Source organism: Paenibacillus sp. 1011MAR3C5, assembly GCF_003591485.1.
Taxonomy (GTDB): Bacteria; Bacillota; Bacilli; order Paenibacillales; family Paenibacillaceae; genus Pristimantibacillus.
Genome location: NZ_QZCF01000011.1, coordinates 1 through 57,671 on the forward strand (window position 1 = coordinate 1; position 57,671 = coordinate 57,671).

Genomic DNA, 57,671 nt, shown 5'->3' on the forward strand with positions numbered 1-57,671 from the left:
TAGGGAATGAAACGACGGTAAACTTCACGATCGACACGACTCCGCCTACCGTGTCAGGGGTAACCGAAGGTGAGGTATATCAGAAAGCAACTCCTGTATTCACCGAAGGAACAGCGAAGTTGAATACTATAGCATTTATTAGCGGCACTGAAATAGTTACTGAAGGTGCATACGCGCTAGTCGTAATGGATGCAGCAGGGAATGAAGCGACGGTAAACTTCAAAATCAAAAAAAACAATAGCGGTAGTCCAGATAGCAGCGGAGGTTCCGGAACCACAGAAAGCACATCAACCTCAGAAGTTTTACTTATTTCGGGTAATAAGTCAGAAAAAGCGACCAAAGCTGTCGTCACTACAACGGGTGGAAAAAAGGTAACAACGGTCATCCTGGAAGAAGAGCAGCTAAAAGGTTTGTTGAAGGAAGCAGGCAATAATCCGGTTATTATAATAGCGGTTCGCAATAAATCAGATATTGTCAATTGGGAACTGAATGCATCACTCCTACAAAGCTTTGAGAATAGCAACGCGATCATTCAAATAGTTACGGAAAATGCAATGTATAGTCTTCCATTAGATCAGGTCCCTGTTGATAAATGGCGCAATCAATTAGGAGCTAATATCCCTTTGAAGGATATGAAGATCAAGCTAGAGTTGAGTATTCTTTCTAATTCGGCATTTGTGTTCAAGGATTCTGGCAACGGACAAGTCACACTTGTCGCTCCACCCGTCAGCTTCTCTGTAAAAGGTGTTTATGGCAGCCAAGAAATTGAGCTGAACCAATTCGATACTTATATCGAGAGGCGTATTGCGATACCTGAAGGGGTAAACCTGAATCGTATCATGACGGGAGTAAAGATAACCTCTGATGGAACGCTCATTCATATTCCGACTAGGATCATACAAGAAGACGGTCGCTATTATGCTGTCCTCAACAGCATGAGCAACAGCATCTATGGACTAATCAAAAATGAGAAATCCTTTAATGATGTATCCACTCATTGGGCCAAATCAAGCATCAATGACCTGGCATCAAGACTAGTCATTAATGGAGCAGACGAGCAGCGGTTTTTACCGGATAGCGAAATTACGCGCGCAGAGTTTATGGCTATTTTGATCAGAGCATTAGGCTTAAGCTCAGCTAACAAGACGTTAGATTTCCAGGATATAGCGGAGAAAGCATGGTATTATCAAGCAGTTCAGATCGGATACTCTTATGGGCTGATCGATGGATATAGCGATGGTTCCTTCAAACCTAATGAGAAGATTACAAGACAGGAAGCGATGGTGATTCTATCCAGGGCAATGATGCTTGTGAAGCTGAATAGGGAGATAGACAATACGAAGCAGCAAGAACTAGTCATCAATTTCGCAGATAGCGAACAATTGGCCTCTTGGGCTCGTCAAGCTGCAGCGTTAACCATTGAAATCGGCGTTATCAGTGGATACAAAGGCAAACTGCATCCTCTGCAAAATATTACGAGAGCAGAAACCGCAGCAATCATTCAGCGATTTCTTCAAAAAGCGGAATTCATTTAATAAATAGGGATAATAAAGTCAGACTGAAGGCAGCCCCCTTCCGCATTTATTTATAAGAACAGTTGTATTGGATATATAATTTCCCCGTGTATTGATTATCTGATAGTTGAGTGAATGGACTTCAGTATTTTGTAGGAGGCGAGACCCCTCGCCTCCACTTAAAGACAGAATATTTTCATTCTGTCTTTAAGTCGATGCAAGGGCGGACTCTCTGGCTTGAAAGATGAAAAGAGCTATCTTAGAAATTCTAAGATAGCTCTTTTTATTTATCCTGTTTGCAGCTCGTTACTCTCCATTTTCCATCTAATCTCAAGACAATTTTAATTAAGCTATGCGTCTTGATGAATCCTGTGTATCAGAAAATGCATAATTGTCAAGGCTTGTAAAAGAACGTGTGTTCCCTTATGTTTATATCTAGAGAGTTTATAAATGTATTAAATTCGTATGAAAGTAGGTAGGTACACAGTGAACATTGACACACCTAAGATCCCTGAAGATCTAACAGAAAAAAGATTTTCAGATATTTTTAACGAAGAAGATCCGGAATTTGAAATGTGTATGGTGACCAATTCAGAATTTGCCAACGAAGCACTTGATCGAGTGCGACTATATAAAACAGTGATTAGAAATTGTAATTTCACAAATACGGATTTTAGCCGAATTGATCTCATCGATGTGCGCTTTGAGAATTGTGATTTATCCAATACTAATTTGGGTAATGCCTCTATGAATCGAGTTGAGTTTCTTAATTGTAAGTTACTTGGCAGCAGCTTAATAAAGTCTTATATCGGTAATACAAGATTTAAGGACTCCATTCTTAATATGGTTACGTTCGGTAATTCAAAACTTGAAAAGGTGATTTTTGATACTGCTGCGTTAGAAAGCGCTGATCTTTTTGACTGTAAGCTTAAAAAAGTAGAATTTCTTTCATGCAATCTAGATGGAGCGAGCTTTGAGGAGACACCATTAAAGGGAATTGATATAAGCTCATCCGATTTTGATTCATTAACTGTTTCAATAGAGAATTTAAAAGGATGTACAGTATCAACGTCTCAAGCGGTACAATTTGCTTCGTTAATAGGCCTAAAAATCCGATAGTTTTCTACCGATTAATCCCTTTTAACTTCGCACTTTGAATATATTAATGAGAGGTTGAAATAGATGGCAAATTATCAAGTCATTGATTTAGAAAATTTTTCAAGAAGAAATTATTATGATTATTTTATGTCGACAGACACAACGTTTGAAATGACAGTGAAAATTGATGTTACTCGAGCAGTTGAAAAATGCAAAGACGAATCTATTAGTTTTTATGCTTACTCTATTTTTAATTTAACAAGATCGGTTAACAAGATTCCGAATTTGAGGTATGCTCACATAGATGAGCAGTTAGTAGAATGGCAAGAATTAGTACCAACGTTTACGAACTTTAACCAAGAAACGAAATTATTTTACAGTTTATGGTTGGAAGGATTAACGGATTATAAATCTGTTGACCGTGAGTACAAAAAACTTATAAAAGAGTATGCCAACACAACAGATATCGCACCAATGGGAGTTGTTCCACCCAACGTAGTGAATATTTCATCAATTCCTTGGATGCATTTTGAACATTTTTCATCTCAACCAGGAGCTATCAAAAATAATTTGACACCAATGATTACCAGTGGGAAGTACGAAAAAGTCGGTTCACAGTTGCTGATGCCAGTGAATATTAAGGTTCATCATGCAACAGTAGATGGATATCATGTGACGTCATTTTTTGAAATACTGCAACGTGAAATGAACCTTTAACTTAGGTGAATCTAAGCTAAACGCGACATGTGGCTAATCCGAAAATAAGCTAATATCTACTTTCAACGCACTCGTAATATGTAGCTCGGTAGCAAATGAAAAGCGATTAATCATATCTGTATAAAATAGGAGGCGATACCCGACGACCTCACCAAACATAAAATCCACAACCGCGAGAGGTTGTGGATTTTAGCTTTTATTACGAGATGACTATAGCTTGAATTTTGATACCGCTTCTTCCAGACCGGTCGTCCTTGTCTCGAGCTGCTTGCTCGTATCGGCTATACGTTTCGTGGCTTTTAGCTGATTGGCTGACATCGATTGGACGGCTACCGCGTTTTCCGCAGCTGTTATGGAGATTTGCGAGATTTGCTCAACCGATGCGGCGATTTCCTCGGAGCCGGCCGATATCTCTTGGGCAGCGGATGAAATATCCTGAATTTGTTCGTTCACGATCAAAAACCGGTCAGCCGTATGGTTGAACAGCAGTTCCACTTGGTTGAACAGCTCTGTGCTTTTCGCCATTTCATCACTTTCTTTCAACATCCACGATCCGATCTGCGAGGATTCCTCCTGGATTTGCTGCAACAGCGAGGTAATATGCGCTGCTGAAACCGAGGAGGCTTCCGCTAGCTTACGTACTTCACCGGCTACGACAGCAAAGCCCGAGCCATGCTCGCCTGCTCGCGCAGCTTCAATAGAAGCATTAAGAGCAAGCAGCTTGGTGAGGTCGGCAATGTTGGAAATCGAATGAAGGACAGGCTCAATCTCCACCATATAAGTATTCAGCGCTTGTACGGAGGTTGTTGTCTGGTTGACCACTTGAGACATTAAAGCGACTTGCTCTTTCAATCCGTTGATGGAACTGCGTCCGTGTTCGACCGTATCCAATGCTTCACCGGAAGCGTTGGACACATCGGTGGAGGCTTCGGACACTCGCTGGATGGCATGGATAATTTCCTCCATGGATTTTGCACTCTCTTCGGCTGCAATACGTTGATGCTGCGCTCCGTCCGCCAGCTCAGTAATGGATTGCTCGAGCTGCTGGTTCAAGGAGAGCAATTGGTTTACCTCCAAGCTGAATCGCTCGGTAGAATGGACGAGATCATCTGTCGTTACAGCAATATTGCCAAGAACATCGCCAAGGGTGGCACCCAGCCGCTCCAGCATTTTGTTCATAGCGGAATGCGCCTGTCCGATTTCATCGCTGGACTTCACACTTGTGGTGAGCAGAATCGCCTTCGCTTCCGCGAGATCTCCTTGGGCAATGGCTTCCGCGCCGCCTACGATAAGGCGTAGGGGTCGCAGAGCTCTGAACATGAACCACGCAATCAGAACAAAAATTAACAAGGTTAAACATCCCATCAAAATAAATAACGGGTTGCTGTTTTTCATGATCTCCCGATGAATCGTGGCTGCAACGGCCACATTGGTATCGATGCCTAGCACGCCGATCATCGTTCCGTCCGTATCGTGTAGAGGCGTATATGAAGATATATAATCTCCGTACACGAGGTTGCGGATCACGTCGCTCTTCGACGATTTCCCGTTCAGCAATGCGTTAATAGATGCTTCCGGCACATCGGTGATTTCCCCGATTGGTGAGGCGGCATCCGATTCCTTAGGTTGTCCGTCGATAAGCAGGATAGGCTGTCTTTTGTCGTCAATCGTAAAGGTGTATACATACTGTGCGCCAATCTGCGAGCGGAACTGATCCATTTCTTCGCGGATACTCCAATACAAATCACTTTCTTGCGGATCTTTCAAAAATTGTTTGTAGGCATTCAAGTCGAATCTTTGCGCGTATGCTTCGGCTATGTGAATACTAAAGCTGCCGATCGTTTCGTTGCTACCCTTCTTGATGTTTTGAATTTGCATGTAGATGAGAGTGGCTGACAAAATGATGAGCAGCGCCAGAATACTGATGGATAATTTTACAGCGAGACGATTCTTAAGTTTTAACATGAAGCCGTTCCTCTCCCTTGGTCCTAGTGCCATGAATGTCAATGAATAAAATATCCCAATCCCATAAGTTGTTCGACAATGTTTTCTCTTATCCTGCTATATCTTTCGTTAATTTAGCGATCAGCTTCATCTAGCGGGGGCTGAACATAATCACGATCTCGCCTGAATCAATGGAAGCCTGGAGGCTTTTTGGCCGTTCTTGTGTGCATGGCGGTTAGTAAAACTGCGTGGTTGAGAGGATATGCAGTATAGTATGGACGATGTTTAAGGTTTATGAGAAAAAATTGTCGCTGCATGGTAGTTGGTGCTTGGAAAGCAGGAATTTATCTATTAAAGTGGGAATTTATAGAATACGGAAAGGATAGATGAATGATGCATGTTTCTAAAAAATTCAAAGTGTCCTCTTCTGTATTTCTAGGCTTGTTCGTAATTCTGAGTGTGACTTATTACTTTCCTCTATTGAGAAAAAACGATCGATATTCTGTTGTAATCCATAGTAACAAGTTAAGAGCTCCCTTTTTGAAAGAAATTAAAAATAGGTCTCAATAAATAAAATCAATATTTACTTTCAACGCATAAAAATAGGAGGCGATACCCTCGCCTCCACATAGAAAAAGCCCAATCCGCATGAGGACTGGGCCTAACTTCACTTATTTACTTACGGTCATCGTAGAAGTCATCATCGTCATCAAAGTCATCAAAGTCGTCATCATCATCATCATGATCGTCATCATAGCGATCATAATCAATCGAAAGGACGTTACCATTCGCCGCATGAATCTCTACTTCGGCAGTGCCTTCGCTTGTTTTGAGCTTGACTTCATACTTCTGAATGCCGTCATCCCGTTCTTTCTCCACTTTAATCACTTCGCCCTTAACCGCTTGTTGGGCCAGTTCGATTGCACGTTCTTTTGTGATCACTTTTGCACCGTCAGCAGCAGTATTCTTTGTACTTCTGCTAGTACTAGCGCTCGTATCCGGCTTCGCAGTCACGGACGGTTTCTTGCGATCGTCATCCCGATCGTCATCCCGATCGTCATCCCGATCGTCATCCCGATCATCATGGACGGCCAGCACTTTTCCTGAAGTCGCATCGATGTATACATCCGTATCCTCGCGGCTGTCTTTCTGTTGCACTTCGACCTCATAATAGGCCTTGCCATTCATATGCTCTAATTCAAGCTCCGTAACGGTACCTGGCACTTCTTTCAGAGCTGCTTTTGCAGCTTTATCCTTTCCAATGTACGGTACGGCTCCCGATGCAAAGGCAGCGCTGGTGCCTCCAATGACTGCAAAAGCGACGATGGCCACAATTAATCCTTTTTTCTTCATCTTTATCATCCTTTCGTAATGGCTTGCTCATCTCACACTTATTACTTTACACAAGCTTTCTAAGAGTGAAATTACAGCCACATTAGAATTTGATGATAAACTAATCCGAATCATCCTCATCATCGTCATCGTCATCCCATGTTACCGATTGGACCTTGCCCGAACCGGCATGCAGTTGCACGGTTGCTTCACGGCCGTCTTTTGTCTCCAGCTCTACAAAGTAAAACCATTTGCCGCCTTCTTGCTCCAGCTCTACTTCTTTAAGCGTGCCGTTAACTTTCTCCAGTGCAATTGTGATAGCGTCGGCTTCTTCTAACAATACGGACGGATTTGGCGATTTCTCCGGCGGCGGTGACTGGCTTGGCTTGGCCGTCTCCGATGGTGCTGGTGTCTCCGCAGGCTTGCCGGGAGCGTCCGTGAACAGCTCAATCTGGCGTATAGACTCAATAGCGGCAGTGGATCTGTCTATCGTCAGTTCATATAAGCCTTTATCTGACCGCAATTGCATAACATAGGCTTGCCCCTCTACGGTTGTATGAACGATATGGCCATCATACTGTTTGAGTATTGTTTTCTCTGCTTCCTCTTGGGACAACAGCTTATCGCCGCTTGATCGCGAATTCGCAAAAAGCAGGATGCCCCCTAATATTATAAAGGCGAGTGTAAGAAGAGCAATTCCCATTCTTACAGTCCGTTTTCCCATCATCATCCCTCACTTCCGCATCTGCCTTACCCTACAATAACCGCTGTACATTACAATTTCATGAGAATCGCTACTCCTGCTGGGGCAGGGGTAAAAGAAGGGTGGCCGTCGTCCCTTTGCCTTCCTCGCTCGTCAGCACAATTTCCGCTCCGATCGCCCGGCTGATTTCTTGGGCCAGGGACAAGCCCAGACCCGTTCCTCCTTCGGAATCCTGATCTCTGCTGCGTGACGGGTCCACCCGATAAAATCGTTCGAACACATGCGGCAATTCCGCCGCAGGAATGCCGATTCCGCGGTCTTTTATCCGAATAAGGCTATGATGGCTGTCTCGTTCAAGCTCAATGTCGATCCGGTCCTGGCTATATTTCCTGGCATTATCGAGCAAAATAAACAGGAGCTGCTTCAACTGATCGGCATTCGTATAAGCATGTACCGGTTCAGCAGATGCTTGAACGTAAATGTCCCTTTTGTAAGCGCGCCTAAAACCGGCTGCCGCTTGTTCAACCTCCGGCTGCAATTCGATCACGTTTCGTTCATGCTCCTGATGGCGGTTCGGGGTGGCAAGCAACAGCAGCTGCTCGGTCATTCCTTTCATTCGCACCGCTTCCGACCGGATCGCTTCGACGGATTCCTCGAATAACTCCGGCCGCTCCAGCCCCCTTCGCTGCAGCAGACGAGCATAGCTTTCGATAATGGTCAGCGGCGTCTTCAATTCATGCGAAGCATTCGACACGAATTGCTCTTGCTTGTGAAAGCTATTCTCCAGCAAGCCGATCATTTCATTAAAAGTCTCGCCCATTTGCACAAGCTCATCCTTGGACTTCGCGTGCTGCTCTAAACGAACAAACTTGCCGCTGCGGGCAATCTCCTTCATCGTTCGGGTCATGGCGCCAATCGGACGCATAATCAACCGGCCCAGTAAGCCGCTGGATAAAAGAACAATAATAATAACAGCAATGGACACAACAATGAGTACAAGCCGCAGCATAGCAAGCAACGATGTCAACTCATCCATGCTTTTCGTTATTTGCACATTCGCAACCGCGCCGTCCGCGGCAATAATGGGGATGGAGGCGTAACCGTAGTCCCTCTGGCCGATCTGGACCTTCTCTACGATTCGCTGAGGGGAATAGGCCGATGGTTGCTCGCTGAGCGCCGTTTCGGATGAAGTGGTTACGAGTAATCCGGCTCTGCCGCCCGCCTTTTCTTGCGTAAGTCTGATCATGCCCGACACCGGTACATAAGCCCGAAGAAGCTCCTCTGTCGCGAGCGGGTTATTAGAAGCACGAATGGCTTCCGCCGCTTGTTCGGTCTCGGCGGCTAAGGCATGCAGCTCCTGTTCAATCGTTAGCGAATAAAAAACAAAATAAACCGTTATATTGGCCGCCAGAAGCAGCGAGGCGAACAGGACAGAGGAGTATAAATGAATTTTGCTGCTTAGCTTCATGGCGTTTCCTTCAGGACATAGCCGATCCCTCTAACGGTATGGATAAGCTCTTTCCCGTAGCCCTCGTCTACTTTTTTGCGGACATAACGAATATAGACATCCACGACGTTCGTATTGCCGGCGTAATCATACCCCCACACCTCAGCTAAAATCTGATCGCGGTTCAGCACTAGCCGCTTATTGCGAAGCAAATACGCAAGCAGATCGAATTCCCGTTGCGTAAGGTCCAGTTCTTTTCCGCCTCGCATGACTTCCCTCGATTGCAAATTAACCTTTAAATCGTCAGCCGTCAGCCACTCTTCGGGAGGCGACTGCTGTTCCGTACGCGCAGCCAGACGCAAAGCGGTGCGAATGCGCGCGAACACCTCTTCGATTTCGAAGGGCTTCGTGATGTAGTCGTTTGCCCCAAGATCGAGACCGGATACCTTGTCCTCGACGGCGCTTTTGGCCGTCAGCAGCAAGACAGGCGTATCGGCATCAGCGGAGCGAATGCGCCGCAGCAACTCGATTCCGCTAATGCCGGGAAGCATAACGTCCAGCAAGATCAGATCAATGCCCCCTTCGAGGAATGCCGTCCAGCCCGCTGTCCCGTCCAATGCTACTCGTACCTGGTAGCCTTCGCTTTCCAGCTCGATTTGCAGCAGCCTTGCAATTTTCCGCTCATCCTCTACCACTAACAGGGTCTCAGCCATGATTGCGCCTCCTCTACGAAACATCGTTATCCGTTATCATCTTTTAGTATGGAACACATTCGTTTGGTTAAACGCCGACTTTCCGTGATTCTTTTTATCATAAACAACACAGCGATGCTAATACAACACCGTGTATTATGCAGGAGCAATGTTTTTTGTTCTAGTGTGACAATCTTCACATCCATGCCTTCGTCCGTTCGTTAATATTACTTTATAGTCCCATGGTGGAGGCGAATGAACGTGACGAATCGCGGAAAAAAGAAAAAATTAGTTCTCATCGGGAACGGAATGGCCGGTATTGGCACACTAGAACAAATACTAAAGCTAACAAGAGCGTTTGATATTACGGTATACGGTTCAGAACCTTATCCCAACTATAACCGCATTCAACTGTCATATGTACTAGAAGGCAGTAAATCGGTCAACGACATTATTATGAATGGTTACAGCTGGTATGAAGAAAACGGAATTACGCTGCACACGGGCAAAAAAATCGTTCGAATCGATACTGCTGCCAAACGTGTATACACAGATGCAGGAGAGTCGGCCGAGTATGAGGTTTTGATATTGGCTACCGGCTCCTTACCGTTCGTACTGCCCATTCCAGGTGCAGATAAGGAAGGAGTCGTCGGGTTCAGGGACATAGCCGACTGCGACACTATGATTGACGCATCGAAGATATTCAAGAGAGCAACCGTAATAGGCGGCGGTTTACTCGGCCTGGAAGCAGCCAAGGGGTTGGTGCAGCTCGGAATGGATACGACAGTCGTTCATTTATTCGATACTTTGATGGAGCGTCAGTTGGATGCCGCATCGGCTGCCATGCTCAAGACGGAACTGGAACGGCAAGGGATCAAGTTCGCGATGGGCAAGAAAACGGTAGAACTAACCGGTGAATCCCGGGTTACCGGCCTTAAGTTCGATGACAGCACCGAGCTGGCGGCCGACTTGGTGGTGATGGCGGCGGGCATCGTTCCGAACACGGAACTGGCGAAGGCCAGCGGTATCGAGGTTGCACGCGGCATAAAAGTGGACGATTACATGCAGACCAGCGTCCCGGATGTTTATGCCGTCGGAGAATGCTGCGAACATCGCGGCGTCTGTTACGGTCTTGTGGCCCCTTTGTATGAGCAGGGAACGATACTTGCGAAAAGGTTGGCTGAGGCTGAAACGGCTCCTTATACAGGCTCTTCGGTCTCGACGAAGCTGAAGATTTCAGGCGTAGACGTCTTTTCGGCAGGCGTATATGCAGAGAAGGAGACACATCGCGTTTTACGAATTCACGACGACTGGAAAGGCATCTATAAAAAGGTGCTGCTCGAAGGAAACAAGATCGTCGGTGCCGTTCTTTACGGCGATGTGACCGACTCCGCCGTTCTATCCCGTTGCATCCGGGAAGGCAAGGAAATGACGGACGACCTGTATAAGCAACTGTTCGGCGGCGGAGAATGCTGCGGAGGGACAGAGAAAACGTCAGCCGTTGAAACGATGGCGGACGAAGAAATCGTATGTGGCTGCAACGGTGTGACGAAAGGGGTTATCGTTCGAGGGATCCGGGAAGAGGGTTGGGATTCGGTGGAACAGATCAAGGCCTGCACCGGTGCGACCCGTTCTTGCGGAGGCTGCAAGCCGCTAGTAGAACAATTGTTGCAATACGCTCTTGGAGATGGCTACGATAAGTCGGCAGCCAAGCAGCCCGGCATTTGCGGATGCACACCGTTTACTCGCGACGAAATTGTTGCGGCTATTCGAGAGAAGAATCTCACACATGTCCGCGAAGTCATGAACGTCTTGGGATGGAACGAACCGGAGGGCTGCTCCAAGTGCCGTCCCGCGCTGAACTATTACCTGGGCATGATTTGGCCAGAGGAACATGAAGACGAGAAGGATTCGCGTTTTGTGAATGAGCGACTGCATGGCAATATCCAGAAGGACGGCACATTCAGCGTCATTCCGCGAATGTACGGCGGCGTGACATCGCCTGACGAACTACGTAAGATCGCCGACGTGGCGGACAAATACGATGTGAAAATGGTGAAGGTGACAGGCGGACAGCGCTTGGACCTGCTGGGTGTAAAGAAAGAGGATTTGCCAGCCATCTGGGCCGATCTTGGCATGCCCTCGGGATACGGCTACGCCAAATCGCTTCGTACCGTCAAAACTTGTGTGGGATCTCGGTTTTGCCGCTTCGGCACCCAGGATTCGATCGGCCTCGGAATCGAGCTCGAGCTTCGTTATGAACGTCTATGGATGCCGGCAAAATTCAAAATGGCTGTCAACGGTTGTCCGCGGAACTGTGCCGAATCGGGGACGAAAGACATTGGAATCGTAGGCAACGACGGAGGCTGGGAAATCTTCGTAGGAGGCAACGGCGGTATCAAATTAAGAGCTGCGGATGCTCTTTGCAAGGTGAAATCTGATGAGGATCTAGTCGATATTTGCGACGCATTCATTCAATACTATCGTGAAAATGCTAATTATGCAGAACGCACTTCCGATTTTGTAGAACGTATCGGCCTGGACAACGTGCGGAAGACAGTTGTAGAAGATCAGATCGGACGAATAAGCCTGATAGGACGGCTGAGCCAAGCGCTTGAGGATTTGCGCGATCCTTGGCAGGAAGTGCTCGAAAATGAAGAGCTCCGACAAAAGCTATATCATCCGGTTCATCCACAGGTATAAGAGGAGGAGATACCATGCTTCGAACTGAAAAGGCGACATTCGCTTCCATAGGTCTGATTGAAGACTTCCCAGTCGGCTTAGGCCGGGAAGTGCGAATGGGCAATGTTCAGATTGCCGTCTTTCGAACGACGGACGGGATTTTTTACGCGCTTGAGAATCGAACGCCGCATGCCAAAGGCGGGACTTTGGCTGAGGCTCTTGTGAGCGGACATTATATTTATTGCCCGATCCGGGACCTCAAAATCTCTCTCGAAACTGGACTTGTCCAAGCGCCAGACACGGGCCAAGTCCGGAAATTCGACATCCGAGCGGTAAATGGTATCGTCGAAGTCGCGCTAAACGGTGCTCCTGAATGCACGGTTACGGAATGAAGAGGGCCTCCCATGCTTCCATTGAATGGAGGGTGCAGGCCGCGTCGAATGAAAAGTGATTGCGCGAGAAGAGACGATTGCAGGATTTACTAGCCGCATGCCTGGTGGTGCATTCGTCGGAATGGGTATCATCCATAACGGCGAATGGTGGAATTGTACATCCACGGTTCGCCTCCACCATGTAAACCCGGTCCGCATGAGGACTGGGTTTTGTGTTGGAATGAATTATCGGAAGTTTGTCTGAAGGCATGGTATAATGAAGTATTCCGATCGATGAGGAATGAGAGAGGCTGCTCAATATGAATGTATTTGAAGACTGGAATCTAAAAGTAAAAAAGACGTTTAATGAAACGAGTAACGTAGTCGTATTAACCGTCACGGAGGCAGGAGGATTACTTGGTCTCTCCAAAGACCAAATGAAGACCTTCGTAGATAAATATAAGCTAACCAAAGTCCCGATCATGAGAAGTACCCATAGATACCTGCTACTGAAGTGTGAAGTAGACGAGATTGTATCGAATAGGGCTGTTTAATAGAGGGCATGGAACAAGAGTGGCGTATCTTCGTTCAGGGCTTGAATCCCCTGGTCTCCACCATGCAGATCCACAACCTCTTGAGGCTGTGGATTTTTTTTCGTAGTAGTTCACAAAGGAAAGGAGCCGGCAATGAATTGTGAAGCAAAAGCATAGACAGCCCAAAAAAGGGAAACCGGTCAATTGGGGCCTGGTAGTATTTGAGGCTATTGGCTGGCTTGTTCTGGCCAGTATGCTGTTAGGCATTTATATTTCCAGCAAAACCATATCAGTCATCCTAGACGCCAAGCCGATTGTTCAACTTTCGGCAGATACTACAGGAATCGTAAGGCTAGAGGGACTCGTTGACAGTGAAATAGAAGTAACGGAACCAGGCACACTGCGGCATACTTATGCTTTGGTGCAGAAGGAATTATTTAATTGGGCATGCAGCAGGAGCTGTGATTATAAACCCGATCAAGACGCCAAACCGAAAGTATCGGGAAGCATAAGTGTGAATGATAGTAAGATTCAGGCTGATCGGTATCTCTTTTATAAGAGCTGGTTACCGCTGGATAGCGAAACGGTGGAGCCGGAACACTTATCTCGGATATATGAAGGGGGAACAACACGACCACTCTTCGTGGAGGAACATAAAAATAAAGCGTATGGATATCGTACAGTTTCTCCGGGAGAACGGATCACGGTCATTGGGCATGCGGTCAATGGTCAGATAGAACCTTTTACTATTTCGGGTAACGAAGAGCCTGTAGTTCTTATTGGGGACAATATAGGGCAAATGGTCGCAAAAGAAAAGGAAGCTCGAACCTTTTATATATTAATAGGATTATTCGTTATGCTGTTTTTGTTGCCAGCGATGATCGGCAGGTTCCGGCGGCAGAATAAACGTGCTCGAAGCTAGTTACGAAGCCTCGAACTAGGTGACATTCAATCGTTGACTACAACAGAGGCGTGATCTTCGGACAGGGGTATCTCCTCGCCTCCATTCCAATCCACAACCGTATGAGGTTGTGGATTTTTTGGTGTTCCAGCTTAAGTGCTCCGCATGCTCATTAAGCGTGTAAAAGGGCTGGCAAATCCCGCTTTTGTAACGCCTGCCCGATGTACAAAAAACAACATAATTTCTTAATAGCTTAAGAGCATTAATTTTACAATGCACTGTTATAGTTCTCATTGAATCGTCATTTTACTAAGGGAGAAGGAAAAGCAATGAGAACAGTATTACGTAAGACAATCATGATCGCATCAATGGTCACGTTGCTAGCAGGAGGATTGTACAGCGGATTCGGTCAAACTAATCATATTTATGCGGCAGATGAGGCTATGCCATCCATCGTCATTGAAGATTTTGAAGATGGAATCTCGGATGTGAAGTTTAATCCAAAACGGATGTATGAAGCATCGCTGCACTTGGAAGATAATAAGAAGCGCGTAAGAAATGGACAATATTCGGCCAGAATTGATTACGATATGATTGGCATAGTAGATAACCCTTCTCAAATTGAGGTAGGTTATCAAGCGGGGAGAATCCCCGTTACAGGTTACCCTGTTAAAGTAGGCATGTGGGTTTATGGGAATCATGAAGGGCATCTGCTAACGACAAAATTTAGAGATGCAGACGGATCTTCCTTCCAGGCAGAATTCTATGATGAAAGTCAGATCGGTATCGACTGGTCCGGCTGGAAATATATTGAGGCCGATGTTCCGCAGGGGAAATCGGGTCCTATTGTCCTTGAATTGTTTTTCCAATTGAAGCAATCGAATATGAGCAAGAAGAATAAGGGCTCCATTTGGGTGGATGATATTGCCTTTATCTATGAGGAATCGGATGAGGACAAAGATGTTCCAACCATTACAGCTATAGCTCCTAAGGAGAATGAAGTATTAAGCGCTCCGCTTGATGAATTAAAGGTTGAGCTGACCGATCATGGGTCGGGTCTGGATTTGGATACATTAGCTGTTCTTTTGGATGGAACGGATATTACGGGTGAAGTGAACTATTCTCCTGATACAAATTTATTAACTTATCCAGGAGAATTGGTGGATGGCGGTTATCATGTGCTTGATATTGAAGTGAAGGATAAGAACGGCAATCCGGCAGGGAAAACGCTCGCCTTCACAGTGAATGCAGGAGAACGTTTGTCCATGATGGCTGACCAGGAAGCAGTAAGCAATGAGATCTACGCTGTTCAGGTTAGTATTAAAGATTATTTGAATGCAGAACGGGCAGAATTCGTATTGCATTATGATGCCAATACCCTTCAAGTTGAAAGCATTGCTCAGGCGACTGGGGTTGCCTTAACCTCAGATATTGATAATGAGCAAGGAATGGTTCAGATCGCGCTTGATCACGTACCAGCGACAGCTCATGACGTCGTTACGATTAACTTCAGAGTAAGCTCTCATGCCGTGTTGGAGCGCGGTGAAGATTACAAAACCATCTCCATGAGCAATGCGAATCTCACAGCGGGTGAAGTTCAGACTAGCTCTCCGTTAGCTGCTCCTGTTCACTATTCCATCGCATTTCCTTATCAACTGGAAATGGCGGGGGTTGGTTTGGGCACATCTTCAACATTTACAGTATTGGACCGCGAGGGCAAGCCGTACGAAGGTGCGGATATTGCATTCAATGGATTATTGAAGCAAAGCTCAGTCGTTACCGTTAACGCTGCCGCGTCTAATGTATACGAGGATGATGATATGTCCTCCGATGTATTAATGGTTGCAAAAGCTGGTGAGCGATACTATGCTTCAGCAGAAGCTGAGGATGGATTATTCGAGGTTATCTTCCCAGATGGCCAAGCAACGGGCTATATCTCTGAAGCTGATGTTAGCAGTCAGTTATTGAGCGGCAGCCTTGGTAAGACAGATGCCAAAGGGCAAGTTACGACAGACCTGACTACTTTGGCGCTTGGAACCTACCAGGTTCAAGCTGTCAACGGTGATCAGAACAGCAAGGTTGTCCATTATGAAGTTGTGGAGAAGTATGGTACGGATGAACCCCAATATATTCAAACCTATGTGGCGGAAGATATGTCTTCACAACTGAGCGTGGCCTGGCAAACCAATTCAGACCAAGCCTTTACTTATATTCAATACATCGAAGCTAGCATATGGGGAGCAGGAGAAAACCCGGATATCAATAAAGTGAAACAGGATCAAGCTGAGAGTGAACTTCAAGTGCTTAGCATGAAGGAGAATGGAACGAAGGGTGAGATCCGGTTTCATAATGCTCGGGTTGAAGGATTGAAAGCAGCTACCACGTACAAATATCGTGTAGGCTTTGAGGGCAATTGGTCGAAGTGGCATGAATATTCTACGATAGATAAGAACAAATCAACACCGGCTTCATTCTTGTTTATTACAGATTCTCATACGAATCAATTGCAAGGGCAACAAATCTATCAGGAACTAATGACTAACGCTTTGAAGCAATATCCGTCAACACAGTTTATTATGCATGGCGGAGACATGGTAGATGCGGGTGGCGCATTTGAAGAATGGCAAAAGTTCTGGGAAGCCTCTTCGGTCTATGCCACAACAATTCCAACTGCTCTTACATTGGGCAACCATGATGTGAAGAGTGAAGGGAAGGACGTATTCACCAAAGGCGCGAATTTTCCGAAAAACGGGCCGGAATCCCAACTGCAATATGCGTACTCTTTTGAGGTTGATGATACTCATATTGTCGTATTGAATTCGGAAGGTACAGAGGAACAAATGATAGCTCAAGCAGCATGGCTGGAAAAAGATTTGGAACAAAATGATAAAAAATGGACCATTGCTATGTTCCACCGTCCTGCCTATCATACAGAGAATGGCCGAGAATCCCTTGTTGAGTATACGCAAACGTATTTTGCGCCTATATTGGAAGAGAAGAAGGTTGATTTGGTTCTGGTCGGTCATGATCATGTGTATGCGCGCACCTATCCGATGCTGGCTGGAAAGCCAAACAAAGCTACTAATAAGGGTACGGTCTATCTGGATGGAGGCGCTTCGGGCTGGAAATTCTATGATGGCACTCAATATCATTACTTGAATTATATCTTTGATGAAGATGTCCCGGTATATTCCGCTATTAAAGTTTCCGAGAAAGAGATTCGTGTAGAGGCACGTACAATTACGGGGGAAATGATTGATGAGTTTGCTGTCGTGAAAGCAAAGGCAACAGAGCCGTCGGTTCCAACACCGACACCATCGCCAACGCCAACGCCAACACCAACGCCGACACCGACGCCAACACCAACACCAACACCAACACCAACACCACCAGTACAGACACCAACGCCTTCGAAGCCTGTCTTCAACGACAAGGTAGATGTAGAAGCAGTTAAGGCTATTGTGGAGAAAGAGAAATCTGCTCCTGCTGCAAGCTTTACGGACGTACCAGCATCATCTTGGAGTGCTTCCATCGTGGAGCGTGCCGCTAAGATGGGGATTGTAACGGGTTATACGGATGGTTCTTTCCAGCCTGGTAGAGAGGTAACCCGCGCCGAGTTCGCCACGATGCTTGCAAAAGCTTTTGGTCTAACGGCTTCAAGCGGTTCTTCCTTCACTGATATACAAGGGCATTGGGCTTCCGAAGCGATTGCAGCATTACAGGCCAAAGGAATAATCATAGGTTATGGCGATGGTTCTTTCCATCCTGACCAAGAGATCTCCCGCGCTGAGATCGTTGCAATGCTTGCTCGGCTGACTAACTACGTTCCTAGTACATCCAGCCCATTCTCGGATGCAGCTGCGAACTGGGCTTCCGAACCAATCCATGCTTTCGCAGCTGCAGGCATCGTAAGTGGTAAAGGCAACGGACTGTTCAAACCGAATGATGCTGCATCCCGTGCCGAGTCAGTTGCGATGATCATCCGCATGTTGGATAAATTGCTTGTTTAATAAGTGAAGTGAAGTCCAAACACCATCAAGAAACCGTATCGTCAGATAAGGGATATCTTTGATGGTGTTTTTGCTATTATTAGCAAACTATCCCATATGTCAAAACTCTTTGTTATAATGAAAGTTGTAAATCCCTTGAAGGGTAAGTACGAGCAAAACGCATTTGTGCAGGATATATTACCTGTAAATAGGCTGGTGAATCCGGGTGAGTGAAAAATTTTGGTTAGTCGTTCAGTATCCTTTGAAAAGTGCAAAAGGCAGCGGGCGTGACCAATGGTTAAAGGATAAAGTCATGGAATATTTGGAGATCTCTCTAGCAGATGCTGATCTAGGCACTGTTGATGGCTTTGATATGGGGAAATGCATATCCGATCCGAAAAAATATGCGCTTAATATATTTTGTGTCGTGACGGAAGAAGAGCGGAGCATCGCCTTGATCAAAAGAGTGTTAAGAGAGAGCAGGCTTGATTATACGCGGATAAAAATAGCTGCAATGCCTTATGGCATAGAAGAAGGAACGTATACGTTGAAATATGCCTCTAAAAAGGGTGTTACTGATTTTTCGCTCTAGCGTCCTTAGATTAGAGGATCGACTCATAATAATGGGGAGGTGACCCTATGAAGTTCAGAAATTATTTTGTCATCGGGACAAGTGAGTGGAGTGTAACGGTGAAGTGGTCTCTGCTTGCTGGTGTTGCGCTAGGACTGCTGATTGGTTCGGCATATCTCCTTAGAGTGTTATAAGGGGTTCGCATTAGATTTTACGATATGACGGGAACGGGGAAAACGGCCATCCTTAGGCAATTGAAGCAAGAAGGATTCCCCGTGCTAGATTTGGAAGGCATGGCTGGACATCGCGGTTCTGTATTTGGACATGTCGGCATGAAGGCGCATAATCAGAAAACCTTTGACTCGCTCCTCGTCGCTGATCTCCTTCAACTTCAACAGTCGCCTTATGTACTGCTGGAGGGAGAGAGCAAACGAATCGGCAAAGTGGTGCTTCCGGAAGTGATTATGAACAAGAGGGAGCGAGCTGCCCAATTAATTGTACAATTGCCGATCGAGGAACGTATTCAGCATATTGTGGCAGACTATCAGCCAAGGGAAAACAAGCAAGGGCTGATTCAAGGCTTCAAGCATATTAAAGGACGGATACACACTCCTATCGCCAAGGAGATCATGACGAGCCTGGAGTCGGATCAATACGAGCAAGCTGTAAGACTATTGCTGGAGCACTATTATGATCCGCGTTATGAGCATGCCATGCAGCAATATGGTCAAGTGAGTACAGTCATTCACGCGAATTCAATTGCTGATGCTGTACAAGGCGTAAAGGATTATATAGCTGGCCAGTTTAAATAATGCGGAACACCATCCGAAGGAGGATGGTGTTTTTTTTGCTTTTATGTTGAATTCCCCGTTAAAAATGTGAGCTTTTCGCTCATCCCACCCATTATCTGGTATGATAATGACAATACGAAGTAATGGCGGCATATGCTTTATGAAGTCGGGATTACAGGAGGGCTTATGGTACAAGCGGGGTTCAGCAAGTTTTTCTGGGGATTTTTGTTCATCATGTTTGATTTCAGAATTCAGGGTGTAGATATTTTGCCGGACATTATCGGGTTTATTTTATTCGCGGTGGGATTTCAAGCGTTAGCCCAACATAGCGATCACTTCACCAAGGGGAAAATCTTTAATTTAGTGCTGGTTTTCCTGTCTATCTTCACCATTTACGAGCAACCTAACCAAGGCGGGGGCGTACACATTAATCCAATCGGCATAATCGTAGGGCTGGTTTCACTCGTCCTGCTTCTCTTGACCGTTTATCATGTACTGATGGGGATCAAGGACATGGCATCCAGGCTGAGTCGTTCTGAAATCATGGAGGAAGCAGAGAAAAAATGGACTTATTTTCTTGTTTTCCAAATCGCCAGCTTGTTTCTATTTGTTCTCATCCTCATTCCGCCTCTGTTTATTGTGATGGTTATTGCGATGTTTGTGGCTTCCATTATTATAATGGTGACTTTAATGGGCTTCATGCGGAGATGCGGGGAGCAATTATGAGGCCTGTTAGGGTGCTTAACAAGTTGCAAGTCATAACAAATCGACCATTGAGAACGAAAAAGGCGAAAGTTAGTTGTAAGCCAGAGGTGGATGTGTTATAATTAGTCTATTGGAATTTCGACCTGAGATCACATATTGGAGAGGGTTATGATTTTAATGTGTAACCTTTTGCAATGTGTGATTTTTTTATCAAAATTTTAATGACATGCAAAACGAAAATATGGAGGTAATAAGTCATGGAACAAGGTACAGTAAAATGGTTTAATGCAGAAAAAGGCTTTGGTTTTATCGAGGTTGAAGGCGGCAACGATGTGTTTGTACATTTCAGCGCAATCACTGGTGACGGCTTCAAATCGTTGGACGAAGGCCAACGCGTTGAATTCAACGTGGTTCAAGGCAATCGCGGTCCACAAGCCGAAAACGTTGTAAAACTGTAAAATTTTTCAAAATGATTACAATGCCCCAGACCTAGTGATGGGGCTTTTTAATTTTTCGTCAATGATACCAGGATAAAAGGGGGATGCGGCTTGTATTATTCACGGAAAAGACCCATGGATGATCTTCCAGTGGAATTAACAGCTATTTGGTCATGCACCAATAAAAAGTGCAACGGATGGACGAGGGATAACTTTGTTTTTTTAGCACAACCGGTGTGTGTGCAATGCAATTCTCTTATGGAAAAAGGCGAGAAAATGCTTGCGATCTTGGAAAACACAAGTTTCAATCAGTCCAAGCACTAAGTTAAGTAAGGTTCGGGTGACCCATAACACGTTGATTACACCCGTAGAAGCCTTTGTGGCGTTGTATTCAGACAGGGATTCATACTCCTCGTCTCCACTATGAAAAGCCCGACCTCATGAGGTCGGGCTTTTCATTTGTGCTGGTTTCATTTTTCGATTCGTAAAAGGTCGATATTCCAGCCAGGATTCGCATTTTTTACGCGTCTACTACTTTCGGATGACTCCTTTTTCGCCCGGAACGACTATACTATGGCCTGTGGCGAGAGCTGGAACAAGCTGATGATCTCCGGAAGATGATTGAGGCAGGCTTGTTATTCAACAGCTCGTACCTGTACAACGCCTGACGAAAACTGGTTTATGACAGCTATGACCGTCATAACAGACGTTGTCCGAGAACAGGTCGTCAATATTCGAAATGGAGGCAAGAAGGTAATGAAGAAAACTATCGTGTATCTGCTCATTACAATGCTTATTCTAACAGCGGTTCCATATGCTTCTGCGGAAGACAATGGGATTGAGGATGGAAAAGGCGATGGAACCTTTAAAGCGACGGATCAAATGAATCGGCAAGAAATATTGTCAAGCGTATCGGTATTGGCTGGCAGCGGGGATTTTGATGACTGGGACGGGGCGGCGCTGACGGCATCCTTCCGTATGCCCCAAGGGCTGGCTGTAGGGAGTGACGGCTCCGTGCTCGTAGCAGACAGCAATAACCATCTCATTCGCCAGATTAGGAATGGACAGGTTACTACATATGCGGGCTTCATGCTGGATGCGGATGCCCATGGAATTCCGAGTGGAGGCTGGAATGACGGAACAAAGCAAACCTCTGCATTCAACAGCCCTGCGGGTATGGATACGGATTCAGAAGGAAACGTATATATCGCGGATTCAGAAAATCATGTCATTCGAATAATTTCGAAAGGCGGAATGGTGTCCACCCTGGCTGGAGACGGCGTTCTCGGTCATAAAGACGGGGCAGCTGCAGAAGCAAGATTCGATCGCCCGCAAGATGTTGCCGTTGCTGCGGACGGAACTGTATATGTTGCGGATGCCTTGAATCATATGATTCGCCGGATAACGCCTGATGGACAGGTGACGACCCTGAATGCTCCATCGGACCGTGTCATTGAGGTTACTGCCGGCTATGCTGTTCCTGCAGGCGATTACGCGGACGGAGAATTGTCGAAGTCCAAGTTCAATGAGCCGACCAGCCTTGCAATAGACGGCAAAGGCAACCTATATGTTAGCGATACAGGGAATCATCTCATACGGTATATAGATTTGGCTGAAGGTACAGTTACGACCGTTGCAGGCTTGTCCCAAGGAGAGCTGCCAGTATACGAGAAGGGGGCTCTCTATGCTAGAGGCGGCTATGCAGATGGTTCCAGTTCAGAGGCGCGCTTCTATTCACCAAGAGGCATTGCCGTAACGGAGGAGCAAGGACTGATTATTACCGACAGCTTGAACCATGCGATTCGTTATTTTGTGAATGGGCAAGTGAGTACAATTGCCGGAGTGCCTGCACAATTCGGACAAGTGGAGGGCATTAACGGTCACAACCTGCTTCATCTTCCGACTGATGTAGCCGTATTGCCGAGTGGCAATTTGCTCATTGCGGACAGCTATAACAACCAAATTCGTGAGCTTGAATGGTACAAGCTTCCGGGCAATTTGCCGGAAAACGATCAAGTGAAGGTAGTATTCGGGGACCAGATCATACAGTTTGATGCGCAGCCTGAGATTGTACAGGGACGCACCATGGTTCCCGTCAGAGCATTAAGCGAAAAGATGGGTTACGAGGTTGGATTCGAGGATAGCGAGCGTAAGATTGAGCTGACAAAAGGCGATGCAACAGCGAGGCTGCAGGTTGGGAGTCTTGTGATTGCAACCGAGAACAAGACGGCTGGTACGCAAGAGCAGCGGGAAATGGAGGCAGCGCCTTATATCAAAGCCGGCCGGACTTATGTCCCGCTCAGATTTTTCAGTGAGGCCTTTGGGGCGGATGTAGCATGGGACCGGAATACGAGAACGGTTATTTTGAGAGAAATAGCGGAAGCCGTTGAATGGGCGCCTCCAGCAGATCGCAAGACGAGAGCAGCGACGCTTGAGCAGATTAATGGAACAGTATGGATCAGCCAGGCTGGAGGTTCATTGAGCTATAGGGCCTATGATGGCATGAGTCTTCATCATGGCGACCGTATCATAACTGAGTTTCAATCAAGCGCAATTCTGAAAACGGTTGACCGCAAGGATGAGCTTACAGTTAGCGAAAATTCGGAGCTGTACATTTCCGATTTAAGCAGTGCGTCACAAGTGAAGCACACGAGCTTTGTGCTATGGAGCGGAATGATTGGGGCTAGCGTGACCCCGCTGATCGACTCCAAGGATACCTTCAAAATCATGACCGCGACAGCTCAGACTGATGTTCGCGGAACGAATTTTATTGTGGGGATCGATCCGGTTACGGGGGCTTCGAGACTATTTGTAAGCAGCGGCCTTGTTCAGGGAAGCGGCAGCGGAACGGATCAAGGTCCCGTTCCCGTATACCCTGCACAGCAGCTGGGCGTTATTCCGGGATCAGGTTCTACAGAGCCTAATGTTCCTTATATCTTAGATCCAGCCGATTTCGTGAATCAAGCCTCACCCGCTGTTATTGAGCAACTGTTGAAGCAAAAGCAGAAGCTCGACCAAGAGAATCGGGAGATGCTGGAGAGAATGAAGAATGGAGCCGCCGGGTCTGGGCCTGGCGACAATCCGTATCATCTGTCTCCTTACGATCTTGAACAATTCGGGGAAAATATGAATAATCTGCTTGCGAATATTGCGAGGCAAGCCCTCGACCAACAGAAGTTGGATAGAGATCGGCTTCAGGAAATAATCGACGAGGCCAATAAGGACTCGGATAACAAAATTGATCTGAACCATGTTCCTCCCCTTCAATTAACGGAGCAGCAACGGCAGCAGCAGGAAAGACAGAAGCGGCTGGAGGACGAAAGGAACAGGCAGCAGGAGGAGCAAAGTAAGCAGCGTGAACAGCAGGCATTACGGGATTCCTTAATGAACAAGATACTGGCAGAAAAAGAGCGGCTTGAGCAGGAGAACAAGAAGCAGCAGGAAGCAGCATTGAAGAGAGCGGAGGATTTATTGAAGCAGCAGCTATCGGATGCAGAAAAACAAAGATTCGAGCAACAGCAGCAAGCATTGGAACGGCAAAAGCAGCAGCAGGAGGCAGCGCAGCGGCCGCAGGCTCCGGCCCCATCAGGACCTCCCACTCCCGCTCAGCCAAGAGCAGCAATGCCAGCGGCAAGTATCGAGAGCGGAAGCGTGAAGCCTGGCACAGAGATTGAGCTGACGACCGCGACAGAGGGGGCCGCGATATATTACACAACGGATGGAAGCGCGCCTTCGGCAAGCAACGGCACGCTTTATGGGGAGCCGCTCGTGATCGAGCGAGATACAACGATCAGGGCTGTTGCCGTGAAAACGGGATATACGAACAGCCCAGTCCTTACCGTTAGCTTCACGGTGATCATTCCTGAGGAAGAGCCTGAAGCAGCAATGCCAGCGGCAAGTGTCGAGAGCGGAAGCGTGGAGCCTGGCACAGTGATCGAGCTGACAACTGCGACAGAGGGAGCCGCGATTTATTACACAACGGATGGAAGCGCGCCTACAGCAAGCAACGGCACGCTTTATGAGGAGCCGCTTGTGATCGAGCGAGATACAACGATCAAGGCTGTAGCTGTGATGACAGGTTATACGAACAGCCCAGTCCTTACCGTTAGCTTCACGGTGATCATTCCTGAGGAAGAGCCTGAAGCAACAATGCCAGCGGCAAGTGTCGAGAGCGGAAGCGTGGAGCCTGGCACAGAGATCGAGCTGACGACCGCGACAGAGGGGGCCGCGATTTATTACACAACCGATGGAAGCGCGCCTTCGGCAAGCAACGGCACGCTTTATGAAGGTCCGTTCGTGATCGAGCGAGATACAACGATCAAGGCTGTAGCTGTGAAGACAAGTTATACGAACAGCCCAGTCCTTACCGTTAGCTACACGGTGATTATTCCTGAGAAAGAGAGGCCTGAATTTGCCGAAGGGTACCCTAAGACGTATGCCGAAACGTTGGATGAACTTACGCTCATCAACGTCCTCGTGCAGACAGATCAATCGGGTATGGTGTTTTTCATTGTAGTGCCGCATGATGCAGCCGCACCTTCAACAGAGCAAATGTTAGCAGGCTTCGTTAGCCCCGATCCGGGCTGGCTGGCTTACTACTATGCGGATATTGCAGCAGATCGGGAGTTTCATTACGCAGTAGAGTTGAAGGACCAGGTCACAGAGTATGATGTTTACGTCGTATCTGTGGTAGGTTTCGATGGAGCGGCAAGCAAGGTTCGCAAAGCGACAGTTGTAGCTCCTCCGGAAATAGATCAGCCTGATGAAGATGGGGAATTGCAGCCAACTTCATAATGTAAATGGAAAATGAAGAGAGACAAATACCCTAACGTCACAAGTTGTGATTTATGGGTATTTGTCTTTTTCATTCTGTTGGAGGGCGTTTGCGCGAACATTTCTATGAATTGGCTTTAAGCAGCAGCTCTTTTATTTCACGAAGCTGGCTTTCCGTCATGTGTTGGGATTGCTCGATGGCAGTCAGCTTTTTCTCTACTTGCTCCAGGCGAAGCTGAGTATCTTTTTGTATGTGCTCGGCTTCCTTTTGCGTTTTGGAGTTGTCCATGACAACGAGAATGGTAAGGCCTGCGCTGGCAATCGTCAAACCTCTGGCAATTTGATTCAAATCCAGTTCATTCAGGGCGAATAGGCAATCCGAAAGTCCTGCCCCCATTAATATGCCGCCGATCGTGACAATTCCGTTCCATTTCCACTTATCCGGGATGATATTTCGTGTTTGTTTCATCATGAGAGCTCCTTCAGCATGGTAGTTATAGTAGCAATGTATATATCTATCATACATAAACGCTCAACGAACAAAAGCAGATGCCCTAAATAATTGAATGGAATAATTAGGATTGGAACGATATCAACGGTACGACTGTCCAATGCCACAAAGCTGTAACAATTTGCCCATTGTGCATGTTTGCCCATTGGGCAATAATATTAATTAGAGGTTAACTAAGGACATACTAGTACTAACTTTTAAAGAGAGGTGTACGCTTAGCCGGAATATGATGAATAAACCTGGTCTGCGCCATATGAAAAGGGAAGCTACCGCAAGTGCGCTTGCCGATGCAGCTTTTGCGCTTGCGCTGGAGAAGGGGCCGGATGGCTTCGTAGTGGAAGAGATCGTCCAGCGGGCTGGCTACTCCAGAAGAACATTCGCAAACTATTACTCCTGCAAAGAAGAGGCGGTGGCGGCAGCGGCTGTCAACTTCCAAGGAGCGGAAGAAGTCATCGAATGGATCGAGGCACTCGACAAAGAGAGGTCTCCGCTTGACAGCCTGTACCAAGTGTTGAAAATGCAAATGACAACGGAGCACTTCCACAAATTGCGCCAGCTCGTGTCGCTTTCCAAGCAGCACCCGACGCTCGAGCCATATATTCTAAGCGCGCTCCATGGCTTGCAGAGAAGCGCCCAGGAGATGTTAACCGAGCTGTCACGCGGACGTCACCCGGAGGGCTACACCCATCTTCTCACAGGCGCTGTTTACGGCGCGATTCTGCCGCTCTTGGACGGCAGCCTGAACGTGCGGCTCCCGGATCACTCTACAGCCGATACGGAGGATGCTGTTACATTCGAGCAATATTTGGATACCATGTTTGGTTACTTGCGTAAAGGATTCTAGCTGATAGTTAATCATTATTACAGTATGAAAAGGAGCAACATGATTCTATGTCCACATTCTTGTACAAATTAGGCAAGTCGGCTTATAGCAAGCCTTGGGCCTTTATCATTAGCTGGATTGTCATTCTCGGGGCTGTACTTGCGATTCTTGGGGTTAACGGCATACATGTCACGTCCGATATGAAAATCGAGGGAACAGAATCTCAGAAGGTGCTGGACAAGCTTGCAGAGGAACTGCCGGAAGCTTCCGGCGGACAGGCCAGCATCTTGTTCAAGGCGCCTCAAGGCGAACGCTTAGATACGGAGGAGCGTCTAGCCTCTATCATTGAAGCGGTGAATAAGGTCTATAACGTAGAATACGTCATTAATCCGATTGAACTGGCTGAGAAAGCCGGAGTAACAGCAGGCGATGCCGCGCAAGGAGCGGGCGCTGCTCAAGGAAGCGAAGCAGCTCAAGGGAATGCGGTGCAAGGAAGTGATGCTGCTCAAGGGAATCAGCAGGCTGCCGCTGGAGAGCTTCCTCCGTTTGGCCCGCTAATGATGAACGGAATGCCGGTGCCGGGCGTCATGCTCGCAACGGATGGCAGCGTAGCCCTGTTCCAATTCCAGTTCACCGTTCAGCAAATGTCGCTGCCGGATTCGGTGCCTGATTCCGTTATCGAAGCAGCCACAGCTGTGGAGAGCAGCGGAATTGAAGCCTTGCCGAGCGACTCGCTGATGAGCAAGCCTGCTATTGGCTCGACTGAGGCGATCGGTATTGCCGTCGCAGCTGTTGTATTGTTCATGACACTCGGTTCGGTAGTTGCAGCAGGATTGCCGTTGTTGACTGCTCTGATGGGTGTTGGCATTAGCGTAGGGGGAGCATATGCCTTCTCGAAAATGTTCCATATGACCGATCTCACACCTGTTCTGGCGCTCATGGTAGGTCTGGCTGTCGGCATCGACTACTCGCTGTTTATTGTAAACCGCCAGCGCCGGATGATTCTGGAGCAGGGAATCAGCGCGAAGGAAGCAGCGAGCAGAGCGGTAGGAACCGCGGGCAGCGCCGTCTTTTTTGCCGGGTTAACCGTAATTATTGCCCTATGCGGCATGCTTGTTATTGGAATCGGCTTCTTGTCTGCGATGGCGCTCGTAGCGGCTGTAGCGGTTCTCGTCAATGTGCTTGTCGCCTTAACCTTGCTGCCGGCGCTGCTAGCCTTGGTGGGCGAGCGGATCTGTTCGGAGAAAGCCCGCGCCAAGAGCCGGGAAGCGGCGAAGCAACCTCGCAATGGGACTGCACAGCGCTGGGTAACGACTGTGGTGAAGGGCCGCTGGGTCATTGTTTTGGGGGTTATCGTTATCCTTGGAGCGGCTGCGCTTCCAGTAGTGAAGATGGAGATGGGCATTCCTTCAGGCGCAACCGCGAACCTGGACACGGCCGCAAGACAAAGCTATGATGCGATTTCAGAGGGCTTTGGTGAAGGCTTCAACGGCCCGCTGCTCCTGGTGGCCGAGCCTCAAGAGTCTTCGGGGACGCTGGCGCCTGAGACGCTTGGCCTGTTAGTTCAAGAGCTTCAGCAGCATGAGAATGTATCAATGGTTACGCCAATGGGCTTGAATCAAACAGGCGATATGGCGATTATTAGCCTTATCCCGAAGACAGGCCCGACAGATGCGGAGACGAAGAACCTGGTGCAGGAGCTTCGCGATACGGATTCCGAGATGGCGAAGACGCATGCGATCAAGCTTGGCGTCACCGGATTTACGGCGATTAACATTGACATGTCGTCGAGATTGGCGGAGGTATTCCCGCTGTACGTGGGCATTATCGTCATTCTCTCTCTTATTATTTTGCTGCTCGTATTCCGCTCCATTATTGTTCCGGTCAAAGCGACTGTCGGATTCCTTCTCAGTATTCTGGCTACGTTCGGAGTAACGACGGCTGTGTTCCAATGGGGCTGGCTGCACGATCTCTTCGGCTTCGACACGGGTGGTCCTCTGCTGAGCTTTATGCCAATTATGGTTACTGGTATTTTGTACGGACTGGCGATGGATTATCAGGTGTTCCTGGTTAGCTCCATGCGTGAATCTTATGTTCACGGACAACGCGGAAGAGCAAGCGTCATTCATGGATACGATCAAGCGAGCCGAGTTGTTGTAGCGGCAGCTATCATCATGGTATCTGTGTTTGCAGGATTTATCTTTGCTCATGATATTATGATTAAGCAAATTGGGTTTGCTCTGGCAATTGGCATTCTGATTGACGCATTCATTATCCGGATGGCGCTCGTTCCTGCAGTCATGGCTATCTTCGGTGACAAGGCCTGGTGGCTGCCGAAATGGCTGGACCGCATGCTGCCGAACCTGGATGTCGAAGGCGACAAGCTGATCGCTGAACTGAAAATCCAGGAAGAAGGCTTGGCCAAAGTGGCGTCGGTACCGAGTCGCTCCCGCTAATCCAAGACCTGCGAATCAAATGTAATACAAGTCCAAAGAAAAAACACCTTCAAAGCTGGCTGCCAGTCTGATGACGAGGCATCAGGCGCTTGAAGGTGTTTTTGCGTTAGCTGCACATGGACTGCTTGAGGGAATTACTTTCTTCCGAAATCCGCTTTGATCTCGCCCCAGACTTCGGTATTCCATTTCAGCACTTTATTGTCATACGTGTTGGACTGAAGCCATCTTATTGCCCGGTCGGCCAGCAGCCATATTTCCTTTGTGGAATCATCCCGGACAAGACTGGAGCTGATGCTTTTCTTTTTGAGCCAGCTTAGCGCGGTCTTGGAATCGGAATAAACCGTCTGCTTGCTTCCCTTTTGCTTCAGATAAGCCAGTCCGTGGACAATCGCAATGAACTCCCCGATATTATTCGTCCCTTTTGCGATAGGGCCATGATAGAAGAGAATCTCGCCTGTTTGAGTATGTACACCCTTGTACTCCACAATGCCCGGATTGCCGCTGCAGCCGACATCGACGCTGATGCTGTCCCAATCGATGTCTTCAACCGCATCCGGTGCGATTAGTACAGGCTTCTTCTTGACGGGCTTATCTGTGCTCTTCTGCCCCCAGTGCAGCCGCCATCCATCCCGGTAGGCTTGTTCAGCCTCCTCACGAGAGCCGAATGATTTATATTTCGCATCTGTGAAGTGATTCGTCTGCTCCTGGCATTCTGCCCAAGTCGTATAGATGCCCGGCTTGTGGCCTGCCCATACGACATAAACCTTTTGTTTTGCCACTAGGTCACCTTCTCGATTCATAATTCGCAAAGGATACAATTCGATAGCCGACTGCTTAGTTCCTTCTATGGTTTCTAACCAGCGACGCAGATCAAGCCGGTGTTAAGGATCACGGACTGCTGGAATCTTCGTACATAGACCCTTGTAGACAGTCTTTGGGGAAGATGCTTACCTCAGTCTCTTTGATAAGGCCTGTTTCTTGCGAGATGTATGAATTAGACAAGGGACGACAGAAAGTCAAGAACATGATGATTGAATTCCTCCGGCTCCTCGACAAATGGAAAATGGCCGCAGCCCGGCATCGTAATTATTGTTGAGTTTGCGATTTTGGCATGAGCAGCATTCGCAGTGCGGATGTTGTAGGGATGATCCTGCCCGGGAACGATAATCAGAGTCGCGATAGGTAGTTCATGCAATCGACCGAATGCATAAGGCTTCGCAGCAAGTGATAGCTTTGGCGAGAAACGGCAGAAGTTGCGGCTGTTGCTCATATTTTGAACAACCCTTTGCCGTGCTTCTTTCTTGGCGTATGCGGGAAAGCAATATTGCCAGAATGGATTGGCCAAGAATTGTGCAATAGCTTGCTCACGCCCTCTTAGGCGAACATGAATAAAGTTTTTGATGCCTTGCCACATCAAGGAGGGAGGATAGCTGTTGCCATGAATCGAAGGCGCGACTAGAATCAGTGCCTTTACCAGCTCCGGATAGGCAAGCGAGAAGTCTACCGCAACGCTGCCGCCGGATGACGAGCCTATTAAAGTGACGTTGCTCAATCCTAAAATGTCCACGAGCGCTTTTAAATCTTTTACATTGGAAAATGACGCAGTTGGAGTGCTTGATTGGCCATATCCCCGCAGATCATAGCGTATGCACTGATAGTGTGAGGAAAGCACGGAAGCTTGCTCATCCCAGATGCTGTGATCATTAAAATTCCCGTGAATCATCATAACGGGATCGCCGACTCCGGCAACCGTATAGAAAATGCGCCCTCCGCTTACCTTGACATATTGTTCGCTCATCGATAAGGCCCCCTTTACAATAAATCGGCATTGCTCAGGTTGTCCTCGATAATCGCTCTGATCACTTCGGATAGGGAGTAATCGCCCCTATGGCAGTAGCGGTCAATTTCCTCCCAGCAGGCTTGCGGCAAGGTTAATGAGATTTTGCGCGTCATGCCGATGGGCTTCCGGCCAGCCCCATTTCGATAGCCGCCCTTCGTGCTTGTCATAGATCCCGTATCTTTGCTATTTATTATTTTTTCCATATCATCACCCTGCAATGATCATTCCATATGATGACCGGGCAGTCAATTCATGCTACCTAAATCAAAACGATAGCTCTAGTGATCGGATGTTCCGTAATCTTTGATCGTTATTTTCACCTCGCAATGGATGGGGACCTCGCTAAAGGTTTGATCCCAATCATGCTTGACCTTTTCCCACACACGAGGATATTCGATTCGCAACCGGTTGCCGAATCCGGATACGTCTGCTTGGTACTTATGTTGAATTTTATGGAGTACGTTTTTGACTAAACGCTCGACCTCTTTTTCAGAAGCCTGCTCCGTTCTTTTCAAGTATCCATTTTCCAATTCCTTCTCCGAAGCATCCCAATGCTCAGCAATCCTTCCTTCGGACTCGATGATGACATCGAATGAAATGCGGTCCCCATCAACTTTAGATGTAATGACGCTCTTCATGGACAGAATTTCGTATACAATAGGCAGGCCAGTTGCTTCATCAAAACCTCTCACCAAACCGCCTTTTCCTTTTCCGGATAACCACGTTAAGCCCTCTAATTCTTCTTCATTCAAAAAACCGCTCAGTTTGTTTGACTTCCCTTTAATAACGGCAGCGCCTGTAAATTTGATCTCCCCTTTCATCGAGCTCACGCTTTGCAATAAAAAGCTGGCTCCTGAATTCAGCTTGCCTTGGATTTTGGTAAGTGTCATAGGGGGCAAGATTTTGGTCGTTCTGTCATGGCCTTGTGTCATCTCGATGAGTTGAAAGGCTGGAATATCAATGGGGTTCTTCGATTCTAGTGTACGGCTTGCCCGGTCTCTAGCGATCAGGATGAGTCCGCTTGGTCTCATCTCTTGCTCCCTGATAAAGAAGTCAAGCGTCTGTTGCAGATTCAAGGAACGTGCAAGATTTTCTCCAATGACAAGTACTTTTGAATGTTCAGCAAAAGCACGCTTGTCGAATCTCAATATCATATTGCGTAAGGTAGGAAGGGCAGCATCGCCTGTCTCCGAAATGTTTATGTATGCTTTTTGATACGTTTTGCCTTCTTTTATACCTGTACCAATGGTCTCTGAGGTTAGAAATTGATTCGTTACGGTAAGTAGACTTCGGCTATGCTCGGGGTCTTTCTTTTCCAAATCCAATGAAGTGCCTACAATGATCCCTAAATTCTCGATTTCTTTGCTGCTCCAGCAGCCTGCAAGAGGCAGAAAGATAAGAATGGCCAGTGTGCACAACAGCAATCGCAGTAGCTGATTATTCATGCTTTTCCACCCTTCAGTTTCGATAGGAGGAGCAGGATCAGGGGCAATACAGCAAACAAAAGCAACGCGACGTTGCCGACGATGTCCCCCATGCTAAATAGGTCATTAATGTTTTTGGGCGTCATGGCAATCACATATATAACAGGCATTAAACCATATATAAAAGGATGTATGTCCTTGTTGAAAAGTTGTGATAGACCTAGAGCAGCAGCATAGTAGGTTATCGTAAATGTAGTGAATATTTGCATGATCCATATCACAAGCAAAAAAGACTCAAACCGTTCAAAAATCAAACCGGGGATCTCAAAGCCTCGCATAAGCTCAAGCGTAGGCCAAGTTCTCGTGGTCACTCCATCGATCGATAAGGCTCCTATCACCATGACGACAGTTATGACGTAGAAGACCATGGGGACGGCTACCCCAATCAGAACGACCTTTACAGCTCTCTCCGGCTTTTTCATAATCGCGACAAGGATCAGCATGATTTCCGAGCCTAGAAAAGCGAGTGCAGTTGTTTTAATCCCTTTTAACATAGGTGCAATTCCCAATCCTAATACGGGACGGAGATTATTGAACTCAAAGATGCCTAAGCTTAAAAAGGCCACGAGTAAAAAGATGATGATCGTCACAGGGAAGATCATTTCGAACAGTCGGGCGAGCGGAGTTATTCCGCCTATGATGAGATACAGACCTATCCACATAAAGGGCATGATGATCGCCCAGGTGGGAGTTCCCTCCAGCAGAAAAAAGCCGGTTACTTCGGCCATTGTTCTGACTTCATATGCGGAGATGGTGAAGAAGTAAGCGACAATTAGCATACTAAGCAGTCCGCCTACCCACTTCCCTACAATTTCTCCGCTATATTGATAAAAGGTTCTTTCGGGATACCGTTGGTTTAATTTCACGATAATGACCCCTGCGATCATGGCGATCAGACCGCCGATAATCACGCTGATCCACACATCCGGTGTTTTTACCTTCTCGACAGATGTCCGAGGCAGAGTAAGGATCCCAGCTGCAAGAATATAGTTGACGAGTATTACGGCTGCTTGCGAATTCGAAATTTGATCCTTTGAATTACCGCTCATAGCTAGTCAATTTCCCTTCGTAATGAGCTATTTTTTGCGTGAGGCGATTTTCACAGGCATCCGATTCATCGCTTTGCGCTTCATCTTCATAAGAGGCATACGAATGACATTGGCTGTCCAATTATTCAATCGATCGGGCATGATCGGACTGACATAAGGTACGCCAAAGCTCTTCAGCTTCACCAAATGGCTGCAAAGGAACAGGGCAAACAGAACAACCCCATATAATCCAAACACTGCCGCGAAAAACATAGCGGGGAAACGGAGCAAGCGCAGCGAAATCCCGGCGCTATATTGAGGAATGGCAAAGGATGAAATAGCGGTTAACGCTACTACAATCACCATAATGGGACTGACGATTCCCGCTTGTACGGCCGCTTCCCCGATGACAAGGCCGCCCACAATGCCAATCGTTGGGCCAATTGGCTTCGGCAAGCGCAGTCCGGCTTCCCGCAAAATTTCGATGGTTACTTCCATGATCAGCGCTTCTATAATTGCAGGAAAAGGAACGCCATCCCTTGTGCCCATAATGGATAAGGCTAGCTTGGTTGGGATCATGCCCTGATGAAAGGAGACAAATGAAATATACAAGGAGGGTCCAAATAGCGAAATAGCTGCCGCCAGATAACGCAATAGACGGAAGAGAAAACTGGGCAGCCAGCGTTCATAGTAGTCCTCCGGTGAATGCAGCATCATACTAAAGGTAACTGGGACAATCAAAGCGAAAGGTGTCCCATCTAATAGAATCGCCACTCTCCCTTCCATCAAGGCGCTGAATACACGGTCAGGACGCTCTGTATTCTGCACTTGTGTGAAAGGACTCAGATAGTTATCTTCGATCAGCTGCTCGACATAGCCGGATTCCGGTACATCATCCACATCTATTTTTTTGATTCTTTTCTTCACTTCTTCGATTAAATCAGGATCGGCAATATCTTTGATATAAGCAATGACCAGTTCTTTTTTTGTACGTTGCCCGACTTGAAACTTGATGAAGGATAAGTTGGCATTTTCACCTTGCTGTCGCAGAAGGGCAGTATTATCACATAATGTTTCTGTGAAGCCTAACCGCGGACCTCTAACCAACGCTTCCGATACCGGTTCTTCAATAGGGCGCGATTTTGCCTTAGTTGTACCAAGAACGAGCGCATTCGGGACGCCATGAATGAGCAATGCGGTTGATCCGGTCAATACCTTGGCAGACAGATTATGGATGATGCGCTCCTCTGCCAATTCACCAATGGAGAGGACTTGGTTGGTGATTAATTCCTTGGAGACTGTTCCGTTCGCAACATTCACCATTAATGCTCTAATAATGTGTTTGTCGATAAGCTCTCGATCCGACAGTCCTTCTACAAATATGATGGCAGCACAAACATCTGTGCCTCCTATGTAAAACTCTCTAAAGTGCACATCCGAGTTATGACCAATTTTGTTTTTCACAAGTTCAAGATCTATGGTAATGTCACCAGTAAAAGAGTCAGGATCTAAGTTTTGTTTCATCTTTGATGTCCGCCATTTCATGTTCTTCCTTTGAATTGCTAATCCATTTGTATAATCTTGAAATCAAATACGGAATTAAAAATGCGATGAAGCCCTGCATAAAAACAGTCCATTCCGGTAAGTAGAACACTGCCTGTTTCCACATTGTCATCACCCTATTACACCAATCATCATGTATTCTTTTATGACTCCATTATGATCTATGCAACTCCGATTTAAACTTCCTTCGCGTTAATCTGTATAGGGAGCGAGCTTTCATCCTGTACATATTACGACATCAATTGCAGATCGCTAATTCGCTGGAACTAAGGGGCAAGGATAAGGAGTAGTTCCAGGTGCTCTGTATATAAATTCCATTTTTAGTTATAACCAATATAGGCGATGGATGCGATTCGGCTGAACGGTGATGAACTAGGTAGCCGGATTTCCGGTCCTATCTCCGAAAACATTGTACCGGAGGGATTTTCATGTCAAGAGCAACGCAAGAGCTGCAATCAATTCCGTTTCGTCATTTGATTGGAGCGCCGCTGACTGCTGTTGTGCAAGCGCAGGCGCAGGCTGCACAGACAACTATCGAGTTTATCGAGAGAGTCGGCTTTACCCCGGATGCCAGCGATCCGACCAAGCTGGGCAAGACACGGACCGTCAAGTTCGAGTACAACAAGGTCAGCGAGAATGGCACGCTGAGGGATGCATCGCTTGAAGTTCCGGTGCTTTCGATCGTTCCGATTCCGTTTATCCGCATCGAAAGTACGGAGATTAATTTTACGGCCAAAATTACGGAAACGGAGACGATCGACGTCAAGACTTCGACTGCCATAGGGATCGAGACCAAAGCGGCATATTCCAGCTGGCTGTCGCCGGTTCGCGTCGAGTTCCGGGCGAACTTCAGCTACAATCACAACTCGCATAATGCCTCCAGCTTCAATAAGGAATATCAGATGAACGTGAATGTACGCGCCGTACAAGACGACTTGCCAGCAGGGCTTGCTAAGGTTCTTCAAATCTTGGAAACCTCAATTACGGAGAAAACGACGTCGCCGAGTAGTTAATCGGACTAACAGGAGTGAACGATAGTGGATTTGAAAACGGTAATTGGGGGTATTCTCGGATCGGTGGCGGAGGCGAGAAGCTTATCCGACCGCGTTTCGCGAGAACTAGCGGTGCTGTATGAGAAGGACCCGCTCATGCGCGCCTTTCCCGTTCCCCGCGTTGAAATCGACAATATCGATTTCGATTTAAAATTTGTCCTGCAAAGCGAGCCTGACACGATGCTGCAGGTCGAGCCATCCCGTGCCCATGATCTCGTCAAGCTGACGGCATCCCGTGTCCGCAGCGCTGTCACGACAGCCATTCCCGAGCGGAAGCTGAGCACTCAGCTAGCCTTTCCCCGTACGAGGGACTATGAGCTGATCGGAATGATCGTCGAGGAGACGACACTGAACTTGATTCTGGGGCCTACAGCATTGGCGGTCAATACGCCGCCTGACGACTCAGTCCAAGTGCAGACGTTCGATGTGCTGGAATGTGCAAGCCGAATTGCCAAGGCATTGGAGGAACGCAATCTCGCGACGATTAAGTCTGACGGAGTGGCAGAGCGAATCGCCGGGCTGCTGGCGCCGATCCAGAAGCAGCATGAGGAGGAGGTGGCATCGCTGCGCGAAGCCTTGCCCTCACCAGGGCTGCGAATGAACGCCTTGTTCGCATACAAGGACCTGGTAGAATTGCCGCCGTCTGTGTTGTCGACGATTAAGCTGACGGTCAACGTACGCAATTACGAGTGGACACAGGTCGGCGAGCAAGATGGCGAACCGGTTCGCAAGCTCGTTCCGCAGTGATGATGAGAGGGAGCTGTGGCTATGACAATTGACCGAACGTTCCTTATGCTTAGCGGAGGTCCCGGCCTGAAGAACCCGAAGGATAAGGAGCATGATCAAAGCTGGGCCAATTATGTTCAGTACCCGCTCAATATCGCACGTTCGAAGCTTTTTCCCGTGGAGCGGAATGAGCAGGTGGTCTGGGTCATTTACAAACCGGCATATGAGAAGCGCTGGAGTGATGATCTGAAGAAGAAGGCTTCCTCCACGACTGAACTCAAGGATAAAGGATTCACATCCTATGTCGACATGCTGGAGAAGAGGGCCAAGACATACGGTTGGATCTTGAAATGGATCAGCAAGAATAGCGAGTTTTGGAGTATCATACGCACACTTGGCACCAAACCGGTGAGCCGATTCTGGTACTTCGGCCATGCCCAAAACGACTTATGGTTGACGTTGGAGCACAACTCTCTGAATGAGGCTGTCATGCCGTCAGATGGAGGAGCTGTGGTTTGGAGCTCGGATATTAGCGTGGGTTTGAAGCCTTATATTTTGGGAGATCAGAAGTCATACAAGCCGAACACGGCAACGAAAATATTTGGGTGCAGAACGGCCTCATTCGCTAATCTATGGGCAACAACGTTCAAGGTATACGCAGAAGGCGCTGTAGGAACCTTGAAGTACGATGAGTTTCTGAAATCGATCAATAATCACCAAAATAACGCGGCCGGATGCACATGGGTCAAATACAAGCCGGATGGGAAGGTCATGTAGATGGAACTTTCAACGGGTACGATTACGGCTAACCTGGAGCGCATAGGGGAAGGACTGCGCACGATGCGCGGTAATTTTCAGGACGCTGGTTTTCAGGAAGCGGTAGTCAGCTATAGGCAAATGAAGCAGGTGCTGCTGCAACAGCGTCTGCTGAGCTTATCGAGTCAGGATCCGAAGCTGAGGGAGCAATGGCAAGCCGTCCATCGCGAGACAGAAGAAATCGCAGGCCTGCTTCAGCCGTTCTTGTCCGTCATGGAAGAGATCGGACGGGTCGCCGCGATGAACAGCATCAGCGAGCAGCCGGAAGAAGCGGCGGGCAGTGGAGCATAAATAACAGAGGAGCAATAAACGAGGCAGCGCATGAATTGCGCTGCCTCGTATTTTTTATTTGACGGTTAGTCAAGCTAAGTGTGACTATTCTTCCATGAATGCTTCCGTGAGCAGATTTCGACACCAGACATTTGCGCTTACACGAATCCATTCATGAGCTTATTTGTATTCAAATTGAAACGAATTTTTTATTGTGATGTTACTTAATATCTGTTAACCTTAAATTAAGTAACATTATTCGGAGGGGTTCTCTGTGCAATTTGTTAATCCGATTCGGGACTTGAAAACCATTCAAGCGATGAAAGAAGAGTTGAGAAAACACTCTATAAGGGACCTGTTGCTATTTGTACTGGGAATTAACACGGGGATTAGTCTCCTTGATTTACTGAACCTTACGGTACAGGACGTTTGGGATGATAAGAACCCGAAACAGTTTCTTTATATTAAGGATGAAAAGACGGGGGAAGAAAAGGCTCATTACTTAAACAGCAAGGTCGGGGAGATCCTAACCGAGTATTTATCTAACACCAATTGGAAATCGGACGATTTTTTGTTTAAATCCAAAAAGGATTGTCGTCCCATTACCCGTCAGCAGGCATATCGAATTATTAACCACTCGGCAAGGGAGGTAGGAATATCTGAGAAAATCGGGACCCATACACTGAGAAAGACATTTGGTTACCATGCGTATTACAGGGGAGTGGCCATCTCCATCCTGAAATCGATTTTTCATCATCATTCCACGGCAGAAACACTTAAGTATTTGGGGATCGACAGGGTTGAGAAGAAACCAATTAAAGTAGATGTCAATTTGTAGATGATTCCTGTGTGGAAAAGATAAAAAAACTCTCCGCATGGAACATGCGGAGAGGGTTCGTTCTTCATTGACTATTATTGGGCAGAGTCGTCTAGACCCATCGCTGTAGAAATATCTACGTTTTTTAATTCGGTGACGATCCCGTCACTAACGAGCACGTGTAAAGTTGCGGCATCCTTCATAAAGCGGAAAATTCCGTTATCGAAATCTGTATCGACTTCTTTGAAGAAAATGCCCTCATATTCGGTTTGTTTTTCGTGATTGAAGCTTAGCTTATAATGATCCCCATCTTTGACCAAATAAGCACGAACTCCCTTTTCATAAATACCTTCTTCATCCCGAATATAACGGGCAACGGAAACAATATGCAGATCGACAAATGGGATCTCGCGTACTAAGGAATTAATGATAGATCCCTTCGTAATTTGTTCCCACCGGCTGTGCGCCGTCTGACCAAGAATGATCTGTGTAATGCTGTTATCTCTGGCTACTTCTGCAATGACTTTAGAGACAGGGCGGCTTTCATTGTCCTTCATAATAAACTTAGCCGTTGCATGAGAGTGGGCATATTCTTTCCATTGTTCGATATAGAATAATTTCTCGGCATCCAGCTCGTCGAATGGCTTGGGATCAATGGTCAATATATATAGCGGAGATTTCATCATATTAGCGATTGCACAACCGCGTTTGATTAGTCTTTCGCCATTGGGACCATAATAAACGCAAACAAGAATGCTTTCATTATACACATTATTCATTTTAACTATTTCACCTCAATACCACTTAGTAGGTCTCGATTAAACTATGTAAGACTATAGTAGATGTTACACGAAGAGTCAATACGTTGATAAGGAAGCGGAAGTCATGAATAAGGAGGAGTACGCTTGGCTATTTTCTATACGTTTGTTTTTCTCCCGTTGATCATTGCAATACTTGTACCCTTACTATATAAGTATTTGAATCGCTTCGTACATACGGGATGGTTCGTTTTACTTGTACCACTATCTATTTTTGTCTATTTGTTGCGGTATATACCTGACGTTGCGTCTGGAAACACATATAAATACACATTGTCCTGGATTCCGTCCCTCGATATGAATATGACCTCCTACGTAGATGGGCTCAGCCTGTTGTTCGGTCTGCTCATCAGCGGTATCGGTACTTTGGTCATTATTTACTCCATTTTTTACATGTCCAAGGCTCGCGAGGCTCTCCATAGCTTCTATGTCTACTTGCTCATGTTTATGGGCGCCATGCTGGGGTTGGTATTCTCGGATCATCTCTTAGTCCTGTACGGGTTCTGGGAGTTAACCAGCGTCTCTTCTTTCTTATTAATATCCTATTGGTACGAGCGTAAGAGTTCTCGCCAAGGCGCCTTAAAGGCGCTGCTCATTACTGTCCTTGGCGGGTTCGGCATGTTAGCCGGGTTTATTATGCTGATCATGATGGCGGATACGTACAGCATTCGGGAGATGATCGCCAACCTGGAGGCCATCCAAAGCCATGCGTTGTTTATTCCTGCCATGCTATGTGTGTTGCTCGGTGCATTTACGAAATCTGCGCAATTTCCGTTCGGTATTTGGCTGCCGGACGCGATGGAGGCGCCAACCCCGGTGAGCAGCTATCTCCACTCGGCTACGATGGTCAAGGCTGGCATTTATTTGGTGGCTCGTATGACGCCGCTTTTCGGAGGCAGCTCCGTATGGTTCTGGCTTGTGGCCGGGATTGGTCTCGTTACCCTGCTTTATGGTTCTTTGACTGCCCTGAGACAGACGGATCTTAAGGCTATGTTAGCTTATTCTACAATTAGCCAATTGGGACTGATCATGTGCCTGCTTGGGGTCGGTTCCTTAGCGATTTATTTTGGACCTGGCGATAGTGGTACTGTCTTTACGGTAGCTACATTTGCCGCCTTATTCCATCTGTTTAATCACTCGACCTTCAAAGGCAGTTTGTTTATGGTTGTAGGGATTATTGACCATGAGACAGGCCGGCGTGATATTCGCTATTTAGGCGGTTTGATGCAAGTGATGCCGATCACGTTCACGATCGCTGTGATTGGCGGCTTTTCTATGGCGGGATTACCGCCGTTTAACGGTTTTTTGAGTAAGGAAATGTTTTTTGCAGCGGTGAATGACGTATCCGGGGCCGGTATTTTCGGTTTAAGCAACATCGGTATCCTGTTCCCGATCATTGCCTGGGTAGCCAGCATATTGACGTTCGTCTACTGCATGGTTTTTGTATTCAAAACCTTTGGCGGAACCTATCGCCCTGAAAAGCTGACGCGAAAAGTGCATGAAGCGCCTTGGGGCATGCTGTTTTCTCCAGCCGTCTTGGGCTTGCTTGTTATACTCATTTTCTTCTTTCCGAATGTACTCGGAAAATATATTCTCACTCCGGCATTAACCGCTATATTGCCTACGATTCCGATATCTCCATACGACCTGAAAATTAGCGCATGGCATGAGCTGAATATGGAGCTCGTGATGACGATCGGTGTCATTGTTGTCGGCATCCTTCTCTTCAAAACCAAGAAGCGGTGGATTCAGGTCTTGCGAAATTACACGCAGGGATTAACGTTAAATCAGCTGTACAATCAGGGCTTGGCAGGTACGGAGAAGCTCTCGGCATCTCTGACGAATCGGTATATGACAGGCTCGCTCAGACATTATCTCATCTACATTTTTTCTTTCTTTGTCATCGTATTGCTAAGTTCGCTTCTGCTGCTCCATGGTATTCAGTTCGATTTCTCCAATAATGCAGTCATCAGTATTTTTGATGCGGGGCTTGTGCTTGCAATGGTGATTGCCGCACTTACTGTCTTATTGGCCGGCAATCGAATCATGGCTATTGTTGCACTAGGGGCGTTAGGCTATATGGTTTCCATGTTCTTTGTCATCTTTAGGGCGCCTGACCTGGCTTTGACGCAAATGGTGGTGGAGACGGTGACAACGGTTCTGTTCCTGCTATGCTTCTACCATTTGCCGAAGCTAAAGAAAAGGATCGAACGTATTCCTTTCAAGCTGACAAATCTGATGATTTCGATCGCGATGGGTTTAACGGTGACCCTGCTCGGATTGTCCGCGAATGGACATAAATTATTTGAACCGATTTCATTGTTTTTTGAAAATGCCTATGAGCTGGCGGGCGCCAAAAATATTGTCAACGCGATATTAGTGGACTTCCGCGGTTTCGACACCATGCTGGAGATATCCGTGCTCGCCATTGCTGGGCTAGGTGTGTATATCTTGGTTCATCAGCGTTCCAAAAGGAGGGAACAACATGAAAACGAATGATGTGATATTGAAAAGTGTAACTCGAGTGGCAGCCGTGATCATATCGACCTTTTCGATTTATTTATTTATGAATGGTCACCATAATCCGGGAGGAGGATTCATTGGGGGACTTAGTACGGCATCCGCTATTGTCCTGCTGTTCCTTTCTTTTGGAATCGAGAAGGTAAGGGAAAATATACGAGTCGATTTCAAAAAGCTTGCGGCGGTCGGCGTGTTGATTGCGCTTGGAACCGGAATGGCAGGCGTCGTATTTGGCCAACCTTTTTTAACCCAGGCCTTTGGCTATTATGACCTCCCTATATTTGGCAATACCGAGCTTGCGTCTGCTTTGATTTTTGATACCGGAGTCGCTCTGGCTGTTATAGGCACCGCAGTCAATATTATTCTAAGCATAAGTGAGGACCGCTAATATGGAGACACTCATGGTCATACTTGTCGGTATTTTAGTATCTATTGGAACCTATTTGATTCTATCTAAGCAGCTGCTGCGGATTGTGCTCGGATTATCGATTGTGAGTCATGCGGTCAATTTGTTGATCATGACTTCCGGTAGACTGAAGATAGGGACCGCCCCTCTGCTGGGAGAGAAAGCCGCGGGCTTTGCGGATGCTATTCCTCAAGCCTTAATATTAACTGCGATCGTCATTAATTTTGCCGTGACAGCGGTAGTACTCGTTTTATGTTACCGCTCCTATCAGAGCTTCGGGACGGATGACATGGAGCAATTAAGGGGAAATGAGCATGAATAATTTGTTGATTGCGCCGATTATCATTCCTCTGTTGATTGGAATGGTCCTCATTATATTCCAGAAAAATATACTCCTTCAGCGGATTCTTAGTTTGGTCGCTTTGTTAGCTACCATTGTCATTGCGGTTCTATTGATGAATCAGATCAGAGATGCCGGTATTCAAACCTTACAGCTGGGCGGTTGGGAAGCGCCTTACGGCATTAGTTTAGTGGGTGACATGTTCAGTGCTTTGCTGCTCTTGGCCACCTCTATTGTCGCAGTAGGCTGCCTGATCTATGCCTTTTCATCGATTGGCCGAAGGCAAGAAAAACTTTATTTCTATCCGTTATTTTTGTTTTTGATTACAGGCGTCAATGGTTCGTTCTTGACAGGGGATTTGTTTAACTTATATGTCTGTTTTGAAGTATTTCTGGTTGCTTCGTATGTGCTGATCACAATGGGGGGAGCCAAGAGGCAGCTTCGCGAGTCGCTGAAGTATATTTTTACGAACATTATTGCATCGGCGTTTTTCTTAATCGGCGTTGCCTATTTATATTCGATGACGGGCACATTGAACCTCGCCCATTTGTCGATCCGGATTGCAGAGATTGGCCAGGACGGGTTAATAACCACTGTCGCATTATTATTCCTGATCGTCTTCGCCATGAAGGCGGGATTATTGCTTTATTTCTGGCTACCCGGGTCATATAGCGTACCGCCAACGGCAATCGCTGCTATTTTCGCGGCGTTGCTCACTAAGGTAGGGATCTATGCCATTTTCAGAATGTTTACACTCATCTTCTATCATGAACCGCAGATTACCCATATGATTATCGGGATATTAGCCGCCATTACGATGATTTTAGGCGCACTCGGAGCGAGCGGTTATTCGGATTTGAGAAAAATATTAACTTACAATGTGATCATAAGTGTCGGATTTATTATGGCTGGACTTGTCTCATTAACAACTGCCGGCATAGAGGGCTCCATTTATTATTTGATTCACGACATACTGATCAAGGCGATTGTATTTATGATTGGAGGAACGATTGTTCATCTCACGGGAACAAGCGATTTGAAAAATATTAGCGGCTTGATTCGGCTTCACCCCCAATTAGGCTGGATGTTCTTCATCGCAGCTTTGTCTATGGTTGGAATTCCTCCGTTAAGCGGTTTTCTTGGCAAAGTATTTACGACACAAGGCGTCTTTGAAGCAGGGTATTACTGGCTAGGTGTAATCGGACTGGTGGCCAGCTTGTTCATTCTGTATTCGATGACCAAGCTGTTTATGAACGCTTTTTGGGGTGAAACGATTCTGAGTGTAGAGGAGGAGAAGGGGACGACGAAAGGCTTGTTGTTTCCGATCGCTCTATTGACGGTGGCTAGTGTTGCCCTGGGAATCGGCGCTGAGGCGATTACGGGTTATGTGGCTCAAGCTGCAGAGGAATTGCTGAATCCAAATTTATATATTCAGGCCGTGTTTGAATAAAGGGGGGAACAGCCATGCCCGTTCAGGTGCTACTCAACATATTCATTGCTTACTTGTGGATGTTTCTGCAAGAGGAAATGACCATATTAAACTTTATTAGCGGTTACTTAGTCGGTCTGATTATTTTACTGTGTATCCGCCGCTTCTTTAATAAACGGTTTTATCTATTTACGCTAGCCGCAATCGGCAAGCTGTTCATTCTTTTTATCCATGAGTTGAATACTTCCGCGGTGGCGGTCATGAAGCATGTACTCCGTCCTAAAATTGATGTCAAGCCAGGCATTTTCAAGGTAGAAACGGATTTGGAGGGCGATTTGGAAATTACGCTCCTATCCTTATTAATTTGCTTAACGCCAGGCTCGGTCGTCATGGAGGTCACCCCTGATTCAAAGGTGCTGTACATTCACGGACTGAACATGCCCGAATCCAAGGAATCGGTATTAAAATCAAAATCTGTTTTTGAAAAAGCGATAAAGGATGTGACGAGAAAATGATATTTGAGACGGTGTTGATCATTGCATTAGGTATATTAATGCTGTCCATCCTGGCCAATTTATATCGGGTTGTAAAAGGGCCGTCCAGTGCGGACCGAGTTCAAGCGCTGGATTCCGTCGGGATAAATCTGATCGCCAGTATTGCCGTATTCTCCGTGCTGCTGCACACTCATGCCTTTTTTGATCTTATATTATTGATCGGAATATTGTCATTTATTGGAACTATTGCCTTTGCCAGATTTATTGAAAGAGGTGTTGTGATTGAGCGGAAGCGGTGAAGTAATCGGGGCGATCCTCATACTCATTGGCGCTATCTTCAGCTTGATCAGCGCGATTGGGAATGTGCGTTTGCCTGATGTGTACACAAGATCCCATGCTGCATCCAAAAGTTCTACGCTTGGCGTGCTGTGCGCGCTCGTTGGAACCTTGCTGTATTTTATCATTTCCGACGGTTTCTTCAGCATCCGCCTCATCCTGGGAATCTTCTTCGTATTTTTAACAGCTCCAGTGGCTGCCCATGTGATCTGTCGGGCCGCTTACCGACACAAGGTGCCGTTAACAGAGGAGAGCGCCCAAGATGAATTGAAGGATTATTATAGAGAGAATGAGATCCGGGAGTCAGAAGATAAGGCCAGCTTTGTAATGGATCAAGGTAAATGAAGAAAACGATCTAATTGACACTAGATAGGATGAGAGGGTATCCATATGGGTGCTCTTTTTTTCGCAGTCATACGTATCCCTCGATCCCATGAATACCAGGGGTACTCCAGCTTTTATTCCTCTATTGGCGGATCCATATGCAATTCCGCATCCGGCGCAGTTTGAACCCAGCGGGTGAAGACAACCTCTAGTCCTGACCTTGTTGGGGCGCAGAAGAAAGGTCCGGCTTGCTTGCCTTCAGGATAGGGGAAGCGGGCTACGCGGATCGTTCGCCAGCCCTCAGACCCGGAGCGGGCTCTTAGAATGACCGCATCCTTCATGCGAGAAGCGCGAATGGTCACTTCTTGTCCTGCCCAATCGGATACGGGAGCCAGTGACCAGTCTGAATAGCCGTCGGTGACGACGACAGCAAGATGAGGGACGCCATCGTTAATCTCGACACCAGCTTTGATCCATTGCTCTTGGCCGTACCACAGCATGAGACCAGCCTGATCATACAGCTCGGTGAACGAATCGAGCCGGAACGTTACTTCAACGGCATGGCTATCCTCCCAAGGAACAAGCAACGCATGACCGTTGCGATGTTCGAACTCATACAGCGTTTTCTCCCAATAGTCGCTCCCGTTCTCGGCTACAGCTTTCAAGCAGCCATCTTCGACGCTGACCGATACAGGTTTGGTTGTCCATGACCCTTGATTCCATGGAATGCCCTTTGTATCCATCTCTCTTCACTCCTTCATGAGTTTACCGAATAGGGTATACCCTCATGCTAGAGCATCCTTCCAGCTGTTGTCAAACCCGTCCATTTCCTGCATAGATGAAATCACGACGGGCATTTGGTATGCTAGGTATGCAGCTTTTATTGGGATGAATAAGCATAGACATCTAGAGGGATGAGACAGACAGGAAGGGGAATAACCATGGATACATTCGAACAACAATTAAATAAATATGCGGAGCTGGTCGTCAGAGTAGGCGTGAACATTCAGACCGGACAGGTGCTGATTGTCCATGCCCCGATTGAGACGGCTGAGCTTACGAGACGGATCGTCGCCAAAGCGTATGCGGCAGGAGCCAAATACGTCATCGTAGAATGGGATGATGATGCCGTTACCCGCGCGCGGTATGAGCATGCATCGGATGATTCCTTCGACTACTACCCGCAGTGGCAGGCGGACAGCATGGTTCACTTTGCGGAAGAGGGCGGAGCCATTCTACATATTAAAGTGCCGAATCCGGAGCTGTTCCAAGGCATCGATTCCTCCAAGGTTTCGAGAGCGGTCAAGGCGGCAGCTGTCGCACGCAAGGAATATTCGACGTATACGCGCAACAGCAAGATCAGCTGGTCGCTGATCAAAGCGCCTACCCGGGCATGGGCGAACAAAGTATTCGCCGATCTGCCGGAGGAACAGCGTGTGGATGCGATGTGGGAAGCGGTATTCCGCATGGCCCGTGTCCATACAGAAGATCCGATCGCCGCTTGGCATGATCATATTGCGCAATTGAAGAAGAGCCAGAACCGTCTGAATGAGAAAAGGTACAAGAGCTTCCATTACCGCGCTCCGGGCACGGATATCCGTGTGGAGCTGCCGGAAGGCCATATCTGGCGCGGCGGCGGCGGGGAGAATGAGAAAGGCGTCTATTTCGTCGCCAATATGCCGACTGAAGAAGTCTATACCATGCCACACCGCTTGGGTGTGAACGGAACAGTGAAGAGCACGCTGCCGCTTAACTTGAACGGCCGTCTGGTGGAGGGGATTACCTTCACATTCAAGGATGGCAAGGTCGTGGCATATGATGCGGAGTCGGGTAAAGAGCATCTTACTTCGCTGTTGGAGACGGATGAGGGAGCCGCATATCTGGGGGAAATCGCCCTGGTTCCGCATGATTCGCCGATCTCGAACATGAACCGGGTGTTCTACAATACGGGGATCGACGAGAATGCCTCCTGCCACTTTGCGCTGGGCAGCGCTTATCCGGTCAACCTGGAGGGCGGCACGAAGCTGTCCAATGAACAGCTGGTAGAGCGCGGGGCGAACGTCAGCCTGACGCATGTGGATTTTATGATCGGCTGCGCAGACCTTGATATCGATGGAGAGCTGCCGGACGGCACGATCGAGCCAGTCTTCCGGAAAGGGAATTGGGCTTAATTGCACGTAAAACGCAAAGAAACCGTCAGAACGGTGAACGGTATCTCCAGATGGGGATGCCGTTCACGCAGCTGACGGTTTCTTCTTTATTTAAGTATTAAATGAAACGTGCATATGTCGTTAAATCAGCAAGCGAGCCGCTATGCGAATATCGGATAATGTAGGTCCCTTGCGTGAAATTTGTATTGAAGTTAATCGTGTAGCTGACGACATTCGGATTCGAGAAGATATTCGAACGGCTGCTCTCGACCAGGACTTCCGTTCCGCCTGTTACGCGATAGACATTCGCAAAGATGACCCCTGCGGCAGGCGAGCCGCTGAAGTAGGCAGAGCCCGTAATGAGCAGCGTGCCTTGGCCCGTTACCGTATCCGTGTGGTTAAGCGGAACCGAAGCGCTTGCGACAGCAGAAGTCATGAAGAGCATAATAACGGTAGTGAGCAGGATGGCGACCTTTTTCAATTTCATTCATCTTCCTTTCAGAGTGGGAGATAGGCAGAAGGCGTACTTCTCCAGGTGCTCGAATGCTGGCCAGCGTTCTGTTTGGTTGTGAAAACCCTTCTGCGTTCCATTATACTTAGCGTACAAGTTGAATATGTGAGTATTTTAGTTATTGCATGTAATAATAATTTTTGGTCTTTATAAGATTGATTTTTTTGTGAAAAATTGATCTGTCCAATGGGAAATCCAGCTTCCATTAGCTAGAAGTAATGAGAAAAGTGAATCCTTTTGCCCCCAAATCAGGTACTATTAGAACAAGGGATAACAATGTTGGAGGAGGGATTCGTCTATGGGCATCCTGTCCAGATTTAAAACGATTATGTCGAGCAATGTGAATGCCAGCCTGAATCGGTCTGAGGATCCGGCGAAGGCATTGAATGAATATATGAGGAGCCTGAATTCGGATTTGGGCAAAGTGAAAGCGGAGATGGCTTCGATGGTGGCGGATGAGAGCAGGGCGAGAAGAGAGCTTGATGAATGCCAAGCCGAGATTCGAAAGCTGCAGCGCTATGCGGAGAAGATGGTGCAGGATGGCAGGGATGATGAAGCTCTGCGGTTCCTTGAGATGAAGGCGGCGGAAGCGAAGAAGGAGATATCCTTGCAATCCGCTTACGACCAAGCAGCGGCCAATGTGAAGCAGATGAGACAGCTGCAGGACAAATTATCTGCCGACGTTGGAGCGATTGAAGCGCGCGTGCTCGAAGCGAAGGGACGGTTGGCTGCCTCACAATCCCGGCAGAACATGAACGGGGCGTCATTAGGCGCTCTGGAGGAAAAAGCGGAGCAGGCGTATTACGAAGCGTTGGCGATCGCAGAGCTGCATAAGGATGAAAGCAGCGATCTGGACGAGCGTTTCGCCGAACTGGAGAGAAGCAAGGCAGAAAGCCCCGCGGATGAGCTGGCTGAGCTTAAGAATAAGCAAAACAATCGAGATTGATGATCATGACATCAGGCAGGTGAGGGAATTGGCAGTAGTAGACTACAAATGCCCGAGTTGCGGCGGGGAAATGGCATTTGACAGCGCATCGGGCATGCTGTCCTGCGGGAGCTGCGGAAGAAAGGACAATATCGAGCAATATACGGACGCACCACGCTCTTCGGTACTCGCTCAAGGCGAGATGAAGGAATACCAATGCAATAGCTGCGGCGCTGTCATTGTGACCGAGCCGGAGACTACGGCAACCATGTGCAGCTTCTGTAATTCAAGCGTCGTACTGATTGACCGGATGGCAGGCAAATTTGCCCCGTCCAAAGTTATTCCATTTGCTATTAGCAAAGCTGAAGCACAGAAGGCGTTCAAGAAATGGTGCAAGAACGGACGTCTGACGCCAGGCAGCTTCATGCGTGCGAACCGGATCAAAGGCATAACGGGCCTGTACGTCCCGTTCTGGCTGTATGATCTGCACAGCGATGTTGAAGTGCGGGCGCATGGCACGAAAGTAAGAACTTACACTAGTGGCGACTATATCTATACGGAGACGCAGCATTTTGATGTCTACCGGGATATCGTACTGGACTATGTGAGAGTGCCGGTGGACGGGTCGGAGAAGATGAATGACGAGCTGATGGATAAGCTGGAGCCGTTCCCGTACGACCAGCTGAAGGACTTCAAGACGCCTTATCTGGCTGGATACATCGCAGAGAAATACAATTACGACGACCACCAGCTGATGCCACGGGCGCAGCATAAGGTAGACGGATTCATTGATTCCTATGTACGTTCGACCATGTCGCACTATCATACGGTTACGTATAAGAGCAAGGATGTCGACACGACCGCGCGCAAGGCGGAGCACGTGCTGCTGCCGGTATGGGTATTCCATTATGATTACGATCGAAAGAGATACACATTTGCGATGAATGGCCAAACGGGCAAAGTGGTCGGCAACCCGCCGATCAGCAAAGGCAAAATGGCAATGTGGTTCACGGGAATCTTCCTGGCATCCCTGATTTCGGTGAAGTTTGTTTCCTTGGCGATGGGAGGCGGTTTCTGGTGATGAAAGGAAGACGATGGACAGGAACTGCTATGCTCATTGCCATGCTTGTCGTCTTAGTCTCGCCATTCTTATCGTCCGCCGCGTATGCGGCTGAGCCGAAGCGGATGATCTACGACGAAGCCAAGCTGCTTGATGCGGATGACAGACAGCTGCTTGAAAATGCCGCAGCGAGGTATGCACAAAAGCGTGAAACGGACTTTATTGTCTATACGACGAATAATGAGCAGAACGTCGATGTGGTGAAGCTAACTCAGGATTTCTACGATAAGCAGCAATTCGGGTATGATAAGCCCCATGGCAACGCGGTTATCCTGACGATGGATATGAAGAACAGGGAGATCTATCTTGCAGGTTTCTACAAAGCGAAGACGCTTCTGGATGACGGCAGGCTGGACAAAATTCGCAATAAAATCACACCGAAATTAACGGAAGGCAACTATTTCTCGGCTTTTTCGGATTATCAGGATACAGCGTATCGTTACATGGGATTTAAGCCTGGCGTTAACCCGGATAACATTGTATTCAATGGCTGGTTCCAGCTAGCGGTTGCTTTCTTCATCGCATTTTTCATTGTATGGGGAATGAAGGCGGGTGCAGGCGGACGCGTCACCATCAATGCCGGAACGTATGCGAATGCTGGAACGTCGGGCATTATCGGTAAGCACGACAACTACCTGCGCACGACGGTCACGAAGAAGCGGATACCGAAACCGACCAATACCAGCGGTGGTGGCGGGGGTGGCGGACGGACTTCGGGGGGCCATTCGCACAGCGGCAGCAGAGGATCATTTTAATCTAGAGAGGACTGAGCGGTCTTATGTCATTTTTCAGAAATCAATTCGCTAACGTCGTGGAATGGGAAGAGTTCCGCGATGACATGATATTTTGGAAGTGGAGCAACAACGAGATCAAGAAGGGGAGCAAGCTGATCATTCGTCCCGGACAAGACGCGATCTTCGTCCATAACGGGAAGATTGAGGGCATCTTCCAGGATGAAGGGGAATACGCGGTTGATTCGCAAATCATCCCGTTCCTCTCTACGCTGAAGGGCTTCAAGTTTGGCTTCAACAGCGGCATGCGGGTGGAAGTCGTCTTCGTCAATACGAAGGAATTCACCGTCAGATGGGGAACGCAAAATCCGATCCTGATTCCGACGCCTCAGCTTCCGGGCGGATTGCCGATTCGCGCGAACGGCACCTTTGTATTCAAGGTCAAGGATTATGTGACGTTTATTGATAAAATCGCAGGTGTACGAGAGAGCTATCTGGTTGAGGATGTACGCCTGAGAATTGTGTCAGTGCTGGATCAGCTGCTGATGAAGTGGATCAGTACCGAAGGCAAGGATATGTTCAACCTGCAGGCGAACGCCCATGCGATCTCCAGAGGGATTCAGGAAGATCTGGACATGGAGTTGCTGGCAAGCGGCATCAGCATTACAGGCTTCCAGGTGATGAGCTTCAACTACCCGCCAGAAATTCAGCAGATGATTACAAAGACCGCTTCCCATAGCATGATCGGCGATATGCAGCGTTACCAGCAGGTGTCGATGGTGGACGGGATGGCTTCGGGCAAAATGCAGGGCGGCGGAGCTGCGGCGGATATGGCCAGCATGATGATGGGTATGAATATCGCCAAAGAGATGATGCAGAACATGGGTCAGAATCAGAATGGCGGGAGTAACGCTGGGCAGCCTGCTCCGGACTCCGGTCAGCAACAGCCAGCAGGTCAGCAACAGTCAAACGGACAGCAGCAGCCGGCAAGCCAGCCTGCTTCCCCAAGCGGCGCCAAGCCGAACTTCTGTCCGAACTGCGGAACCAAAACAGAGGGTGCGAACTTCTGCCCGAATTGCGGCCAGAAGCTGGGATAGACGATTTCAGCAAAAGGAGACGGTCAACAGCATTCTCCTGCGCAGCGGATATAGGCAATGCCTGGGCTGATTCCGGTTTATGCCGGAGTCAGCTTTTTGCTGCAGCAGGTACAGCGGCACGGGTTTATTTGCTAATGATAGTGGTTCCATTATAATAGGGAAAGTGATGATAACGGACTGAAGACATAAAGTGGGGGGCTGCAACCAATGGAGATCGATGACCCGAAGCAGGTCGTGCTGCAAGTGGGCTCCGTCCTGAAGAAGCTGCGAAAGGACAAGGGGCTGAGCCTGGAGGAGCTGGCGCAAGTATCGGGTGTCAGCAAGCTGACGCTCGGCAATATTGAGCGGGGAGATACGAATCCGACCATCGGCATGTTATGGAGAATATCCAAGAGCCTCTCGGTTCCTCTGATGGCGCTCTTCTCGGATCAAAGCGGCGTTCAATTATCACGGGCGGGGGAAGGACTCAGAATAGCCGGCGACGGCGAAGCTTGGGTGATCGAACCGATCTTTCAGCAAAGCAGCCAAGAAGTCGAGATGTGCCGGGCGTATTTGCAGCCGAACAGCTCTTATTATCCGGAGATGCATCATCCGCATACCACAGAGATTGCTACGGTTATGTCCGGCATGATTGAGATCAATGTGAATGATGAGAGGTATACGCTGAATGCCTATGATACCATCAGCTTCCGCGCAGACGATACCCATTCTTACACGAATCCGACTAATGAGCTTGCCGTATTGCATCTTATTTTGAGATACAACTAATGTGCAGCTTTCTCGCTATGATTATACGGTTGGAATCCCTCAATCCGCATGGGTTGAGGTTTTTTTGTTCTTCAGTAATAGCGTTCAGAGTGATGCAGAATTGAGGCAAAATACGGATGTGGACAAAAAGAAACTTATATATTATGATATGTAATATTAATTAATAAGTATATTATAATATACTGAATAGTGGATATCTCTAATGGGTTGTGAGAAACGATAGGAGGCAGTCAACATGAATGCAACAGAGCGTATGCAAGATCATACGGAGAAACGGAGAACCTTTGGCCGTCCTTCGGCAGCTTTTTTACTTATAGCTGGTATTGTTTTTATCGCGATGAATATGAGGGCGCCCTTAACATCGGTAGGTCCGTTGTCGGAGCTCATTCGAGGGGATTTGCAATTGACCGGCACTTGGGCCGGAATGATTACGACACTGCCATTGCTGGCATTTGCTTTGCTGTCTCCGTTCGTGCCTCGGCTTGGAGGTCGATTTGGCATGGAGCGGGTATTGCTCGTCGCGCTTTTGTTTTTGTTCATAGGCACTGTACTGCGTTCCACATCCGGCACAGCGGCTTTATTCGGGGGTACAGCCATATTGGGACTAGCCATTGCGGCGTGCAATGTACTGCTGCCGGGATTGATTAAGCGAGATTTTCCCGATCGGCTGGGCGTCATGACGGGTGTATACTCCATCTCAATGAATTTGTGTGGAGCTATTGCTTCAGGCATCAGCGTACCGCTTGCGGTGGGCGCAGGATTGGGATGGAAGGGGGCGCTTGGCGTATGGGGTATTTTAAGTTTCATCGCCCTATTGGTATGGCTGCCGCAGCTTCGCTCCCGCCAGGCGGCAATCGCTTCGGTAAGTTCGGAAAGCGAGCGCCGAGTGAATGTATGGCGATCCCCGCTTGCGTGGCAAATCACGCTGTTCATGGGGATTCAGTCCATGTTGTTCTATGTATTGATTGCATGGCTTCCTGATATGCTCCGTCTGCAAGGCGTGAGCTCCGATCAATCCGGCTGGCTGCTGTCCATGATGCAATTGGCTGTGCTTCCTTTTACCTTTATCGTACCAGTCATTGCAGCCCGTATGTCCAACCAGCGCGTTTTGGTTGTGATGACGTCCGTTCTTATATTGGCGGGAACGCTTGGTTTGCTGTACGGAAGCTCGAACTTGTTGGTGGTTTGGATTATCTTGCTCGGCATGGGCGTAGGATTTGCCTTCAGCTTGTCCATGATGTTTTTGGGCTTGCGCACCAGGACCTCCAGGCAAGCGGCAGAGCTATCCGGCATGGCGCAATCGGTAGGGTACTTGCTCGCCGCGACAGGTCCGACACTATTCGGGTTTCTGCATGACGCCACACAAAGCTGGAAGGTTCCTCTAATGATTTTGGTTGCCGCATCCGTCTTGCTCGGCATAGTGGGCCTAGGCGCAGCGAGGAATCGGTACGTGGAATAAGTGGGAATGCTTGGTATGCGCAGGAAGTGCTTTAAGAGCTTAAGGGAAAAAAAAGCATATAGGGTAGCCTTGAAGACGTGCTAGAGGTCTGTGTGAACGGGGATGATTGCGCAAAGAGGGCTCTGCGCTGCGGAATAAGTTATGACGCCAGAGCTTCATTCGTAATTTTCGCGATATCGATGGGGGATCTTGCGCCTTCGCTGACCATGTCGGGCAGGATGTGCTGGAGAAAATAGGTGACGCAGTGCAGGTTAATGCCTTTAATCTTAATTAATGCGCTCCGGTACATGACGATAAATTCCTTTTCGGTATTGCCTCGCTGCAGCTCTGCGAACGCCTCGTAGATCTGGTCGAGCTTATCGGCAACTTCAAGAATCTGGCCTTCGATGGATTCATCCTTGCCCTCGCGCAGCTGACGGCGGAAGATCGGCTTGAATGCCTCCGGAATATGCTCATCGATGAAGTGCGCGACCATGCCTTCCTCGACCTGCTGCAGCATGGAGCGAAGCTCCAATGAGTAATGCTTCACGGGTGTTTTAATATCCCCGATAAAGATTTCGCCATAATCATGGCTGCTGGTGATCTCGTACAGCTTTTTCCAGTCGACGGTGACACCATGGCTTTCTTCAATATCCGCCAATGTCTTCGCGTATTGGACGACCTTCCAGGAGTGTGCGGATACGCTATGCTCTTGGAATTTGAATTTGCCTGGGCAGCGAATAATGCGCTCCAGATCGGTCAGCGATTGAAAATACGTATGAATGCCCATAAGATGATTTCCTTTCTTTCGAGATAGAATAAGTGCTTCATGATGCTAAGTATAAATGCCGTTTGTTAATGGATGATTAATTAAGTTGCTATAATTGTAAAACCCGCAAAATGGACACTTGTCCATCTTACGGGTTACAGTTGCACAGTGATCGGTGACGGAGAATTCCACAATTGGTTTCTAATCGAGCTAGATTTCGCGAATAAGTCTGCGAAGGCGTCTAATGAGGCGTCTCACTCTGCGAATCTCACGACGGTCTGCGCCGCGGCGAATCAATCTGCGCAGGAGTCTGCGTAGACGTCTGATGAGACGTCTGATTCTGCGGTTTCTGCGGTTGCGCCACCGTCCGTTGCCACATCCGGAATCGCGGTCAAAACGATCGAAGCCATCGAAATCAAAATCATCAAAATCAAAATCATCAAAGTCATCGAAATCGTTACAATTGTCGAAATCAAAATCGTCATCATCAAATCGGTTGCTGATCTCTACTTTTTTGCTCATTTCCATCTCCCTCTCTTCAAGAATAGTTCATTCTATTCAGTAGATTTGAAATGGTATAGATAGATTGATAGGGAGATTAATTGATTTAACTCCGCGTGTATACGGAAAAGCAGACGGATGTCCCGCTAACTCGAGAAGATGGGCCGTTGTTCATGCGTTCGGCCAAATATGCAAAAACCTGTAAGATGGCGATTGCCATCTTACAGGTTTTGATTTGCCTTAGGACCGATCTTCCAGTCTGCGAATGAGTCTGCGGATACGTCTAATGAGGCGTCTCAGTCTGCGGATTTCACGGCGGTCAGCGCCGTTGCGAATGAGTCTGCGAAGGCGTCTGATAAGACGTCTCAACAGGCGTCTGAGTCTGCGGAGCTGACGGCGTCTGTCGCGGCCGTTACCGTTACCGTTGCCGTTACCGTTGCCGTTGCCATTGCGTTCGAAGTCATCAAAATCAATGTCATCAAAATCATCAAAGTCTTCGTCATCGTCAAAGCGCTGGCTGATCTCTATTTTTTTGCTCATGCTTATTCCCCCTTTCTGCTAGCGAATAGTACATGGTATTCAAAAGTGAATAGATGGTATGGATAAATGAAGAGGTAGATTTAACCGTATCCGCTAACAGAAATATGCGAAAATTAAAACGATTAATAATTTTCAGGGAAGAAGCATTTCGGCAAAGGTAGTGGTATAGTAGTCAGGAGGGTAAGGCACGACCGTTTATTTTTGCAAGAGATGGAGAGGAATATGAATAACTTAAATAAGAAAGCAGAAATAGCTTTGAATCGTAATTATGTGTTGGAATCGGTATCAGATTTTGGGTTAAACCATGTGCTAACGCAGCTGAAAAAAGACAGCCTTATGCAGAAAGCAAGCGCTCACGCCATTGTTGGCCGTTCCAAAATGAACAAGGCTGATCTGGTATCCGCAATAGCGGAGTCGATTGTCCAGTCGGAGACACTGCAGGAGATGCTTCTGCTTATGCATCATGATGAATTCAGCTTTTATCAGGAGCTGTTGGAATCGGAAGCTGTAACGGTTAGTGATTACATGCCTGTTAGATTTAGGTTTCTTATTGATAAGGGCGTGCTGGTCAGCGTCAGGCAAGAGGACCAGTATGGCTACTTTATACCGCTTGAAGTAAAAGAAGCGCTGGGGAAGCTGGATTGGGCGCATGTAGACAAGACAAGAGCGTATGAGCAACAGGTGCTGAACTATATGAGCGCTGCTGTTCATTTGTACGGTGCTTGCAAGCCGGAGCGGGTTGTGGAAATCTATAATTCGCATCAAGCCAATCCTATTACGCTTCAAGCCCTGCATACAGTCAACGAATTTTACAGCAACAGGGAGCAGCCATTTGTATGGCACAAGAACGGGTGCCTGATCGATACGTATTTTGAAGAGTCGGATATCTCCGAACTGGAAGATCTGTTGGCTAAGATAGAGGACAAGCCCTATTATTTGCCGAATCAAGAGGAGTTCCTTAAGTACGCCAACCCGGCGCATTATGAAATGACCCCGCAGCTGCACAGGCTAAAGCTATTCATTCAGAAGGAGCTTGAGCAGCGGGAGGGGATTGCCTCCTTGGTAATGGAGAACATCCAGCTTATGCTCTCTTGGGAAAACGGAATGGAAGAGGTTTTGAACGAGCTTACGGATAGAGGCATCGCATTCCAGGACCTGAATCAAGCAAAGAAGTTTGTCAGCTTGGTAACGGAAGCTGCTCAGCATACGAGAGTATGGTCTAATGGCGGATATACTGCTGCTGAGTTGAGTGAGGCGGCGACCCCTGCGAAGGCAACGGTTCGGCAGCACTTGAACCCGGTGAAGATCGGGCGCAATGACGCTTGCTACTGCGGCAGCGGCAAGAAATTCAAAAAATGCTGCAGCGCTTAACCCTACACGACAAACAACTTTTTCTCAAAAGGTGAAATAGGGTTGCTGCACACCACTAATTGCATCAAACATGAAGAAACTCGAAATTAGTGGTGCTGAGCAATGCTAAATACTCGGTATCGCCGTAAACGAAGAAATAACGTTGTCACACAACACTAATTTGGTCAAAAGTGCTGAAATTCGGAAATAGTGGTACTGAGAAACGTTAAATGGTCTATATCGCCTGAAAAGGTGAAATAACGTTGCGACGCAACACTAATGATGCAAAGAAAAGGGCAGTTCCAGATCGTCAGCGATCTGGAACTGCCCTTTGTTATGATCCATGGACTCGACTGTCCGGCTAGTTACTTCTTTGGTTTTATTCCTTTTCTTTTACGGCATTGGACGCTTTTTTGCCAATTTTATACGACTTGGCTACTTTCACACTTTTGGTCGCTTTGAACATTTTCATGGATTTAATAGCTTTAAACGATTTGATGCCCTTGAACGCTTTGATC

Annotated in this window: 56 protein-coding genes (1 of these 56 running past the window's edge); 37 read left to right on the forward strand and 19 right to left on the reverse strand. The window is 47.5% G+C overall.

Annotated features, from left to right (window positions below; translation table 11 throughout):
* The 3 genes from D3P07_RS23865 to D3P07_RS23875 form a co-directional block, all read left to right on the forward strand.
* On the forward strand, nucleotides 1–1,535 hold a 1,535-nt coding region (locus D3P07_RS23865), incomplete at its 5' end, for an S-layer homology domain-containing protein (RefSeq protein WP_147384564.1).
* 465 nt (nucleotides 1,536–2,000) lie between these two features.
* A complete protein-coding gene (locus tag D3P07_RS23870; protein WP_119803296.1) occupies nucleotides 2,001–2,633 on the forward strand; it encodes a pentapeptide repeat-containing protein in 633 nt (210 codons plus the stop codon).
* A 63-nt stretch (nucleotides 2,634–2,696) separates the two neighbouring features.
* Complete coding sequence (locus D3P07_RS23875; RefSeq protein WP_119803048.1) at nucleotides 2,697–3,329, forward strand: CatA-like O-acetyltransferase; 633 nt, start codon at nucleotides 2,697–2,699, stop codon at nucleotides 3,327–3,329.
* A gap of 210 nt (nucleotides 3,330–3,539) precedes the next feature.
* Here D3P07_RS23875 and D3P07_RS23880 read toward each other — a convergent pair whose 3' ends face one another.
* The 5 genes from D3P07_RS23880 to D3P07_RS23900 all read right to left on the reverse strand — a co-directional run bounded on the left by D3P07_RS23880 (nucleotide 3,540) and on the right by D3P07_RS23900 (nucleotide 9,468).
* Nucleotides 3,540–5,294, reverse strand: coding sequence for a methyl-accepting chemotaxis protein (locus D3P07_RS23880; RefSeq protein WP_182914487.1), 1,755 nt, complete (start codon nucleotides 5,292–5,294; stop codon nucleotides 3,540–3,542).
* 654 nt (nucleotides 5,295–5,948) lie between these two features.
* Nucleotides 5,949–6,626 carry a PepSY domain-containing protein gene (locus D3P07_RS23885; protein ID WP_182914488.1) on the reverse strand — a complete coding sequence of 226 codons (678 nt, stop codon included), beginning with the start codon at nucleotides 6,624–6,626 and terminating at the stop codon, nucleotides 5,949–5,951.
* A 100-nt stretch (nucleotides 6,627–6,726) separates the two neighbouring features.
* Nucleotides 6,727–7,335: a PepSY domain-containing protein gene (locus tag D3P07_RS23890; protein WP_119803054.1), complete on the reverse strand. Its 609-nt coding sequence runs from the start codon at nucleotides 7,333–7,335 to the stop codon at nucleotides 6,727–6,729.
* A gap of 64 nt (nucleotides 7,336–7,399) precedes the next feature.
* Nucleotides 7,400–8,776, reverse strand: coding sequence for a HAMP domain-containing sensor histidine kinase (locus D3P07_RS23895; protein ID WP_119803056.1), 1,377 nt, complete (start codon nucleotides 8,774–8,776; stop codon nucleotides 7,400–7,402).
* Nucleotides 8,773–9,468, reverse strand: coding sequence for a response regulator transcription factor (locus tag D3P07_RS23900; RefSeq protein WP_119803058.1), 696 nt, complete (start codon nucleotides 9,466–9,468; stop codon nucleotides 8,773–8,775). Before D3P07_RS23900 ends, D3P07_RS23895 begins: the two co-directional genes overlap by 4 nt.
* 240 nt (nucleotides 9,469–9,708) lie before the next feature.
* Here D3P07_RS23900 and nirB point away from each other — a divergent pair, with 240 nt between their 5' ends.
* From nirB to D3P07_RS23955, 12 genes are all read left to right on the forward strand, one after another.
* The gene (gene nirB / locus D3P07_RS23905; RefSeq protein ID WP_259391674.1) at nucleotides 9,709–12,150 is read left to right on the forward strand and encodes a nitrite reductase large subunit NirB; all 2,442 of its coding nucleotides are present in this window, start codon (nucleotides 9,709–9,711) and stop codon (nucleotides 12,148–12,150) included.
* Between the two features lie 14 nt (nucleotides 12,151–12,164).
* A complete protein-coding gene (nirD, locus tag D3P07_RS23910) occupies nucleotides 12,165–12,521 on the forward strand; it encodes a nitrite reductase small subunit NirD (protein ID WP_119803062.1) in 357 nt (118 codons plus the stop codon).
* Between the two features lie 299 nt (nucleotides 12,522–12,820).
* Nucleotides 12,821–13,054, forward strand: a complete 234-nt coding sequence (locus D3P07_RS27710) for a DNA-binding protein (protein WP_119803064.1) — start codon at nucleotides 12,821–12,823, stop codon at nucleotides 13,052–13,054.
* Nucleotides 13,055–13,193: 139 nt separating this feature from the next.
* Nucleotides 13,194–13,955 carry a hypothetical protein gene (locus tag D3P07_RS23920; protein WP_119803066.1) on the forward strand — a complete coding sequence of 254 codons (762 nt, stop codon included), beginning with the start codon at nucleotides 13,194–13,196 and terminating at the stop codon, nucleotides 13,953–13,955.
* A 308-nt stretch (nucleotides 13,956–14,263) separates the two neighbouring features.
* The gene (locus D3P07_RS23925; RefSeq protein WP_119803068.1) at nucleotides 14,264–17,944 is read left to right on the forward strand and encodes an S-layer homology domain-containing protein; all 3,681 of its coding nucleotides are present in this window, start codon (nucleotides 14,264–14,266) and stop codon (nucleotides 17,942–17,944) included.
* A gap of 205 nt (nucleotides 17,945–18,149) precedes the next feature.
* On the forward strand, nucleotides 18,150–18,515 hold the full coding sequence (locus D3P07_RS23930; RefSeq protein WP_119803070.1) for a hypothetical protein: 366 nt from the start codon (nucleotides 18,150–18,152) through the stop codon (nucleotides 18,513–18,515).
* Nucleotides 18,516–18,562: 47 nt separating this feature from the next.
* Nucleotides 18,563–18,688: a hypothetical protein gene (locus D3P07_RS27715; protein ID WP_259391675.1), complete on the forward strand. Its 126-nt coding sequence runs from the start codon at nucleotides 18,563–18,565 to the stop codon at nucleotides 18,686–18,688.
* 24 nt (nucleotides 18,689–18,712) lie between these two features.
* Nucleotides 18,713–19,306 (forward strand): tRNA 2-selenouridine(34) synthase MnmH, encoded by a 594-nt coding sequence (locus tag D3P07_RS23935; RefSeq protein ID WP_119803072.1) that lies wholly within the window; start codon nucleotides 18,713–18,715, stop codon nucleotides 19,304–19,306.
* A gap of 165 nt (nucleotides 19,307–19,471) precedes the next feature.
* A complete protein-coding gene (locus D3P07_RS23940; protein WP_119803074.1) occupies nucleotides 19,472–20,011 on the forward strand; it encodes a hypothetical protein in 540 nt (179 codons plus the stop codon).
* Between the two features lie 236 nt (nucleotides 20,012–20,247).
* Entirely contained in the window at nucleotides 20,248–20,448 is a 201-nt protein-coding gene (locus tag D3P07_RS23945) for a cold-shock protein (protein WP_116047398.1), read from the forward strand.
* 90 nt (nucleotides 20,449–20,538) lie between these two features.
* Entirely contained in the window at nucleotides 20,539–20,751 is a 213-nt protein-coding gene (locus D3P07_RS23950; RefSeq protein ID WP_119803076.1) for a cold-shock protein, read from the forward strand.
* 432 nt (nucleotides 20,752–21,183) lie between these two features.
* Nucleotides 21,184–25,221 (forward strand): FN3 associated domain-containing protein, encoded by a 4,038-nt coding sequence (locus D3P07_RS23955; RefSeq protein ID WP_182914489.1) that lies wholly within the window; start codon nucleotides 21,184–21,186, stop codon nucleotides 25,219–25,221.
* Between the two features lie 103 nt (nucleotides 25,222–25,324).
* Here the strand turns inward: D3P07_RS23955 and D3P07_RS23960 are convergent, their stop codons facing one another.
* The gene (locus D3P07_RS23960; RefSeq protein ID WP_147384566.1) at nucleotides 25,325–25,672 is read right to left on the reverse strand and encodes a hypothetical protein; all 348 of its coding nucleotides are present in this window, start codon (nucleotides 25,670–25,672) and stop codon (nucleotides 25,325–25,327) included.
* 265 nt (nucleotides 25,673–25,937) lie between these two features.
* Here D3P07_RS23960 and D3P07_RS23965 point away from each other — a divergent pair, with 265 nt between their 5' ends.
* Both D3P07_RS23965 and D3P07_RS23970 read left to right on the forward strand, forming a co-directional pair.
* On the forward strand, nucleotides 25,938–26,555 hold the full coding sequence (locus tag D3P07_RS23965; RefSeq protein ID WP_259391677.1) for a TetR/AcrR family transcriptional regulator: 618 nt from the start codon (nucleotides 25,938–25,940) through the stop codon (nucleotides 26,553–26,555).
* Between the two features lie 47 nt (nucleotides 26,556–26,602).
* Nucleotides 26,603–28,990 (forward strand): MMPL family transporter, encoded by a 2,388-nt coding sequence (locus D3P07_RS23970; RefSeq protein WP_119803082.1) that lies wholly within the window; start codon nucleotides 26,603–26,605, stop codon nucleotides 28,988–28,990.
* Nucleotides 28,991–29,124: 134 nt separating this feature from the next.
* Here the strand turns inward: D3P07_RS23970 and rnhA are convergent, their stop codons facing one another.
* From rnhA to D3P07_RS24000, 6 genes are all read right to left on the reverse strand, one after another.
* Nucleotides 29,125–29,769, reverse strand: a complete 645-nt coding sequence (gene rnhA / locus D3P07_RS23975; RefSeq protein WP_119803084.1) for a ribonuclease H — start codon at nucleotides 29,767–29,769, stop codon at nucleotides 29,125–29,127.
* Between the two features lie 215 nt (nucleotides 29,770–29,984).
* Nucleotides 29,985–30,788, reverse strand: coding sequence for an alpha/beta fold hydrolase (locus D3P07_RS23980; protein WP_119803086.1), 804 nt, complete (start codon nucleotides 30,786–30,788; stop codon nucleotides 29,985–29,987).
* Nucleotides 30,789–30,802: 14 nt separating this feature from the next.
* On the reverse strand, nucleotides 30,803–31,033 hold the full coding sequence (locus D3P07_RS23985) for a ribbon-helix-helix domain-containing protein (protein WP_119803088.1): 231 nt from the start codon (nucleotides 31,031–31,033) through the stop codon (nucleotides 30,803–30,805).
* Between the two features lie 75 nt (nucleotides 31,034–31,108).
* Nucleotides 31,109–32,275: a Ger(x)C family spore germination protein gene (locus D3P07_RS23990; protein WP_119803090.1), complete on the reverse strand. Its 1,167-nt coding sequence runs from the start codon at nucleotides 32,273–32,275 to the stop codon at nucleotides 31,109–31,111.
* Nucleotides 32,272–33,363: a spore germination protein gene (locus D3P07_RS23995; protein WP_119803092.1), complete on the reverse strand. Its 1,092-nt coding sequence runs from the start codon at nucleotides 33,361–33,363 to the stop codon at nucleotides 32,272–32,274. The genes D3P07_RS23990 and D3P07_RS23995 overlap by 4 nt, the downstream gene beginning before the upstream one ends.
* A 27-nt stretch (nucleotides 33,364–33,390) precedes the next feature.
* Complete coding sequence (locus tag D3P07_RS24000; protein ID WP_259391678.1) at nucleotides 33,391–34,866, reverse strand: spore germination protein; 1,476 nt, start codon at nucleotides 34,864–34,866, stop codon at nucleotides 33,391–33,393.
* Nucleotides 34,867–35,333: 467 nt separating this feature from the next.
* Between D3P07_RS24000 and D3P07_RS24005 the strand changes: the two genes are divergently transcribed.
* From D3P07_RS24005 to D3P07_RS24025, 5 genes are all read left to right on the forward strand, one after another.
* The gene (locus D3P07_RS24005; protein WP_119803096.1) at nucleotides 35,334–35,918 is read left to right on the forward strand and encodes a DUF2589 domain-containing protein; all 585 of its coding nucleotides are present in this window, start codon (nucleotides 35,334–35,336) and stop codon (nucleotides 35,916–35,918) included.
* A 24-nt stretch (nucleotides 35,919–35,942) separates the two neighbouring features.
* On the forward strand, nucleotides 35,943–36,704 hold the full coding sequence (locus D3P07_RS24010) for a hypothetical protein (protein ID WP_119803098.1): 762 nt from the start codon (nucleotides 35,943–35,945) through the stop codon (nucleotides 36,702–36,704).
* A 21-nt stretch (nucleotides 36,705–36,725) separates the two neighbouring features.
* Entirely contained in the window at nucleotides 36,726–37,460 is a 735-nt protein-coding gene (locus tag D3P07_RS24015) for a hypothetical protein (RefSeq protein WP_119803100.1), read from the forward strand.
* Nucleotides 37,461–37,790: a hypothetical protein gene (locus D3P07_RS24020; RefSeq protein ID WP_119803102.1), complete on the forward strand. Its 330-nt coding sequence runs from the start codon at nucleotides 37,461–37,463 to the stop codon at nucleotides 37,788–37,790.
* 253 nt (nucleotides 37,791–38,043) lie between these two features.
* A complete protein-coding gene (locus tag D3P07_RS24025; protein ID WP_119803104.1) occupies nucleotides 38,044–38,607 on the forward strand; it encodes a tyrosine-type recombinase/integrase in 564 nt (187 codons plus the stop codon).
* A gap of 74 nt (nucleotides 38,608–38,681) precedes the next feature.
* Here the strand turns inward: D3P07_RS24025 and D3P07_RS24030 are convergent, their stop codons facing one another.
* Complete coding sequence (locus tag D3P07_RS24030) at nucleotides 38,682–39,365, reverse strand: universal stress protein (RefSeq protein ID WP_119803106.1); 684 nt, start codon at nucleotides 39,363–39,365, stop codon at nucleotides 38,682–38,684.
* A gap of 126 nt (nucleotides 39,366–39,491) precedes the next feature.
* On the opposite strand from D3P07_RS24030, the gene D3P07_RS24035 reads away from it, so the two are divergent.
* The 7 genes from D3P07_RS24035 to D3P07_RS24065 are packed head-to-tail and all read left to right on the forward strand — an operon-like array spanning nucleotide 39,492 to nucleotide 45,274.
* A complete protein-coding gene (locus D3P07_RS24035) occupies nucleotides 39,492–41,903 on the forward strand; it encodes a Na+/H+ antiporter subunit A (RefSeq protein ID WP_119803108.1) in 2,412 nt (803 codons plus the stop codon).
* Complete coding sequence (locus tag D3P07_RS24040; RefSeq protein ID WP_119803110.1) at nucleotides 41,890–42,312, forward strand: Na(+)/H(+) antiporter subunit B; 423 nt, start codon at nucleotides 41,890–41,892, stop codon at nucleotides 42,310–42,312. Before D3P07_RS24035 ends, D3P07_RS24040 begins: the two co-directional genes overlap by 14 nt.
* A gap of 1 nt (nucleotide 42,313) precedes the next feature.
* Nucleotides 42,314–42,652, forward strand: coding sequence for a Na(+)/H(+) antiporter subunit C (locus D3P07_RS24045; protein ID WP_119803112.1), 339 nt, complete (start codon nucleotides 42,314–42,316; stop codon nucleotides 42,650–42,652).
* Nucleotides 42,645–44,120, forward strand: a complete 1,476-nt coding sequence (locus D3P07_RS24050) for a Na+/H+ antiporter subunit D (RefSeq protein ID WP_119803114.1) — start codon at nucleotides 42,645–42,647, stop codon at nucleotides 44,118–44,120. The genes D3P07_RS24045 and D3P07_RS24050 overlap by 8 nt, the downstream gene beginning before the upstream one ends.
* A gap of 14 nt (nucleotides 44,121–44,134) precedes the next feature.
* Nucleotides 44,135–44,614, forward strand: coding sequence for a Na+/H+ antiporter subunit E (locus D3P07_RS24055; RefSeq protein ID WP_119803116.1), 480 nt, complete (start codon nucleotides 44,135–44,137; stop codon nucleotides 44,612–44,614).
* The gene (locus D3P07_RS24060) at nucleotides 44,611–44,892 is read left to right on the forward strand and encodes a Na(+)/H(+) antiporter subunit F1 (protein WP_119803118.1); all 282 of its coding nucleotides are present in this window, start codon (nucleotides 44,611–44,613) and stop codon (nucleotides 44,890–44,892) included. The genes D3P07_RS24055 and D3P07_RS24060 overlap by 4 nt, the downstream gene beginning before the upstream one ends.
* A complete protein-coding gene (locus tag D3P07_RS24065) occupies nucleotides 44,876–45,274 on the forward strand; it encodes a Na+/H+ antiporter subunit G (protein WP_119803120.1) in 399 nt (132 codons plus the stop codon). The genes D3P07_RS24060 and D3P07_RS24065 overlap by 17 nt, the downstream gene beginning before the upstream one ends.
* 113 nt (nucleotides 45,275–45,387) lie before the next feature.
* Here the strand turns inward: D3P07_RS24065 and D3P07_RS24070 are convergent, their stop codons facing one another.
* On the reverse strand, nucleotides 45,388–45,996 hold the full coding sequence (locus D3P07_RS24070) for a DUF1349 domain-containing protein (protein ID WP_119803122.1): 609 nt from the start codon (nucleotides 45,994–45,996) through the stop codon (nucleotides 45,388–45,390).
* Nucleotides 45,997–46,194: 198 nt separating this feature from the next.
* Between D3P07_RS24070 and D3P07_RS24075 the strand changes: the two genes are divergently transcribed.
* A complete protein-coding gene (locus tag D3P07_RS24075) occupies nucleotides 46,195–47,424 on the forward strand; it encodes an aminopeptidase (RefSeq protein ID WP_119803124.1) in 1,230 nt (409 codons plus the stop codon).
* A gap of 97 nt (nucleotides 47,425–47,521) precedes the next feature.
* Here D3P07_RS24075 and D3P07_RS24080 read toward each other — a convergent pair whose 3' ends face one another.
* Nucleotides 47,522–47,890, reverse strand: coding sequence for a hypothetical protein (locus D3P07_RS24080; RefSeq protein WP_119803126.1), 369 nt, complete (start codon nucleotides 47,888–47,890; stop codon nucleotides 47,522–47,524).
* Between the two features lie 322 nt (nucleotides 47,891–48,212).
* Between D3P07_RS24080 and D3P07_RS24085 the strand changes: the two genes are divergently transcribed.
* The 6 genes from D3P07_RS24085 (at nucleotide 48,213) to D3P07_RS24110 (ending at nucleotide 54,014) form a co-directional block, all read left to right on the forward strand.
* The gene (locus tag D3P07_RS24085; protein ID WP_119803128.1) at nucleotides 48,213–48,860 is read left to right on the forward strand and encodes a PspA/IM30 family protein; all 648 of its coding nucleotides are present in this window, start codon (nucleotides 48,213–48,215) and stop codon (nucleotides 48,858–48,860) included.
* 28 nt (nucleotides 48,861–48,888) lie between these two features.
* Nucleotides 48,889–49,920: a TFIIB-type zinc ribbon-containing protein gene (locus tag D3P07_RS24090; protein WP_119803300.1), complete on the forward strand. Its 1,032-nt coding sequence runs from the start codon at nucleotides 48,889–48,891 to the stop codon at nucleotides 49,918–49,920.
* Nucleotides 49,920–50,714 (forward strand): TPM domain-containing protein, encoded by a 795-nt coding sequence (locus D3P07_RS24095; RefSeq protein WP_259391682.1) that lies wholly within the window; start codon nucleotides 49,920–49,922, stop codon nucleotides 50,712–50,714. Before D3P07_RS24090 ends, D3P07_RS24095 begins: the two co-directional genes overlap by 1 nt.
* 23 nt (nucleotides 50,715–50,737) lie before the next feature.
* Nucleotides 50,738–51,787, forward strand: coding sequence for an SPFH domain-containing protein (locus D3P07_RS24100; RefSeq protein ID WP_119803130.1), 1,050 nt, complete (start codon nucleotides 50,738–50,740; stop codon nucleotides 51,785–51,787).
* Nucleotides 51,788–51,994: 207 nt separating this feature from the next.
* A complete protein-coding gene (locus tag D3P07_RS24105; protein ID WP_182914490.1) occupies nucleotides 51,995–52,555 on the forward strand; it encodes a helix-turn-helix domain-containing protein in 561 nt (186 codons plus the stop codon).
* 235 nt (nucleotides 52,556–52,790) lie between these two features.
* On the forward strand, nucleotides 52,791–54,014 hold the full coding sequence (locus tag D3P07_RS24110; protein ID WP_119803134.1) for a CynX/NimT family MFS transporter: 1,224 nt from the start codon (nucleotides 52,791–52,793) through the stop codon (nucleotides 54,012–54,014).
* Nucleotides 54,015–54,153: 139 nt separating this feature from the next.
* Here D3P07_RS24110 and D3P07_RS24115 read toward each other — a convergent pair whose 3' ends face one another.
* The 3 genes from D3P07_RS24115 to D3P07_RS24125 form a co-directional block, all read right to left on the reverse strand.
* A complete protein-coding gene (locus tag D3P07_RS24115) occupies nucleotides 54,154–54,783 on the reverse strand; it encodes an HD domain-containing protein (protein ID WP_119803136.1) in 630 nt (209 codons plus the stop codon).
* Between the two features lie 189 nt (nucleotides 54,784–54,972).
* On the reverse strand, nucleotides 54,973–55,284 hold the full coding sequence (locus D3P07_RS24120) for a hypothetical protein (RefSeq protein WP_119803138.1): 312 nt from the start codon (nucleotides 55,282–55,284) through the stop codon (nucleotides 54,973–54,975).
* 219 nt (nucleotides 55,285–55,503) lie between these two features.
* Nucleotides 55,504–55,803, reverse strand: a complete 300-nt coding sequence (locus D3P07_RS24125; RefSeq protein WP_119803140.1) for a hypothetical protein — start codon at nucleotides 55,801–55,803, stop codon at nucleotides 55,504–55,506.
* Between the two features lie 222 nt (nucleotides 55,804–56,025).
* Here D3P07_RS24125 and D3P07_RS24130 point away from each other — a divergent pair, with 222 nt between their 5' ends.
* Nucleotides 56,026–57,174, forward strand: coding sequence for a YecA family protein (locus tag D3P07_RS24130; RefSeq protein ID WP_182914491.1), 1,149 nt, complete (start codon nucleotides 56,026–56,028; stop codon nucleotides 57,172–57,174).
* Between the two features lie 358 nt (nucleotides 57,175–57,532).
* Here the strand turns inward: D3P07_RS24130 and D3P07_RS24135 are convergent, their stop codons facing one another.
* Nucleotides 57,533–57,671, reverse strand: partial view of an ion transporter gene (locus tag D3P07_RS24135; RefSeq protein ID WP_119803144.1) — the 3' portion only. It continues 299 nt past the right edge of the window; 139 of the gene's 438 nt are visible here — the last part of the coding sequence; its start codon lies beyond the right edge, outside the window — the gene reads right to left on this strand; the stop codon is at nucleotides 57,533–57,535.

Bases quoted from the DNA above. Each gene is read 5' to 3' on its own strand.
- D3P07_RS23875 (WP_119803048.1), top strand. From the start codon at position 2,697: ATGGCAAATTATCAAGTCATTGATTTAGAAAATTTTTCAAGAAGAAAT.
- D3P07_RS23880 (WP_182914487.1), bottom strand. From the start codon at position 5,294: ATGTTAAAACTTAAGAATCGTCTCGCTGTAAAATTATCCATCAGTATT.
- D3P07_RS23885 (WP_182914488.1), bottom strand. From the start codon at position 6,626: ATGAAGAAAAAAGGATTAATTGTGGCCATCGTCGCTTTTGCAGTCATT.
- D3P07_RS23890 (WP_119803054.1), bottom strand. From the start codon at position 7,335: ATGATGATGGGAAAACGGACTGTAAGAATGGGAATTGCTCTTCTTACA.
- D3P07_RS23895 (WP_119803056.1), bottom strand. From the start codon at position 8,776: ATGAAGCTAAGCAGCAAAATTCATTTATACTCCTCTGTCCTGTTCGCC.
- D3P07_RS23900 (WP_119803058.1), bottom strand. From the start codon at position 9,468: ATGGCTGAGACCCTGTTAGTGGTAGAGGATGAGCGGAAAATTGCAAGG.
- nirD (WP_119803062.1), top strand. From the start codon at position 12,165: ATGCTTCGAACTGAAAAGGCGACATTCGCTTCCATAGGTCTGATTGAA.
- D3P07_RS27710 (WP_119803064.1), top strand. From the start codon at position 12,821: ATGAATGTATTTGAAGACTGGAATCTAAAAGTAAAAAAGACGTTTAAT.
- D3P07_RS23925 (WP_119803068.1), top strand. From the start codon at position 14,264: ATGAGAACAGTATTACGTAAGACAATCATGATCGCATCAATGGTCACG.
- D3P07_RS27715 (WP_259391675.1), top strand. From the start codon at position 18,563: ATGAAGTTCAGAAATTATTTTGTCATCGGGACAAGTGAGTGGAGTGTA.
- D3P07_RS23935 (WP_119803072.1), top strand. From the start codon at position 18,713: ATGACGGGAACGGGGAAAACGGCCATCCTTAGGCAATTGAAGCAAGAA.
- D3P07_RS23940 (WP_119803074.1), top strand. From the start codon at position 19,472: ATGGTACAAGCGGGGTTCAGCAAGTTTTTCTGGGGATTTTTGTTCATC.
- D3P07_RS23945 (WP_116047398.1), top strand. From the start codon at position 20,248: ATGGAACAAGGTACAGTAAAATGGTTTAATGCAGAAAAAGGCTTTGGT.
- D3P07_RS23955 (WP_182914489.1), top strand. From the start codon at position 21,184: ATGAAGAAAACTATCGTGTATCTGCTCATTACAATGCTTATTCTAACA.
- D3P07_RS23960 (WP_147384566.1), bottom strand. From the start codon at position 25,672: ATGATGAAACAAACACGAAATATCATCCCGGATAAGTGGAAATGGAAC.
- D3P07_RS23965 (WP_259391677.1), top strand. From the start codon at position 25,938: ATGATGAATAAACCTGGTCTGCGCCATATGAAAAGGGAAGCTACCGCA.
- D3P07_RS23970 (WP_119803082.1), top strand. From the start codon at position 26,603: ATGTCCACATTCTTGTACAAATTAGGCAAGTCGGCTTATAGCAAGCCT.
- D3P07_RS23980 (WP_119803086.1), bottom strand. From the start codon at position 30,788: ATGAGCGAACAATATGTCAAGGTAAGCGGAGGGCGCATTTTCTATACG.
- D3P07_RS23985 (WP_119803088.1), bottom strand. From the start codon at position 31,033: ATGGAAAAAATAATAAATAGCAAAGATACGGGATCTATGACAAGCACG.
- D3P07_RS23990 (WP_119803090.1), bottom strand. From the start codon at position 32,275: ATGAATAATCAGCTACTGCGATTGCTGTTGTGCACACTGGCCATTCTT.
- D3P07_RS23995 (WP_119803092.1), bottom strand. From the start codon at position 33,363: ATGAGCGGTAATTCAAAGGATCAAATTTCGAATTCGCAAGCAGCCGTA.
- D3P07_RS24000 (WP_259391678.1), bottom strand. From the start codon at position 34,866: ATGAAACAAAACTTAGATCCTGACTCTTTTACTGGTGACATTACCATA.
- D3P07_RS24005 (WP_119803096.1), top strand. From the start codon at position 35,334: ATGTCAAGAGCAACGCAAGAGCTGCAATCAATTCCGTTTCGTCATTTG.
- D3P07_RS24015 (WP_119803100.1), top strand. From the start codon at position 36,726: ATGACAATTGACCGAACGTTCCTTATGCTTAGCGGAGGTCCCGGCCTG.
- D3P07_RS24020 (WP_119803102.1), top strand. From the start codon at position 37,461: ATGGAACTTTCAACGGGTACGATTACGGCTAACCTGGAGCGCATAGGG.
- D3P07_RS24030 (WP_119803106.1), bottom strand. From the start codon at position 39,365: ATGAATAATGTGTATAATGAAAGCATTCTTGTTTGCGTTTATTATGGT.
- D3P07_RS24040 (WP_119803110.1), top strand. From the start codon at position 41,890: ATGAAAACGAATGATGTGATATTGAAAAGTGTAACTCGAGTGGCAGCC.
- D3P07_RS24045 (WP_119803112.1), top strand. From the start codon at position 42,314: ATGGAGACACTCATGGTCATACTTGTCGGTATTTTAGTATCTATTGGA.
- D3P07_RS24050 (WP_119803114.1), top strand. From the start codon at position 42,645: ATGAATAATTTGTTGATTGCGCCGATTATCATTCCTCTGTTGATTGGA.
- D3P07_RS24055 (WP_119803116.1), top strand. From the start codon at position 44,135: ATGCCCGTTCAGGTGCTACTCAACATATTCATTGCTTACTTGTGGATG.
- D3P07_RS24060 (WP_119803118.1), top strand. From the start codon at position 44,611: ATGATATTTGAGACGGTGTTGATCATTGCATTAGGTATATTAATGCTG.
- D3P07_RS24070 (WP_119803122.1), bottom strand. From the start codon at position 45,996: ATGGATACAAAGGGCATTCCATGGAATCAAGGGTCATGGACAACCAAA.
- D3P07_RS24075 (WP_119803124.1), top strand. From the start codon at position 46,195: ATGGATACATTCGAACAACAATTAAATAAATATGCGGAGCTGGTCGTC.
- D3P07_RS24080 (WP_119803126.1), bottom strand. From the start codon at position 47,890: ATGAAATTGAAAAAGGTCGCCATCCTGCTCACTACCGTTATTATGCTC.
- D3P07_RS24085 (WP_119803128.1), top strand. From the start codon at position 48,213: ATGGGCATCCTGTCCAGATTTAAAACGATTATGTCGAGCAATGTGAAT.
- D3P07_RS24095 (WP_259391682.1), top strand. From the start codon at position 49,920: ATGAAAGGAAGACGATGGACAGGAACTGCTATGCTCATTGCCATGCTT.
- D3P07_RS24100 (WP_119803130.1), top strand. From the start codon at position 50,738: ATGTCATTTTTCAGAAATCAATTCGCTAACGTCGTGGAATGGGAAGAG.
- D3P07_RS24105 (WP_182914490.1), top strand. From the start codon at position 51,995: ATGGAGATCGATGACCCGAAGCAGGTCGTGCTGCAAGTGGGCTCCGTC.
- D3P07_RS24110 (WP_119803134.1), top strand. From the start codon at position 52,791: ATGAATGCAACAGAGCGTATGCAAGATCATACGGAGAAACGGAGAACC.
- D3P07_RS24115 (WP_119803136.1), bottom strand. From the start codon at position 54,783: ATGGGCATTCATACGTATTTTCAATCGCTGACCGATCTGGAGCGCATT.
- D3P07_RS24120 (WP_119803138.1), bottom strand. From the start codon at position 55,284: ATGAGCAAAAAAGTAGAGATCAGCAACCGATTTGATGATGACGATTTT.
- D3P07_RS24125 (WP_119803140.1), bottom strand. From the start codon at position 55,803: ATGAGCAAAAAAATAGAGATCAGCCAGCGCTTTGACGATGACGAAGAC.
- D3P07_RS24130 (WP_182914491.1), top strand. From the start codon at position 56,026: ATGAATAACTTAAATAAGAAAGCAGAAATAGCTTTGAATCGTAATTAT.